This window comes from Thermodesulfobacteriota bacterium, assembly GCA_040753795.1.
Lineage (GTDB): Bacteria > Desulfobacterota > Desulfobacteria > Desulfobacterales > Desulfosudaceae > JBFMDX01.
In genome coordinates this window covers 1-57,671 of sequence record JBFMDX010000020.1, presented here as the reverse complement: position 1 = coordinate 57,671, position 57,671 = coordinate 1, and the positions used below count along the sequence as shown (strand labels likewise).

52 protein-coding genes (1 of these 52 running past the window's edge) are annotated in these 57,671 nt (G+C 56.1%); 18 read left to right on the top strand and 34 right to left on the bottom strand.

Annotation, left to right across the window (positions count from 1 at the left end):
- A protein-coding gene (locus AB1724_17620; protein MEW6079630.1) for an MFS transporter crosses the window boundary here: on the top strand, window positions 1–1,177 show its 3' portion. It extends 107 nt beyond the left edge of the window; the window shows 1,177 of its 1,284 coding nt (coding positions 108–1,284); its start codon lies beyond the left edge, outside the window; its stop codon occupies window positions 1,175–1,177.
- Window positions 1,178–1,464: 287 nt separating this feature from the next.
- A complete protein-coding gene (locus AB1724_17615) occupies window positions 1,465–2,829 on the top strand; it encodes a DUF362 domain-containing protein (protein MEW6079629.1) in 1,365 nt (454 codons plus the stop codon).
- Between the two features lie 93 nt (window positions 2,830–2,922).
- On the opposite strand, the gene AB1724_17610 is transcribed toward AB1724_17615, so the two are convergent.
- The 12 genes from AB1724_17610 to AB1724_17555 all read right to left on the bottom strand — a co-directional run bounded on the left by AB1724_17610 (window position 2,923) and on the right by AB1724_17555 (window position 14,039).
- Window positions 2,923–3,171, bottom strand: coding sequence for a 2-hydroxyacyl-CoA dehydratase family protein (locus tag AB1724_17610; GenBank protein MEW6079628.1), 249 nt, complete (start codon window positions 3,169–3,171; stop codon window positions 2,923–2,925).
- Window positions 3,172–3,256: 85 nt separating this feature from the next.
- Window positions 3,257–3,667: a hypothetical protein gene (locus AB1724_17605; GenBank protein ID MEW6079627.1), complete on the bottom strand. Its 411-nt coding sequence runs from the start codon at window positions 3,665–3,667 to the stop codon at window positions 3,257–3,259.
- A gap of 34 nt (window positions 3,668–3,701) precedes the next feature.
- The gene (locus AB1724_17600) at window positions 3,702–4,373 is read right to left on the bottom strand and encodes a transglutaminase family protein (protein MEW6079626.1); all 672 of its coding nucleotides are present in this window, start codon (window positions 4,371–4,373) and stop codon (window positions 3,702–3,704) included.
- A 71-nt stretch (window positions 4,374–4,444) separates the two neighbouring features.
- Window positions 4,445–5,761, bottom strand: a complete 1,317-nt coding sequence (locus AB1724_17595) for a GMC family oxidoreductase (protein MEW6079625.1) — start codon at window positions 5,759–5,761, stop codon at window positions 4,445–4,447.
- 101 nt (window positions 5,762–5,862) lie between these two features.
- A complete protein-coding gene (locus AB1724_17590) occupies window positions 5,863–6,585 on the bottom strand; it encodes a cobalamin-dependent protein (GenBank protein ID MEW6079624.1) in 723 nt (240 codons plus the stop codon).
- A gap of 31 nt (window positions 6,586–6,616) precedes the next feature.
- Window positions 6,617–7,771, bottom strand: coding sequence for a uroporphyrinogen decarboxylase family protein (locus tag AB1724_17585; protein MEW6079623.1), 1,155 nt, complete (start codon window positions 7,769–7,771; stop codon window positions 6,617–6,619).
- A 126-nt stretch (window positions 7,772–7,897) separates the two neighbouring features.
- Window positions 7,898–9,058, bottom strand: a complete 1,161-nt coding sequence (locus AB1724_17580) for a 4Fe-4S binding protein (GenBank protein MEW6079622.1) — start codon at window positions 9,056–9,058, stop codon at window positions 7,898–7,900.
- The gene (locus AB1724_17575; GenBank protein MEW6079621.1) at window positions 8,970–9,608 is read right to left on the bottom strand and encodes a hypothetical protein; all 639 of its coding nucleotides are present in this window, start codon (window positions 9,606–9,608) and stop codon (window positions 8,970–8,972) included. Before AB1724_17575 ends, AB1724_17580 begins: the two co-directional genes overlap by 89 nt.
- Window positions 9,609–9,671: 63 nt before the next feature.
- Window positions 9,672–10,838 carry a methyltransferase domain-containing protein gene (locus tag AB1724_17570; GenBank protein ID MEW6079620.1) on the bottom strand — a complete coding sequence of 389 codons (1,167 nt, stop codon included), beginning with the start codon at window positions 10,836–10,838 and terminating at the stop codon, window positions 9,672–9,674.
- Window positions 10,839–10,961: 123 nt separating this feature from the next.
- Window positions 10,962–11,555, bottom strand: a complete 594-nt coding sequence (locus AB1724_17565) for a TetR/AcrR family transcriptional regulator (protein MEW6079619.1) — start codon at window positions 11,553–11,555, stop codon at window positions 10,962–10,964.
- 1,058 nt (window positions 11,556–12,613) lie between these two features.
- Window positions 12,614–13,066, bottom strand: a complete 453-nt coding sequence (locus AB1724_17560; protein MEW6079618.1) for a CGGC domain-containing protein — start codon at window positions 13,064–13,066, stop codon at window positions 12,614–12,616.
- 16 nt (window positions 13,067–13,082) lie between these two features.
- Window positions 13,083–14,039 carry an MBL fold metallo-hydrolase gene (locus AB1724_17555; protein MEW6079617.1) on the bottom strand — a complete coding sequence of 319 codons (957 nt, stop codon included), beginning with the start codon at window positions 14,037–14,039 and terminating at the stop codon, window positions 13,083–13,085.
- 171 nt (window positions 14,040–14,210) lie between these two features.
- On the opposite strand from AB1724_17555, the gene AB1724_17550 reads away from it, so the two are divergent.
- Complete coding sequence (locus AB1724_17550) at window positions 14,211–14,816, top strand: TetR/AcrR family transcriptional regulator (protein ID MEW6079616.1); 606 nt, start codon at window positions 14,211–14,213, stop codon at window positions 14,814–14,816.
- 137 nt (window positions 14,817–14,953) lie between these two features.
- Here AB1724_17550 and AB1724_17545 read toward each other — a convergent pair whose 3' ends face one another.
- The 8 genes from AB1724_17545 to AB1724_17510 are packed head-to-tail and all read right to left on the bottom strand — an operon-like array spanning window position 14,954 to window position 22,938.
- Entirely contained in the window at window positions 14,954–16,426 is a 1,473-nt protein-coding gene (locus AB1724_17545) for a 2-hydroxyacyl-CoA dehydratase family protein (protein ID MEW6079615.1), read from the bottom strand.
- A gap of 18 nt (window positions 16,427–16,444) precedes the next feature.
- Complete coding sequence (locus AB1724_17540; GenBank protein MEW6079614.1) at window positions 16,445–18,328, bottom strand: FAD-dependent oxidoreductase; 1,884 nt, start codon at window positions 18,326–18,328, stop codon at window positions 16,445–16,447.
- A gap of 23 nt (window positions 18,329–18,351) precedes the next feature.
- Window positions 18,352–18,768 carry a hypothetical protein gene (locus tag AB1724_17535; protein ID MEW6079613.1) on the bottom strand — a complete coding sequence of 139 codons (417 nt, stop codon included), beginning with the start codon at window positions 18,766–18,768 and terminating at the stop codon, window positions 18,352–18,354.
- A gap of 41 nt (window positions 18,769–18,809) precedes the next feature.
- Window positions 18,810–19,610, bottom strand: coding sequence for a multiheme c-type cytochrome (locus AB1724_17530; GenBank protein MEW6079612.1), 801 nt, complete (start codon window positions 19,608–19,610; stop codon window positions 18,810–18,812).
- A 1-nt stretch (window position 19,611) separates the two neighbouring features.
- Window positions 19,612–20,805 carry a cytochrome bc complex cytochrome b subunit gene (locus AB1724_17525; protein ID MEW6079611.1) on the bottom strand — a complete coding sequence of 398 codons (1,194 nt, stop codon included), beginning with the start codon at window positions 20,803–20,805 and terminating at the stop codon, window positions 19,612–19,614.
- A 19-nt stretch (window positions 20,806–20,824) separates the two neighbouring features.
- The gene (locus AB1724_17520; GenBank protein ID MEW6079610.1) at window positions 20,825–21,313 is read right to left on the bottom strand and encodes a ubiquinol-cytochrome c reductase iron-sulfur subunit; all 489 of its coding nucleotides are present in this window, start codon (window positions 21,311–21,313) and stop codon (window positions 20,825–20,827) included.
- Window positions 21,314–21,364: 51 nt separating this feature from the next.
- Window positions 21,365–22,204 carry an SDR family oxidoreductase gene (locus tag AB1724_17515; GenBank protein MEW6079609.1) on the bottom strand — a complete coding sequence of 280 codons (840 nt, stop codon included), beginning with the start codon at window positions 22,202–22,204 and terminating at the stop codon, window positions 21,365–21,367.
- Window positions 22,205–22,236: 32 nt separating this feature from the next.
- Window positions 22,237–22,938, bottom strand: coding sequence for a TetR/AcrR family transcriptional regulator (locus AB1724_17510; GenBank protein MEW6079608.1), 702 nt, complete (start codon window positions 22,936–22,938; stop codon window positions 22,237–22,239).
- A gap of 295 nt (window positions 22,939–23,233) precedes the next feature.
- Between AB1724_17510 and AB1724_17505 the strand changes: the two genes are divergently transcribed.
- Window positions 23,234–23,566, top strand: coding sequence for a DUF4405 domain-containing protein (locus tag AB1724_17505; protein MEW6079607.1), 333 nt, complete (start codon window positions 23,234–23,236; stop codon window positions 23,564–23,566).
- A gap of 77 nt (window positions 23,567–23,643) precedes the next feature.
- Here AB1724_17505 and AB1724_17500 read toward each other — a convergent pair whose 3' ends face one another.
- The 3 genes from AB1724_17500 to AB1724_17490 all read right to left on the bottom strand — a co-directional run bounded on the left by AB1724_17500 (window position 23,644) and on the right by AB1724_17490 (window position 27,800).
- Window positions 23,644–25,404, bottom strand: a complete 1,761-nt coding sequence (locus AB1724_17500) for a cobalamin-dependent protein (protein ID MEW6079606.1) — start codon at window positions 25,402–25,404, stop codon at window positions 23,644–23,646.
- 220 nt (window positions 25,405–25,624) lie between these two features.
- On the bottom strand, window positions 25,625–26,347 hold the full coding sequence (gene mtgA, locus AB1724_17495; GenBank protein MEW6079605.1) for a monofunctional biosynthetic peptidoglycan transglycosylase: 723 nt from the start codon (window positions 26,345–26,347) through the stop codon (window positions 25,625–25,627).
- 55 nt (window positions 26,348–26,402) lie between these two features.
- Window positions 26,403–27,800, bottom strand: coding sequence for a M48 family metalloprotease (locus AB1724_17490; GenBank protein ID MEW6079604.1), 1,398 nt, complete (start codon window positions 27,798–27,800; stop codon window positions 26,403–26,405).
- Between the two features lie 285 nt (window positions 27,801–28,085).
- Here AB1724_17490 and AB1724_17485 point away from each other — a divergent pair, with 285 nt between their 5' ends.
- Window positions 28,086–29,588: a hypothetical protein gene (locus tag AB1724_17485; protein MEW6079603.1), complete on the top strand. Its 1,503-nt coding sequence runs from the start codon at window positions 28,086–28,088 to the stop codon at window positions 29,586–29,588.
- A gap of 45 nt (window positions 29,589–29,633) precedes the next feature.
- Here AB1724_17485 and AB1724_17480 read toward each other — a convergent pair whose 3' ends face one another.
- The 3 genes from AB1724_17480 to AB1724_17470 all read right to left on the bottom strand — a co-directional run bounded on the left by AB1724_17480 (window position 29,634) and on the right by AB1724_17470 (window position 34,164).
- On the bottom strand, window positions 29,634–30,878 hold the full coding sequence (locus tag AB1724_17480) for a glycosyltransferase family 4 protein (protein MEW6079602.1): 1,245 nt from the start codon (window positions 30,876–30,878) through the stop codon (window positions 29,634–29,636).
- A 91-nt stretch (window positions 30,879–30,969) separates the two neighbouring features.
- Window positions 30,970–33,102, bottom strand: a complete 2,133-nt coding sequence (locus AB1724_17475) for a MopE-related protein (GenBank protein ID MEW6079601.1) — start codon at window positions 33,100–33,102, stop codon at window positions 30,970–30,972.
- A 390-nt stretch (window positions 33,103–33,492) separates the two neighbouring features.
- The gene (locus AB1724_17470; protein MEW6079600.1) at window positions 33,493–34,164 is read right to left on the bottom strand and encodes a thermonuclease family protein; all 672 of its coding nucleotides are present in this window, start codon (window positions 34,162–34,164) and stop codon (window positions 33,493–33,495) included.
- Between the two features lie 408 nt (window positions 34,165–34,572).
- Here AB1724_17470 and AB1724_17465 point away from each other — a divergent pair, with 408 nt between their 5' ends.
- Both AB1724_17465 and AB1724_17460 read left to right on the top strand, forming a co-directional pair.
- A complete protein-coding gene (locus AB1724_17465) occupies window positions 34,573–35,283 on the top strand; it encodes a TetR/AcrR family transcriptional regulator (protein MEW6079599.1) in 711 nt (236 codons plus the stop codon).
- A gap of 182 nt (window positions 35,284–35,465) precedes the next feature.
- Window positions 35,466–36,821 (top strand): thrombospondin type 3 repeat-containing protein, encoded by a 1,356-nt coding sequence (locus tag AB1724_17460; protein ID MEW6079598.1) that lies wholly within the window; start codon window positions 35,466–35,468, stop codon window positions 36,819–36,821.
- Between the two features lie 10 nt (window positions 36,822–36,831).
- On the opposite strand, the gene AB1724_17455 is transcribed toward AB1724_17460, so the two are convergent.
- Window positions 36,832–37,815, bottom strand: a complete 984-nt coding sequence (locus AB1724_17455; GenBank protein MEW6079597.1) for a transcriptional regulator — start codon at window positions 37,813–37,815, stop codon at window positions 36,832–36,834.
- 122 nt (window positions 37,816–37,937) lie between these two features.
- Between AB1724_17455 and AB1724_17450 the strand changes: the two genes are divergently transcribed.
- The 6 genes from AB1724_17450 to AB1724_17425 all read left to right on the top strand — a co-directional run bounded on the left by AB1724_17450 (window position 37,938) and on the right by AB1724_17425 (window position 45,965).
- Complete coding sequence (locus tag AB1724_17450; GenBank protein ID MEW6079596.1) at window positions 37,938–39,716, top strand: AAA family ATPase; 1,779 nt, start codon at window positions 37,938–37,940, stop codon at window positions 39,714–39,716.
- Window positions 39,717–39,732: 16 nt separating this feature from the next.
- Entirely contained in the window at window positions 39,733–40,917 is a 1,185-nt protein-coding gene (gene ahbC, locus AB1724_17445) for a 12,18-didecarboxysiroheme deacetylase (protein ID MEW6079595.1), read from the top strand.
- 9 nt (window positions 40,918–40,926) lie between these two features.
- The gene (gene hemB / locus AB1724_17440; GenBank protein ID MEW6079594.1) at window positions 40,927–41,910 is read left to right on the top strand and encodes a porphobilinogen synthase; all 984 of its coding nucleotides are present in this window, start codon (window positions 40,927–40,929) and stop codon (window positions 41,908–41,910) included.
- 3 nt (window positions 41,911–41,913) lie between these two features.
- Window positions 41,914–43,002, top strand: a complete 1,089-nt coding sequence (ahbD, locus tag AB1724_17435; protein ID MEW6079593.1) for a heme b synthase — start codon at window positions 41,914–41,916, stop codon at window positions 43,000–43,002.
- A gap of 239 nt (window positions 43,003–43,241) precedes the next feature.
- Window positions 43,242–44,990 carry an ArsB/NhaD family transporter gene (locus AB1724_17430; GenBank protein MEW6079592.1) on the top strand — a complete coding sequence of 583 codons (1,749 nt, stop codon included), beginning with the start codon at window positions 43,242–43,244 and terminating at the stop codon, window positions 44,988–44,990.
- 18 nt (window positions 44,991–45,008) lie between these two features.
- Window positions 45,009–45,965, top strand: coding sequence for a universal stress protein (locus AB1724_17425; GenBank protein ID MEW6079591.1), 957 nt, complete (start codon window positions 45,009–45,011; stop codon window positions 45,963–45,965).
- Between the two features lie 15 nt (window positions 45,966–45,980).
- Here the strand turns inward: AB1724_17425 and AB1724_17420 are convergent, their stop codons facing one another.
- On the bottom strand, window positions 45,981–48,251 hold the full coding sequence (locus tag AB1724_17420) for a PAS domain S-box protein (protein ID MEW6079590.1): 2,271 nt from the start codon (window positions 48,249–48,251) through the stop codon (window positions 45,981–45,983).
- Window positions 48,252–48,421: 170 nt separating this feature from the next.
- On the opposite strand from AB1724_17420, the gene AB1724_17415 reads away from it, so the two are divergent.
- Complete coding sequence (locus AB1724_17415; GenBank protein ID MEW6079589.1) at window positions 48,422–49,729, top strand: (Fe-S)-binding protein; 1,308 nt, start codon at window positions 48,422–48,424, stop codon at window positions 49,727–49,729.
- Here the strand turns inward: AB1724_17415 and AB1724_17410 are convergent.
- On the bottom strand, window positions 49,710–50,270 hold the full coding sequence (locus AB1724_17410) for a hypothetical protein (GenBank protein ID MEW6079588.1): 561 nt from the start codon (window positions 50,268–50,270) through the stop codon (window positions 49,710–49,712). The genes AB1724_17415 and AB1724_17410 overlap by 20 nt on opposite strands.
- Before the next feature lie 65 nt (window positions 50,271–50,335).
- Window positions 50,336–50,896, bottom strand: a complete 561-nt coding sequence (locus tag AB1724_17405; protein ID MEW6079587.1) for a hypothetical protein — start codon at window positions 50,894–50,896, stop codon at window positions 50,336–50,338.
- Window positions 50,897–51,132: 236 nt separating this feature from the next.
- Here AB1724_17405 and AB1724_17400 point away from each other — a divergent pair, with 236 nt between their 5' ends.
- Window positions 51,133–51,741, top strand: a complete 609-nt coding sequence (locus AB1724_17400; GenBank protein MEW6079586.1) for a DUF3786 domain-containing protein — start codon at window positions 51,133–51,135, stop codon at window positions 51,739–51,741.
- Between the two features lie 31 nt (window positions 51,742–51,772).
- On the opposite strand, the gene AB1724_17395 is transcribed toward AB1724_17400, so the two are convergent.
- The gene (locus tag AB1724_17395) at window positions 51,773–52,099 is read right to left on the bottom strand and encodes a multidrug efflux SMR transporter (protein MEW6079585.1); all 327 of its coding nucleotides are present in this window, start codon (window positions 52,097–52,099) and stop codon (window positions 51,773–51,775) included.
- A 50-nt stretch (window positions 52,100–52,149) separates the two neighbouring features.
- Entirely contained in the window at window positions 52,150–53,316 is a 1,167-nt protein-coding gene (locus AB1724_17390; GenBank protein ID MEW6079584.1) for a methyltransferase domain-containing protein, read from the bottom strand.
- A gap of 260 nt (window positions 53,317–53,576) precedes the next feature.
- Here AB1724_17390 and AB1724_17385 point away from each other — a divergent pair, with 260 nt between their 5' ends.
- From AB1724_17385 to AB1724_17375, 3 genes are all read left to right on the top strand, one after another.
- Window positions 53,577–56,033, top strand: a complete 2,457-nt coding sequence (locus tag AB1724_17385; protein MEW6079583.1) for an MMPL family transporter — start codon at window positions 53,577–53,579, stop codon at window positions 56,031–56,033.
- A 155-nt stretch (window positions 56,034–56,188) separates the two neighbouring features.
- The gene (locus AB1724_17380) at window positions 56,189–56,440 is read left to right on the top strand and encodes a type II toxin-antitoxin system prevent-host-death family antitoxin (GenBank protein ID MEW6079582.1); all 252 of its coding nucleotides are present in this window, start codon (window positions 56,189–56,191) and stop codon (window positions 56,438–56,440) included.
- Entirely contained in the window at window positions 56,437–56,691 is a 255-nt protein-coding gene (locus AB1724_17375; GenBank protein ID MEW6079581.1) for a Txe/YoeB family addiction module toxin, read from the top strand. The genes AB1724_17380 and AB1724_17375 overlap by 4 nt, the downstream gene beginning before the upstream one ends.
- A 131-nt stretch (window positions 56,692–56,822) precedes the next feature.
- On the opposite strand, the gene AB1724_17370 is transcribed toward AB1724_17375, so the two are convergent.
- Together AB1724_17370 and AB1724_17365 are read right to left on the bottom strand one after the other, a co-directional pair.
- Complete coding sequence (locus tag AB1724_17370) at window positions 56,823–57,179, bottom strand: toxin-antitoxin system HicB family antitoxin (GenBank protein MEW6079580.1); 357 nt, start codon at window positions 57,177–57,179, stop codon at window positions 56,823–56,825.
- Entirely contained in the window at window positions 57,176–57,370 is a 195-nt protein-coding gene (locus tag AB1724_17365) for a type II toxin-antitoxin system HicA family toxin (GenBank protein MEW6079579.1), read from the bottom strand. Before AB1724_17365 ends, AB1724_17370 begins: the two co-directional genes overlap by 4 nt.
- Window positions 57,371–57,671: the final 301 nt, after the last annotated feature.

The following is a 57,671-nucleotide window of genomic DNA, read 5'->3' as shown; positions in this document are numbered from 1 at the left end:
GGCCGACGATCTGGTCCGTGATTTTCACACCACCGCCGGCGTCATGGGCCTGATGGGTTCCATCTATTTTTACTGCTATGGCGTGATGCAGCTGCCCGCCGGACTGCTGGCCGACTCCATCGGACCCCGCAAAACCGTCACCATGTTCCTGCTGATCGCCGCCGCCGGCAGCGTCCTGTTCGGGATGGCGCCGACCATCGGAACGGCTTTTGCCGGTCGGGTCATGGTCGGATTCGGCGTCTCCATGGTGTTCATCCCCACCATGAAAATCCTGTCCCAGTGGTACCGCCGCAACGAGTTCGCTTCCATGGCCGGTCTCTATAACGGTATCGGCGGACTGGGCGTGCTGGCGGGCACCTGGCTGCTGGGGGTTATGGCCACGAAAATCGGCTGGCGCCTGTCGTTTGAGGCCATCGGGATCTGCACCCTGGTTATCGTCCTGGTGGCCTGGCTGATCGTGCGCGACCGGCCGGCGGACATGGGCTGGCCCGCCATCGAGGAAACCGAACGGCTCGACGCCTCGCCGCAGCCGGCGCGGCCCATCCCCCTGCTGGCCGGCATGCGCCTGGTGCTGTCGGAGAAACGCTTCTGGCCGGTGGCCATATGGTTCTTTTTCGACTGCGGCTTGTTTTTCGGTTTCGGCGGCCTCTGGGGGGGGCCCTACCTGATGCATGTCTACGGCATGACCCGGGCCGAAGCCGGCGCCATTTTAAGCATGATCGCCTGGGGCATGATCATCGGCAGCCCGCTGATGGGATATGTTTCCGACCGGCTGCTGCGGAGCCGTAAAAAGCCGTTTATCATCTGCGGCCTCTGCCTCTCGGCCGAGATGCTCCTGCTTTATCTGCATCCCGCCGGCCTGCCCCGGCCGGTGCTGTATCTGGCCTTCTTCACCTTTTCGATTTTCTCCTCGTCCATCGTCATCATGGGCTTTACCACCACCAAGGAGCTTTTCCCGGTCTCCATCGCCGGCACCTCGGTGGGCGCGGTCAACCTTTTCCCGTTCCTGGGCGGCGCGGTTTACATGCCCCTGATGGGACGGATCCTGGACCGTTTCCCGTCACCGGATGGCGGATACGCGGTCGAAGGCTATAGCCTGCTGCTGCTGGTCCTGTTTGTCTCGGCGCTGGCGGCTCTGGGCTGCACCCTGCTGATGAAGGAGACTTTCTCGGAGTAAACAGTGACGGACGCGCCACCGGCTCCGGGATTCCGGGTACAATTTTGATTTCGGGTTCAGCCGTCCGGGTTTGTTCCAGGGCCAGGAGCATTCTAAAGGTTTCTCCCTGTCTTTTTGCCTTTCTCGAAATCCCCGCCGAATCGCATCTGAAATATATCAGTATATGGTGGCCACAAAAACGTTGATACGCAAGGCCCGCCTTGCTATAAGTATCTACCGAAAAAAACTTCTTATCCTTCTTTGTAGGACAGGAAAACGGGAAGAGCGGCCTCGAAGGATCCGAATCCATGACCGGCACCAGCAGAAAGATCCGATACATCCACGCGGTTGATTCCCCGGTGGCAGTGGTGGAAGCCGGAGACAAGTTTTCGGCCCTGGACGAAGCCCTGGAAAAATCCGAATTCTTCCCTTTCCTGCAGAGAAAACGTCAGGCCGCGGGCAAAGAGAAGGCGGAACTCCGCATCGCCGTCAAGCCCAATCTGATGATGTTCGTTTCCCGAAAGGAGATGGACGTTATCACCGACCCCGAACTGGTGGAGCACCTTCTTGCCAGGCTGCGGGGAGAAGGTTATACCCGTGTCGCGCTGGTGGAATCCCAGAATGTTTATTCCAACTGGTATGAAAACCGGCTTGTCAGCCAGGTAGCGCGGGCGGCGGGCTATACCAGCACATTCACGGACCTGACCCTGGCCGCTCCGATCGTGTATGACAGCCCTTTCATGGGGCCGCACAAGCTCAGTTCCGCGCTCCGCGAAATCGACGTACTGGTGAGTTTCGCCAAGAGCAAGACCCATATTGCCTCCCTGGTGACCCTGGGGATCAAGAACTGTTTCGGGCTTACCTGGGAACAGGACAAGTACGCCAAATATCACGGCCGGTGGAACGCGTCCATCAACCACGCCCTGATGCCGACCATCACCAACCCGGACCTTCCCTACGTGAGCAACAGCGCTATTTTCACCATTGTGGACGCCTGGACCAGCCTGGATGGCCTGATGGGATTTAAAAGCGCCCGATGGGAAATCCCCAATCCCTGCCGGTTTATGGGATACGGCTCCTTCTGCGGGACCCCGCTCCCCCTGCCCGGGGTTCTCCGGGTGAACCTGGGCGCACGCCGGGAAACCGGGACCATTATCGCCGGGGAAGATCTCATGCGGGTTGAGCGCGTCGGCATGATCAAAATGGGCGTGTCCGAAAGCATGCGCCGGGTCAATTTCCCCTACTGGCTCATGGCCAGGACATTCGGGGAACCGGATATCAGGAAAATCCCTCTAAGGGGAGGGATAAAGAATCAGGGCCGGGAACTGGCCCCTTATGATCAACCCGAACGGCGTTTTTTTTCCATCGGGTATTCCGGAAAGATCGGCACCCCCCTTTTGGATGCGCTGATTCCCTGGTTCGCGAAGTTTGGGGAGAAATTTTACTTTTTGCTGAACATCGTCAGCTCTTTTTCTCCGGTGGATCTGAAGGAATTCCCCAAAAAGAGCTATTTTCAAATCATAGGGACGGAACATTTCGTGACGGCGCTTCCCGGCCGGAATATGGGCCTCCTGTTTCTGAAATCCATAAAAAATCTGGCCATCAACTTTTCCCTGATGTTCCGTCGCTCCGCCTGGCGGAGCCTGTATTATATCTTCAGAAAAAAATGGTGACACAAGGCCGGCCTTTTACAAAGGAACGAATTACTTCCGGCTTACGCCATCATTCCCGTCCTGATCCGGCCGGGTGTGCGGCAGCGGGCAGCGTCAGGGGGCCAGCCGCTCCGCCTTCATGACGGTTTCCATGAAATGGTTCACCTGCTCCTTGATCCCGTCGTGGGTGACGATGCGCGGATCCATCAGGTCGTAGTTGATGATCAGCAGCGGAATGTTGGCCTGCCGGCACAGCTCCCGGAGCATGCCGTTTAAGGCCTGGGTGTTTTTGCAGCCGATGTGGCCGGCCACCCAGATCATGTCGATGGAAAACACCCGGCAGATGTGGAAGATGTCGTCCATGAAATTGCTGCACGGGCCGCGATCTTCAAAAAAAACTTTTGTTAGCTTTTATTATAACCGGATTAGCGATTTCAAAGGGAGCGGTTTATTCACGCATTTCTCCTGCGAACAAATGGCGGAACGGGATGGCAATCAAATCGCCGATTATATAGCTCACCATAATAACGACAATAAATCCGGCGTAACCCGGAAAACGTCCAGTAGCGATCAGCGGAATGACAACACCTACAAACCAGGCTGTCTTATACGTGAGTTGCATACAGAGAATCGGCAGGAACTTCAGGGGCTCTTTCAACCCGAAAACGGACATGACACCGAACGCGAACCAGATACTCGCGGCCACACCGAATAATATCGGATCCTGTTCGCCCATTCCGAAAATGTGCTGAACCAGTCCGGGTGCCAGAATCATTCCCAAGCCTGAAAGGCCTGCGCCCAGAATCGTGTAAATATACATCCCCTTTATCCATCCCATAGGAATGTTTTTATCCAGCATAATGGCCCTCCCTTAAAGAGTGAAATGTTTATTGTTAAAGCACTATTCCCGCCTTTTTCCAGGTTATCCTGTTCATCTTTTTCAAAAAAGGCTGAGAAATTAAAGCCGGCGGCGTCCAGTTGCCCGCGTCCTTCAGCAGAGCGCTGTCTATGTCTGAAAAAGGCTCAACCTGCCCAGTCAGATGGTCCTGGAATACCAGACAGTCGTCTTCACCATTCCAGTCAATGCCCCATTTAGCGCCGGCAGGCTTGTACAGTCTTTCGTACGTTGTCTTATCAAGCGTCAGGTCCAGCGCGATCCACTTCTGATCCAGAAAAACCTGGGCAATAACATGCTTCAGGGCCCGGGGCAGACAATAGGTCCAGGGAAAGCCCCAGGCCGGTTTGAGAAAATGTCTGTTCAATGGTACCCATGCCAGGCGTGAGGGAATACCCAAACACCGCAGTTGGGCCACCAGCAACAGCGCCTTGTTGGAACACATGCCATACCCTTTTTGCAATGTTTCAGAAGCTTTTATCTGCCAGGGATCCATGCCAAAGACAATTTCGTCCCGTACGTAAAAAAAACAGTTGATGGCTTTTTCCCTTGGATTTTCTGATAATCCGCCGATTTCTCCAACAAGATTTTGAATAACAGGTTCTTGATAATCGCAAAACTTTGAAGCGGCGAGGAACTGTTTGGATTTCAATTTATTTGAATCAGTCATGGCCCCCTCTTTTCAAAAAAATTGAATGAGACGAATTTTACCATAGCTGGCGGTGCTGATAGCGGAAAAACTCATGAAAGAACCGGTCTGGCACCACCGTTTATCAGGTGTGAGGCAAGCCTCTTGCCTAACGCGAGCAGGGTAAATGTCGGCGGCAATCCCCATGGTTCAGGGATAACGGAACAGTCACAGACATAGAGATTATCGTATTCAGTTTTCAGGTTCGCATCCACCACCTCGTTGATTTTCGCTGTCCCGCCGGGATGGGCGGCCATATGCCATCCGCTGTAGACATCTTTGGCCCCGGCATTTTCCAGGATGATTTTGGCTCTTTCATAACCGCTTTTTAATTTCAGCCTGTCGTTCTTCGAAAGCGACTTTCTTATTCCTCCACCCGGTTTAATCTTTCCGCCCAGATCGTCTTTAATTTTAATCATGATCATCAGTGTGTCTGAATGGGAAATTGCTTTATGTATTTTGAATTTCGGCGCGGTTTGGGCCGCGAAAATCGGAAGAGGAAAGTTCAGGTCGACCATCATATAGCCGTCTTCTTGCATATGGGCGCCGGCCGACATCTGCACTTCTCCTTTTGACTTCAGTTTATCAACCGTACCGAACACCATGATAAGCGGGTCAAAAAAGAAATCTTGGCCCGCATTACGAAGCCCGCTTTTTTGAAGAATAACCGGAGTGCCGGTACCGCCTGCCGATACGATGATTTTATCGGCAAAAACTTTGCGGGTTTTACAATGTATTGTAAACTCTACGCCAACGGCTTTTTTACCACTGAAAAGGACTCGGTTTACCTTGGCCCCGTTAATCAACTCAGCGCCATTGTCCGTGGCTTTTTCCACAAAATTTCGAGCCGTCCATTTCGCGCCGTAGGGGCAGCCATAACTGCACTTATTGCAATCTGTTTTGCACTTTTCCTGGTATATGAACTTGTTCAGCTTTTTCCAGTCGTATCCCAGTTCTACAGCGGATTCCATGATTCTTCGCGCCCCTTTGCCGAACAAATCATCGTTTAGCGGACCGGTGGGAATTTCAGACTTCAGCGCCTCGACCTCATTTCTGATATCGATTCCATACGATTCCATCATTTCATATGGGGGTTCAAAAGCGGACGCGCAATAAAAAATGGTACTTCCACCGGTTACGATGCCCCTGATAATGGCAAGAAACGTCCTGTCGGTAAACATAACGTGTTTACCGGGGATTCCGCCGGTCATTGCCATTTGCGTCAGGGAGCCGTTTATCTTTGCGTTTCCTCCCCTTTCAAGGATCAAAACATTTTTGTTTTTCTCGGTAAGCGCTTTCGCTACGGTCGCGCCACCCGGGCCGGACCCAACAACAATAGCATCATAATGTTTACTGTTTTTGTTTTTCATTGTTTCGCCCTTTCCTGTTAATCATTCTGCCTCCGGTTCTCAAGTCCGGCTACAAGATGAGTCCGTACACAGCCACTTCACCTGCCTTTAGCGGTTGTGGCTTACGGTTCACCGTCCGGGGCTGATGCCACATGATATTCGGTTGTCTGGACTTTATTCTCATAATCCATGTATCGCTTCGTATAAGTCTCCTGGACGTCCAGTTTTTCCAATGTCTTTGGAAGGTCAACCGCGGATTTCACAAAACAGTCCGCGCCCATTGACGCCGCCATCCTTTCATCCATACAGGCACCGCCGACAATAATTTTCACATGGGGCATTTCACGTTTACAACGGACAATGATGTCCCGCATTCCCTCAAGCGTGGTTGACATCATGGATGAAATACCGAGGAAAGAAGCGTTGTTTTCTTTTAATTCTTTTAGAAACTGATCGGCATCCGTGTCCTGTTCAAGACACTTAACTTCGTATCCCAATGCTTCCATAATGCCGGAAATGATATGAATGCCCAGATTATGAACTTCCCCGGTGGCAACCCCCGTTACCGCCCGTTTCTTCTTTTGACCCTCCGGGAGATTCCGCCCTTTAAGGTGCGCCAGGCCACGCCGCACAGCGTCTACAGACAAAAGGAAGTCGCCTACGCTGAAGGACATATCCCCCAGTTTTTTACGCGCTTCATCCAACCCTCTGGTAAGCGAATCCAGCATCTCTTCATAGTTCATTTCCAAAACGGTTTCATCGTGAAATATTTCATCGACAAGATCCGGATCCTGCGATAATACGGCTTTCTCCAGACTATCAAGTATTATTGAAGGTGTTGTCATTCTTCAGTCTCCTTTCTATCTCATGTGGGTTTTAGGAATACAGTTCGGCCGCTTTGACCAGTGCGAAAGCATTTTCAAGCGGTATATTGGGTGGATATTCGCATCCGGGAGCCAGCACAAAACCACCGTCTTTTGCCAGAATATCGATCTGCTGCCTGGCTTCGTCCATCACCTCCTGAGGGGTTCCGTTGACAATCGTGGGGGTATGAACGTATCCCACCAGCGTAACCTGGTCACCATATTTTTCCTTCATTTCCTGTGGCGTGCGGCAGTCATCCGGAAGCTGGGCAAAGCTGATAAAATCCGGCTTCATGGCGTCGATCTGGGCGTCAAAATAAATTCCGTCTCCGCAGTTATGGATACCGACAAACGCTCCGTTTTCCCGGGCACACCGGGCGATTTCACCGGTGAAGTCACCTTCGAGGTTTTTCCATACTTTTTTGGGCAGCGCGTTCCAAGAAGCCAGGAGGGTGTCAATGGTCAGGGCATGAATACCTGTATCGCATTGCGCTTTGACAAACTCCAGGAGGGTTTCTGTTATTGCGGCGCATGCTTTCCTGATATGATCAGGATAGTTCCGGCAATCCTTGTAAAAGTCCTTTGCCCCCCGCATCATTAATAAAATTTCCAGGGGGCCGTAAACAAACCCGGAGATCGGCACCCCGCATCTTCCCTTTTCGGTCATCAATCCACATAACTTGACAAGTTCGTTCATTCTCGTGGCCGAGGAAAAATCAATGGGCCTGATTTTCAGATAATCATCCACATCCTTGATATAAGGATTTGAATAATTGGGATGAGCGGTGGAGTTCAGCGGATAGAGCACTTCCTGGCCGAAATCGGCTGCTTCCACCGACAAGTCGATCAATAATACGACCAGATCCCCGCCCACAAATTTAACCGAAGCGCATAAAGCCTCGGCTGCCTTTTCTGCATTGGTAGAGTATTCGGGAAAGGGAATACCGACAATTCTCCTGGCCACGGCATTGGCGAGCGGCGCTACCGGCACTCTGTCCGGTTCTTTATGCCGAATGGTGGTAAGCAGCCTTTCCAGAGATGTCAGCCTGGAAAATTGTCCCCGGAAACTGCTGACAGCTGCCGCGGCGTCAATCAAAGGTTCCGGAAAGCATCTGGCCTGAGGGAATTTCTTTTCTTTAATTGAGTTCACAATTTTTTTGATTTTCATATCCATTTTCCTTGTTTAGTCAGATTGGTCATTCAATTGTTCATCGTCAATAAGGAACGGTCACCGTAAAAGTATAATTTATTCCAGTACACCATCTTGCTTCAGGAGACTTATGGTATCCCCGGGTCAGCTTGCGGCTGCCAGAGGTACCTCCTCCTTGTGCCGCATCAGCCGGTCATACCCCAAGCTATGAAAAGGGCAGGCCTTGATGCAGATTCCGCAACTGTTGAATTCATAAAAATACTCGATACATTTGGGGGCATCCACACATGACATCACGCCATAGGTTTCGATTCTGAGCGGCTTTTCACGTATGGCGCCGGCCGGACACGATCGGACGCATTTACCGCATTTACTGCAGAAGTCATGGATGTCCTGAAAATGATCAGTCGTCTTGTTCGGCGGTGGCAGAGGTGCGGCGGTGGTGGCAATCATGGAGACACGCTGGCGCGGTCCGAATTCTTTTGAAATTAGAAGCCCATTTCGGCCGAATGTTCCCAGGCCGGCCCGCACGCCCATGGCCGCCAGTACGATTACATCACCCAGGGGATGACAGGCAATGGCGCCATGTCCCTGTTCTCTGATAAATTTAGCCAGCGCGTTGGTGGCATCACCCAGGTCGGCGTATGTTTTGATGCCGTCAACCCCGACTTCTATGTCCGGGATGGCTTCAACGGCGTCATAATCCATCTCCATGGCCAACACAATGGCATTGTGATAAAGCCGGGTAAGATGACCGAAGTGATCGTTGGTGCACATCAGCTTTTCATCCACCGGCGCGAAACCGATCAGGCTGATTCCCAGTTCATCGGCTTTACTCCGCACAGAATCCCAGAATTTGTTGTCCGCGGTGGTGTTTAAATATTTTACGGTGGTAATTTCCTGAAGGTATCTTTTTCTGGCTATTGAAATACCTCTGATCACCCGTATGAATATGGCCAAAATTTTCAACATTTGGCCTTGTTCTCTGGCAGTCTTAAAGTTGAATCGGTTAAAATCAATAAAAACAGACCTCAGGCCCTTGGACTTTTTCATCCCTTCAACCATTCGTGCATTCTTCTGAAAAACGACATTGCTCGCGGTTGTCTTATTCTTGCCGTCCATGTCAGCCAGACGCAGTACCGATCGAACCACGAACCCCCACCAACCGTTTTTCGGATAATAAGGTGCCATAGTTTCCTCCCAACAAATTAAGAATTCAGTGGATAAAATCGCATTTTCCAACTCGTCCGGCATCAACATGCCAGGCTTCGGCAACGCCGGGATTGCGTTCAAAAAAATCTTCACGGACTTTATCTGGAACCGCGTTCATGGGACACGCGAAATTCATGCATTGCGTGCAGGAATTCGTTTTTAATGTCATAAGAAATCCGGAACTTGCTACCAGATAAACGATCAGCAGAAACAACTGGAATTCGATAATCATAAACAGGAGCGGATATCCCCAGACAATCGCAAAACCGGCGAAAAAGACGACTTTTTCCCAAAAGGTCATCGGACCCGGGCGATATTTCCAGATTTTGGGCGACCCGTAATTTGCCCGGCATTTTAAAGAACTTCCCGCTTCAACATAATGCGGGCAATGAGAGCAAAGTACGCGGGTTAAAACAAAGCTGAAACACCCGATAATAATCAGCAGCCATGAAACAATAAGCCACCATCCACTTGCGTGATAAATCCCGGCGCCGCCCAGCAGAAGGGTGGGTGCGATAATCAGATAATAAGACGCCACATCCTTGAACGTAAAATGGCAATGCACCTTTTCCCGGGCCGGACAACTCGTGCATCCTTCGGATACGCAGGTCGCGATTGGCTTGTTTGGATCTAAAAAATCCATTACCCCCTCCTTAATTATAAATTGATCTGGTAAAGTTCCGGCATCTTAAAACGGTTGTAGCGGTTATTTTTTCCGGGCAATAAAAACGCCGGAAGTCAGTCTTTCCTCTTTGATCATTCTTATGGCATACAAGAGAGCGGCATCCCAATTGTCGTACAGCTCTCTGCCGCAGGTGTCGATCATCCGGCGCTTTCGGGAAATCAGGTTGTTCCTGACCCTGGCCGTATGCATCCGAAACGCTTCGGTTCTTAATTGAGCGCAAACAACTTCAAAACCAGCCCGGCGTAATTTTTCCGAATAGCTGTCAACGGTTTCCAGAGGGGGGAAAGCGTAGATAAATCTGAACCCTTCGGAGTCCCCTTTATTCATGATCCAGTCATGGAATAAAATGGTCCCCTCTTGCTTGAGGATCCGGTGGCACTCTCCGAGCAGTTTGTCCCTGTCCGGTATATGGCACCAGGCGTCCATTGCGAAAACATAATCAAAATTTCCGTCTTCAAACGGAAGAGAAAGGGCGTTGGCCTGCCTGAAGCGACATTTATCGCTCACCCCCCGGGAAGCCGCCAGCGTTGAAGCAGCGGTGACATTCCATTCCAGAAGGTCCACCCCGGTAACATTCAGCCCGAATTCAGCGGCCAGCAGGCAGGCAGGCCCACCGAGACCGCAGCCTACATCGAGCAGGGTTTTTCCGCTCTGGACCCCGGCTTTCCTGGCCGTCTCCAAAATCTCATCAGCCGGGGTAAATCCCAGAAACCCTTCTTCCTGAAGGATATTGTACGCGTCCGAATTGATATACAGGCCTTCGACCGAACCGATGATCCCGTTGTCCGACAGCTTTTTAAATAGCGCCGGATAAGCTTCTATTCCGGAGACCATCCATCCGGTCGGCAGGATATATGCCAGAACGTTTGATAAAACATCATACTGCGTTGGGTAATACTTAATAAGAACGGTCAGCACGAGAGGCGATACGAGCAGGTCGATATGAGACACCGACAAGTCGGCGGACACGAGGCAGTAAAGCGCCCGGACAAACCCGAGCAGGTGCAGGATAATGCCGACGTTTATCATGATCCTGTACCGCCAGGGGTTGGCGGCTGCCAGCCAGTATCCGCAGCCGATGGCGATAAGAGGCGAAGAGTGGCTGTAAAAGCCGGTAGCCAGCATCAAGATGGACAGCGTTTTAAGAAGCGTACCCGTAGCTTGATATTCATTGCCTGTCGAGGCCATTTGTTTCCCCCTCCCTTGCTTAGTATGAATAAATGTATCCTACCATTTAACAAACTAAATAGTTAGTATAGGAAGAAACAAGGCTTGTCAAGTAAAAAGTTTAACTTTTAACTATAACGGGCATCATCTTTGGGTGTTATTAATTAACACAATATTCATAAACCGCTCAAATACTTGCTTTATATTCACACGATTTGGGTCCACGTACCACTGGATGAACATCCCATCAATCAAGGCGACAAGGGCTGATGCGACCTTTTCAGGATCAACGGGTATAAAATTTTTGAGCCGTTCGGACACCATACGGCGGTAACCATCGTACATCACCCGGATGCGGTCCCCGGTTTTTCCGCTGAGATTTCCATTGAAAACATAAGAATAAAATATGATATGAATTTCGGGATAGGCCTCGATTAAGTCCGCGTAATCAAGGAGAAACCGCCTGAGCATATCCATCGGGTCCCCATCGGGGAAAGAATAAGAATCAAAGGCTTCTTCAAACTCGTCAACAACACCATCAAAGATTTCCAGAAACAGATTCTCCTTGGAACCAAAATGCCAGACAATACTGCAATTGGCGATACCTGCTCTTTCACTTATTTTCTCCATGGTGGCGCTGCTCCAACCGGATTCCGCCAGCAGTTCTCTGGCGCACTTCATTATACGCTCTCTTGTTTCCCTGCCCTTTTGGGTCTTGATCGTTTTGCCCGTTTTCATTGAACACCTCAAATTTTTACAATTATTTTTACAAACTGAAAATTCAGTATAATATCATGGCAGTCCGATCAAACCAAAATCTCTTTGTGGCTTTGACGTATTTTGTTCATGCGGCTTATGGATACGAAGACCGGCCGTACACCGTTTTTTCTGAACTGAACCGGGTAGCCCGAAAGGATAGGAAGTTGCTTTTTCGACTTTTATCCATAGCAAGGCCGGTCTTGTGTGTTAATATTTTCTCGACGCTATATGTTGTAGGTGTTTCCGGACAGCATTCAACAGGACTTTTTCAAAGAGGCGGCAAAAACGGGATAACCTTCCGAGCATTCAATATTTTGGAAAAACAGGGGATTTTCGCGGCTGCGCTATTGTGTCACCGGGCCGGCAATTCAGGAGATTATTCCGCCCAGTAACCAGAGTTGGGAACTTCTGTGACCAGACCTCGTTACCAGCTACGCCTGGGCGTGGCTGGTACACCGGCTCCCGGACAATGTTCAGAGGCCGCCGGATTTCTCGGCTTGTCTACACCGCTGACAGACCGGTCCGGGTTGCCGACTGCCGCTGCTGATCCCAACATGACGTCAGTCGGTAAAATCGACAGGGATTACTGAAGCGGACAAAACAGACATGCAAGACGGATTGAACATCGGCTACCCTCCAGGGTCAAAGCGCCGCGGTCTGTTGCTACCCAGTATTAAACGTTATTAACCCGGTAACCAACAAGACGAACGGGCTTTTGTGTTTGGTCGCTGTTCTGTGCGGTTCCTAACTCGACATGTTCCTGGTAGCCGCGGTCGCATACGCCTGTCTGTCCTGGAGAGAGAATACGGCGTCGATTAGCGATTCATCAATGGCGATAAGTTTTCCGAAGTCGGCAACCTGATTCATTCGTAAGGGTTTTAATGTCTGTCTTGCCGCCCGTCGGAGGTCACATGTTTGCCCTGAAACGCCTTCATACCGAAGATGAAGGCCGACACTGAACTCTTCTATTCCAAGCGGTTCGGAGCGCTGGCAGGCTGCCTGAATACTATTAAATAATTCCGAGATAAAGGCCTTTCCTATTCGTTTGAATGATAAATAAGCGGGATGACATCCGCCATATTTTTTCGCTGAGTTACCAGGCTGGAAACCAACTCCTGATGGGATTTCCTGAAATTTTCATCGGAAAGACCCGGAGGCGCCCCATGTGTCCCTTTAACAAATTTGATATGAGGGAAAGTTTCCGAAAGCAGTTTATGGTATTTGTCCTTAAACGGGCACAGATTCATCATGCAGGTACTCAGATGAATCGCTTTTACATTCAGTTCGGTCAGTGATTTTACCCGGTGAATCAGTTTATGCGGTGCGACCATTGTCCCGCATCCGGCGCAATTGATGATTCCGGCCAGTTGAACGTCACCGTTATAACGGGCAAAAGCGCCCTCGCCTTCCCGGAGTTCCTTGAAGCAATTAAAGGAAGAGCACGCCAGATCCTGCGTCACTGAAGAGCAGGTGAGAATGCCTATCTTCATTGATGATGTCTCCTGTTTAATTTGCGTTAAATAAAAGTTTTGTTCCGGACATATTCAAGATAAACCTGTCCGGCATTTCTTTTTCTATGTGCATGATCGCCTTTCTTCCCGTGCAATGGGTGGGGACAATATAGCGTGGATTGATTTCTTTCAGGGCATCAGTAACAACAGGAATGATCGGCTCAAAAACAGGACCGGTCAGATGAAATCCGCCTATGATGGCATGCACCTGATTGATGCCCGTGATCTCCTTTGCGTGTAGGATCGTATTAATCACTCCGGCATGGGCGCAGCCGGTCAGAATAACCAGACCTTTCCCTTTAAGGCTCATGATCAGTGCCAGATCATCCTCGATGGGGTCCTGTTTTTCGACGCCATTTTCCACGCAATACAGATAAGGTACGCCCTTTTCATAGGCCGTACTTCTGGGAATCTCGCCGGAGCTGATGACCAGTCCGTCGAGCAAGACATGGGGCTCCCGCGTTTCAACCGGGCGCAGCCCCGAATCTTCCAATTCCCGACGCGTCAGGGAAGGAAAATTGATCTTGAACTCCTCGGACAGTTTGAGATAACGGGGGGTCTTAAAGGCTGCCGGATGGAGAACGACAGCCATTTCTTTTTTGTTTATATGGCGGGCCAGAGTCGAGATGCCGCCAAAATGATCCAGGTGCCCATGTGACAGCGCCATAACTTCAACGGCACTCAAATCGACATTCAATGCCTGGGCGTTTTGCAGCGCCGCATCCTTTGAAAAACCGAAATCATAAAGGACGGTTCGATTTTTATCAGCCGCCGTGACAGTAATTATAAGGGAGAATCCATGTTCAGCCAAAATACTGTTAGTGACCTCATTCCCATTTAATGGCTTGGCCCTGCAAATGATATCCGTATCTGACTGCGACAAAAGATCGATATAGTTGTCCTGAAGGGTCACCAACTCGATTGCGTCTACTTCTTTAAGATAAATAGTCATGATGGTCTCCTTGAAATTAAAAGTTGATCAATTGTTCATTTTCTGGCAAAATATGAACAATTGATCAACATGTCAAGAAAAATGTTCGCGTATTACAGAACAAACAAATCAGATTTCATGCTATACTTCACAATCATCGATATCTGACAACATCGTTTAACCGGAACATTCATGGATAATAAAAGAGTCCCCAAGCAGGTCAGAGGCATTGAAACCCGGAATCGTATAATCAGATCAGGGTTGAGCCTTTTCAGCGAAAAGGGACTGCACGGAACCAGTTCCAGGGAAATCGCCGCTCACGCAGGCGTCGCGATTGGCAGCTTTTATATCTATTTTAAAGATAAACGGGCTTTATTTATTGAAATTTTACAAAAGCACCGTATCAACATGATGGAAATTCTCGATAATTTCTCCATTGAGGTATCGGGGGTGAATGACCGCTCTGTTTTGATGCGAAAACTCATCGAGGCTATATGGCAAGCCCATAATTCCATTCGTGATTTCGATAAAATAGCGGATATGCTGAGGAATCAGGATAAAGAAATCAACGGCATACTTGAAAAACAGGAAACGAAAGTTTTAAATCAGGTGATATCGCTTCTCGAATTAAATTCCGATCAGCTCCGGAAAAAAGATGTTGCTCTTTCCGCGATGATGGTAACGATGATCATCCGTGAGTTCATGCATACGGCTCCTCCCTCAGAACACAGAGAAGAGAACAACCGTATTGTGAATGAACTGGTCGATATGATTTCCCTATATTTATTCAAAATCTGATTCATTTTTTCAGGCAAAGCGCCAATTGCCTTGATCGGTTTTTTCCCCTTCCGGATGACCTCCGCCGGCCACTGATGAGCGATCGCGCGTCCGGCCTCCCCGTCCTGATCCGGCCGGGTGTGCGGCAGCGGGCAGCGTCAGGGGGCCAGCCGCTCCGCCTTCATGACGGTCTCCATGAAATGGTTCACCTGCTCCTTGATCCCGTCGTGGGTGACGATGCGCGGATCCATCAGGTCGTAGTTGATGATCAGCAGCGGAATGTTGGCCTGCCGGCACAGCTCCCGGAGCATGCCGTTTAAGGCCTGGGTGTTTTTGCAGCCGATGTGGCCGGCCACCCAGATCATGTCGATGGAAAACACCCGGCAGATGTGGAAGATGTCGTCCATGAAATTGCTGCACGGCCCCCGGGTGTGGCGGGCCATGGGACCGTCCATTATGTTATAGGCCAGGCCCCGCAGCATGGACTCCTCCGTGGAGGTATCTATAGGCGGCTGGCGGTTGAACGACATGCTGTCCATGATCAGGGAAACACCGTAGGCCTGCTCGGCCCAGACAAAAAACTCGCCGAAATGGGCCATGGGCGGGTTCCACAGCAGCACCCGGTATCGTTCCTCCGGCAGGGCGCCGATTCCCTCTTCCACATTCCGGCGGCAGAGCCCGGCCACCTGCCGGAAAAGGTCCGTGGCCTCCGGCGTACCGGGGCTCATGTTAAATCCCCAGAGATGAGACAGGTAAACCGGCTCGGCGGCCATGGGCGCCGGGGAGATCCGCATCATGTCCCACAGCTCCTGCTCCAGGGCCAGCATGCGGTTGCGCTCCTCGATGATGTTTCGCAGGCGGTCCCAGTCCATGCGGCCGGGCGTGTGCGCCTCCAGCCAGGCGATCATGCGCCGGAGCTCACCGATAAAATAACGGATCGCCCGTTCACTGCGAAAATCAAAGGGAATGTCCACCCGGCAGGTGGGTACCTTGAGTTGTTTTTCGATCAGGGTGTAGGACGACATGCCGCCGTCGCAGGGCAGGTTGCTCGTCACCAGCGCGTTGACCGGGGGGAGCTGGTTTTCCAGCACCATGCCCATGGTCCCCTTGGGCAGGCTGCAGATATCCGGCGGAATGCCGTTGTTTTCGGAAACATCAATGAACGCTTCCATGGCGCCGGGTTCCATGATCGGCAGCATGATCGCCAGCATCTCGGCCATCCACGGCTCCAGGTCCATGGCCCGGAAAATTTCCGGCGGCAGCATGTCCTCGTGAAGGACCAGCCGGTCGCGGCGGTGGTACTGGCCTTCCAGCATCCGGACAAAGCCTCCGGCCATCACCGTGGACAGGATGGCGTTGGCTTCCCGGTAACGGCCGGTCCGGGTCCGGGTCATCATATCCAGCATCTTGCCGCCGTTACGCAGCAGGACGCGCATCCAGGAATAGCGGCGATAGTTGTCCACCACGAACATGGGGCCGTTTCGGAACAGGGCGCCGAGGAGGTGGTGCTGCGTCAGAAAATGATACTTCAGGGAAATGCCGGCGTCGCGCAGGCGGACGGCCGGCCCGCGGTTCCTTGCCCGACCGGCCTTCGCCGGCGGGGTCGCGTCCCTGGATTCATTTACGGCCATCAATCCCTTCCCTGCCTTTTACGGATAAGGACTTTCCACGGCCCGCATCAGGCTGATCATACGGTTGGGGGTGCCGCTGCGCAGGATCCGGATCCGTCCCTTTTTCTGACCGGCCTTTTCCAGGATCAGGTTGGTGACCATTTTGGCCGAGACGCAGGTCTTTTCCATGTAGACGCTTTCATGATCAGTGCGGACCCAGTCGCCGATGAAAAAGAGATTGTCCAGGGGGGACTGGATCGGTGGCCGCAGGGCTTCATAGCCCACCCGCTGGGGGGAATAGGTGTCCCAGCGGTTGACGTACCAGTCGGTCGGCGGCGGCAGATCAGGCAGGGCGATCTTCAATTCCTCGTGGACCAGGCGCGCGATCTTGTCGTCGTCGAGGTTTCTGACCAGGTCGGTGTTGGCGATCTGGGTTTCGATGACGTTGATGTTCTTGCCCTGATAATCCGGCACCAGGGGGTCGTTGTTGTGCTTGCCGTTGACCTTGCCGTCCATGGCCCAGTTTAAGGTGATGCCGAGCAGCTTGAAGCTCGAGGCGAAGAAGTCGGCGTGGCCGGGGAACCGCTTCTGCCAGACATCGCAGTTGTCGTACCAGAGGTTGACCGGATAGACGCTGGTGGCCTCCAGCTTCTGCATGTTATCAAAATAGGGCTGGCCCCCCAGCCCGGAGGCCAGCGACACCGCCTTGGCGCCGGGGGTGTCCATGGCCACCACGTAATAGTCGGCCACGTACTCCCGGGTCCCCCCGCCGGAAAACGGCATGATCTCCGAAGCCGGCGCGCCGCAGACCGGGCAGCGTCCGGGCTTGGTGGGGGAACTGAAGACCGAACCGCAGACATTGCACCGCCAGGTGGTGACCCCGCCGGCGGGGGCTTCCTCTCCGGCCAGGACGCCCAGCACCCGGCCGTTTTCATGCTTGATCTTCATCACCGGCGTGTTGAAGACGATCTCCCCGCCCCTGGACCGGATATAGTTCTCGATGGGCTTGACGTAGGTTTCCCCGGGCGGGTGCATGAAGATGTCGATGGCCATGTCCGAATGATGGCCCGAGGCCAGGCTCATCAGCATGAGGATATAGAGAGCGGAGGTGTTCTCGATGGGGTCGAAGAGGGCCATTTCCGAGATGGGGCCGAAGAACCGGCGGGTCAGCCGTTCGGGGATGCCCACCAGCCGCGCCCATTCCGGAAAGGAAAGGCTGTCCAGGTAGAGGCGCTGTTTTTTGTCGGAAAAATCAAATCCGCCGATCTTGCCCATGAAGTGCCGGCCGGGGGTGACCCTTTCTCCGGCCATGGCGCTGAATGCCCGGGACACGTCCAGCAGCCGTTCCAGGTCGGCCAAGGGCCCGGGCCATGAGGTCGGTTGCCCCATTTCCACCTGGCTGCCGTCCCGGTCGAGAAAATTGTACATGGTCGATTCCCGGGGGAACTTCCACAGCTGGTAATCATGCCGGAACATGAATTCCCGCAGGTTGTTGTAAAAGCCCCAGACGGCGTGGGCGCCATGGTCCCGGGGATAGCCTTTCCATTCGGGATCGTCAACCGGCGGAACGCCGAAGGTCTTGTCCCGCCAGCTTTTCAGTTTGCCGCCCAGGGTGCTGGATTTTTCGATGACCGTGACCTTGAAGCCCCGGTCGACCAGTTCGCAGGCGGCGTGCATACCGCCGAAGCCGCCGCCGAGGATCAGCACGGATTTGCCGTTGGGTTTCAGGCTGACCTTGTTTTCCGGCACATTCGGGTAATCGTCCAGATAGACGTTGCCGCCGCCGCATCCGGGCAGGGTCAGGTTCACCGCGCCCAGGGCCGTGGCGGCCAGGCCGGTCTGGAGAAACCGCCGCCGGCTCATCCGGGGTGTGAAATTCGAGTCATGGGGCTTTCTGTCTTCCATCTTTTTCGCCTCCAGCATGCCGGTCATCCGCGCCGGCGGGATTATTCGTGAACGAACACCTTGACCGTCAGTTCCTCGATGTCGTTGCGCAGTTGATCGACGCGCATCCTGACCTCCTCGTTGGTGGTGGTCTCCCTGATCTCCTCCAGGGTGACCATCAGGCGCTTGAGGTCGTAAATGTGCCCCACCAGGATACGGTCCCGGGACTTTTTCAGATCCGGCAGCACCTCGCGGGTCAGGGTCTGGTTCAGGGCCGCGATGACATCCTTCTGGCTGTCTCGCCGGGCCTGGATCGCCAGGACCAGGGCGGCCAGGGCGATGATCAGGGCCAGGTAGACGAGCCGGGATGTTCTATGCTTTTTCCCGGCCGTCACCGTATCCTCGGGCTGCGACCGTTCTGCGGGGCGGGGGGCGTGGCGTTCCAGCCCGGGTTCCGTCATTCGGGTTTCTTCGTTCATGTTATTCTCCTTTTACCAGGTTCGATTTCCGCGGTTGAACCTCACTGCTCTTTTCTCTTCAGGCCGGCCAAATAGGCCAAGACCAGGACAAAGGCCAGGACCAGCGCCATCGTGACGACAACACCTTCCAGGCGCCAGGTGCGGGGGGAAAAATCGGACAGCCGGTTCTCGATGGCGTCCAGATCGCCGCTGGCCTGCGTCCGCAGGTACTTCAACACCTCGTCAAACTTCCGGGAGTGCAGGGTCCGGGACACCTCCGTTTTCACCCCGGCCAGCCGTCGCCTGATCGTATCCACCGGAATCCGGCCCTCCTTGTGATTTTCCATGGTTGAGGTCAGCGTCCGCAAACGGGTCTCCAGGCGGGCGAGTTCGGCGGCCAGGACTTCGCCCCGGTCGGCGGGATGGCACCGACCGCAGGTGACGGAATTGATCAGGCTGCTGTCCGACGGCCGGACCAGGTGGTAACCATGGCAGTCCGTGCAGGTTACGGCGCACACGGCCGGGCCGGCGGTACTCATTTTCTCCAGGAACTGTTTCTGCTGTTCCTGGTGGCAGGCGCCGCACATTTCCGTGATCCGGGACCGATCCGGCAGGCCGATGTGGCCCTTACGGAAATCCTGCCGGACGAACCGGTCGCTGCCATGACAGCCGGTGCAGCCGGCGTCCGGCCGGAAATGGGCGCTCTGTTTCCAGGCCAGAACGGAATTGGGCTTTCCGGTCTGCTCGCCGGTCAGGTGGCACTGGACGCACTGGTCGTTCAGCAGGAAGGTATCGTCCGCGGCCGGCCAGGCAGGCCCCGCGATCAGCAACAGCAGTATTATCGTCGACCCATACCGTCCCATGTCAGGATATAACCCCCCAGGCCGTCAGTAGAATGAAAGACAGGATCCCCCCGCCGACGATGATCCCGTAAACCGGACGCGCCGTGATCTCCCGGGGCCCGGACGGGTCCAGCTTCGGCAGCAGCGCCGTCAGCAGAAAAACGGCCGCCAGAAAGCCCAGCCCCAGCAGTTCATTGGGTAGAATCTTGAGCACCTGGTAGGACGCCATGAAATACCATTCGGGCTTGATGCGGTCCGGGGTGAGCAACGGGTCGGCCGGTACATGCTCATAGCCGAAGATGAAAAACGCCCAGATGAACACGGCGATGAGAACGCCCATGACCGTGGCGATTCGACGCAGAACCGCGTCCGGAAAAACCGGTTCGACCTGATAGGGGAGGATGTCCGACCGCAGGTAAATGGCGCCGGCCGGGCAGTTTTTCAGGCACAGCCGGCAGGCGTTGCATTTGTCCGTGTTCAGGGCCGGCGTTTTGCGTCCGCGGATGGGAACGATTCTGATGGCCGCGAAGGGACATTCTTTTTCACAGGCGCCGCAGTAGATGCACAGGCCGCGGTCAATGACGGCGTAGGTGTCCGCCGGCGCGATGACGCCCGTGCGCCAGACCAGGCGAAGATGGATCCAGACCATGATCAGGATAACCAGGGGCAGCAGGGATACGTGCAGGGCGAAGAACCGGGTCAGGGTCGGCCCGGCCACGGCGCTGCCGCCCCGCATGGCCGATACCAGCAGGTCACCTATCAGGGGAATGACCCGGACGGATTCCGTGCCGATGACGCAGGCCCAGTAGGACTGCTGGGTCCACGGCAGCAGGTAGCCCGAAAATCCGGCCAGCAGCATGATGACCAGCAGGCCGATACCCGTATACCACTGCATCCTGCGAGGGCCCCGGTGGGCGCTGGTCAGCATGATGCGGAACAGGTGAATAAACACCAGGATGAGGATGGCCCTGGAGCCGACCGCGTGAAGATTGGCGAAGAGCATGCCGTAGGGCAGATCGTTGCGGATGGCCTCCAGGGAGGCAAAGGCCAGCTTGGCGTCGGGCTTGTAGTAAAACAGGAGCAGCATTCCGGTGAGGGCCTGCATGACCAGCAGGACCGCCGCCGCCGTGCCGCTGAAGGAAAAATATTCAAGCGCGGTCCGGGGCTTAACCGTCCGGGACCGGCCCGTTCGTTTCCTGTCCTGTTTCAACTTCATTAAACGCCCTTCCCCTTCATCAGGCCCGGGAGATACGGATGGTATTGCCGGCCAGGGTCACCCGGTGTTCGGCCAGCGCCGCCGGCGGCGGACCGGCCGTCACTTTCCCGTCGCTGTTGTATAAGCCGCCGTGACAGGGGCAGACAAAACGCTGACCGGCCTGATCCCATTTCACCAGACAGCCGAGATGGGTGCAGGTGGCGTTGAAGGCCCGCCAGCGGTTGCCGTTCCTCACCAGAATGACCGGCACGGACCCCATGGTCAGGATCATGCCGGCCCCTTCCGGAACGGTGCCGGCGTCGATTTCCACGGAATTGCCGTCTCCGGCCACGGGCGGTTTGCGGGCGTTGGCGCCGCGGGCCGGCTCGATGCCGGCGTGGGACTCGACATCGATATCCCCGCCCAGGAACCGGGTGATGGGATAGAGGATGCCCATCAGGCCCACCGCTCCCAGGACTTTGAAGGACCAGCCGAAAAATTCCCGCCGGTCAGGATCGATCTTTTGCATATGCCAGCCTCCCTTACAACTGGGCATTTCATGAGATATTCGGGCCAAGGATCAGCCCTGCTGCCGCATCAGCCGCTCGCGTTTTCTCCGGAATGAACGGAAGCCCACCAGCCGGATGAACAGGTTGAAGACCCCCGGCATGAAGCTCCGCATGAACAGGGTCCCCCGGTCCGTCAGGGTCGGAAAAATCATGAAGCACCGCCGGCTGATGCCGTTGAAGATGGCCTCGGCCACGGTCTCCACCCGGCAGACCGGAATGGCCAGGAGCACGCCCGGGATCTCGTCGTCGGGCAGGTCCATCTTTTCCAGGATCAGGGGGGTGGCCGTGGTGCTGGGCAGGGCCAGGCTGACATGGATGCCGGCCCGTTCGGCCTCGAACCGGACGGCCTGGGTGAAACCGACGATGCCGCATTTGGTCCCGCAGTACAGGGACATGCGGGGGAACCCCTGCAGCCCGGCCACGGAGGCGACGTTCACCAGGTGCCCGTACCCCTGCCGGTAGAAATGCTCCAGGATGATGCGGGAGCCGTACACCATGCCCAGATAATTGACGGCGGTGATCCGGTCGATTTCCGCCCTGGTGTTGCGGACGAACTCACCGGATATGCCCAGGCCGGCGTTGTTGATGAACACGTCGATAAAGCCGAGCTCATCGATGACCTTGCGGACGGCCGTTCCAAAGGCGTCAAAATCGGTGACATCCGCCGTCAGGCTGAACACCTCCCGGCCATGGGCTTCGGCGATTTCGTCTGAGGCTTTTTTCAGCAGCGGGCCGTTGATGTCCATCATGATCACCTTGGCCCCGGCCCGGGCGAAGCGATCGGCCAGGGCCCGGCCGATGCCGCTGGCCGCGCCCGTGATGACGACTTTTTTGTCAATGAAGTTTCTCATGGGTTTCACGTTCGGCCCTCCAGGCTGAAGCTTCATGGGTTGAGTGAATTGATCCGTCGCGTCAGTTTTTTCCGCGGCACCTTGATGACGTCTTTCATCATGACCATGAAAAAAGCGTTGAACAGTTTGTCGGGGTTGATGTCCGCGGATTTAAAAAAAACGTTCTCCGCGTCGGCGTGCATGAAAATCCCCCGGCAGATGGCGACCACCAGGTGCGTCAGGGTTTCCGGATCGGTGTCGATGACGACCCCTTCCGCCTGCCCCTGACGGACCACTTCCGTCGCCTGCCGGATCATGGACTGATTGAGCTGGTCCACCCGTTCGATCAGTTCGCCGGGGAGCTTGCCGGCGAACTGGCGGATGTTGATCGACATGAACTGCCGCATGAAATGTTCATTTTCCCGGGTAAACTGGATGAGGTTGCTGATCAGCATGAGCAGTTTGCGGTCGGTGGTAACATCCAGGCCGGCCGTCTCGGAGATAAGGTCGTTCAATGCCTGAAGGTGTTCGTCGAACATGCTGACAAACAGCGCGCTTTTGGACGGGAAATACTTGTACAGTGTCCGCTTGGTCACCCCGGCCCGCCGGGCAATGCCTTCCAGGGTGGCGGCCTCGTATCCCTGTTCGAAGAACGCTTCCTCCGTTGCGCCCAGGATGGCCCGGCTGAATTTTTCCCGCCGTCGTTCCCGCGGAGTCGGGGCGTCTATTTTCTTTTTTTCCGACAATGTCACCATGGTCACAGCTTTTTCCGCAGCAGCCAACAGATAATGCCGGCAGGATACCGCCTCCCGCCGCTTTTTTGTATACCCAAAGGATACTTATAAAGTATACTGACAGTATACCAAAATGTTGTCAAGTAAAAACTCTACGGCCGGATAAATGACCGGCGGTTAAAAGAGGAAAAATATTTTGCGCCGGCCGGACCGGTCGTGTTATCTCTCGAAATGACAAATTGACCGGCCCCGACTGATCAGAGGCTCATCAAGGACTGGCCGCTTAGAATAAGGAACAACTCAAAAGGAGATAAAAATGGATACGAAAACCATGCGCTACGCCGTCAGTGCCGCCATGTTCGTGGATGCCTGCGCCATGACGGTGCTGGGGCTTCTGCTGCATCTGGTGATCGGACGGGGACCGGGAAGCGAAAGCACTTTTCTCGGATGGCATCGCCGCGAATGGGGGGAAATGCACTTTCACCTGGCTTTGATCTTTCTGGTCCTGATTGGCGTGCACATCTGGATCCATCGCGACTGGGTTATCAAAACCACCCAGTCCTATTTCGGGGATCAATGGAAGCGGGTACTGATCGGATTGGCGGCGGGATGGATTCCCCTACTGATTCTTTACCGGCTGCTGGGATAGCCCGGAAATCTTAAAACAAGTCCCGGAAAGGCCTCGTCACGCCAGGCGATGGCTGGTGACGAGGCCTTCCGGTTTTTCTATCCTTTCAAGGCAGGGGCGGGAACGGTTACAGGTTCCAGGAGATCGTCCGGGAATCGGATCCCGGATTTTGCCGTCCGGGGTTGTTCCAGGGCCAGAGCGGCGGCGTTCTTTTCAAAAAACTGGGGCGGTTCGTAGGTCCACCCCCGGGCCAGCCGCTTTTCTTCTTTTATGATGGAGCGGTAGGCGACTTCGCCGATTACCCGGGCCGCCAACCGTGTCTTCCATCCGAATTCGGCGCAGATGTCGTCCAGCAGGGCGTCCATTCTGTCCGCCATGGCCCGGTCGCGGGCGGCATAGTATTTCCGCATGCCCCAGACCGCCCCGGCATAAGTCGACCGCAGGGGATCGACTTCCCAGTTGTAGCGGTCCCGGATGCGCCAGTCCGGATGGTTTTTGTGCTTCTGCCAGCCGCTGAGCAGGGTCCGGATCAGGCGGAACAGGCTGGGCCCGTTTACCTCAAAATCCCGGGTAAAGGCATCGAGCAGGAACTGTTCTTCCTGACCATTCTGAATATGCGGGTGGCGGTAGCGGAAGCGATACTGCCCGTGGGCGTCCGCCAGGGGGAATTCCGTTTCGTTGTAAAGCGTCCCCTTTTGCCGATGTTCCTCATAAAGCGGGGTCCCAGCATTCGGGGTGTAGAGCATGAACTGGTGGAAGACCGTGTCGTGGCTGACCGCGTAATCGATGGCCTCGGGCAGGTTCTCCGGGGTGTGGTTTTCAAGGCCGATGATGGAAGAGCCCAGAACGCGGATGCCGTTGGCCTGAAGTTCATTGACCAGCTCGAAGGTGTCGATGTCGTTGAGCTTGCGGTACTGGCTTGATTTTCCTTCCAGCCCCATCCAGACCCAGCCGATGCCCAGAGCGAGCAATTCATCCAGGGTGTAGGACTTGATGACCCGGGCGGAACTGAAAACGCTCAGCACCCAGCTCTTGTTGTGTTGTTTCATCAGCTCCATCAGTTCCATGGATCTCTTTTTGTGAAGCAGGAAGTTTTCATCCAGGACGAAAAAGGAGCGCACCTTCAGTTGCCGTTCCAGGCCGCACATGACATCGAACAATTCCCGTCCGGTCTGGTAGAAATTGATGAAGTTGCCTTTGCCGCCGAAGAGAGCGGAGGTCGAGCAGAAATTGCAGCCCACCGGACAGCCCACCGAGGGGATGAGGATGGCGGCCACGTCACCGGGCTTTTCCCTGAGGTTGCGACCGACGATACGTGTGCCGTTGGCGGAAAGAACGGCCGGATGCGTAATCGGCTCTTCCGGATTCTGGCCGAGGAACTCACGGAACCAGCGGATGCCGTCCCCCCGGACGATATGGTCGGCGTCGATGCGGCTGTCAAGCCCTTCCATCGCGGCGATGTGGCCGCCCACGACGATCACCGCCCGGGGCTGATACTGCCGGACCAGTTCGCACATCTTTTTCACTTTGCCGATATTCGGCACAATGCCGCTGATGCCGACGATATCATAGGTATTGTTTCTGATCTCGTCGGTGAACCGTTCCAGGGAGGGAAAATCAAGCAGGTAACAGGGCGCCTTGAGGTTGGCCTGAATCATCATCAGCCCGAAAGAACGATGAAACATGCGCAACGAAAAAGCCCCCTGCACCCGGGTGACCTGGTTCTGGTACAGTTCCATGGGGTTGATTTTGCGGCTGCCGAAGGCATCGTCCTGAGCATAAGGCCCGAATACGCTGGAGAGCAGTACGCGAGCGCGAATTCCTCTGGGGTGAACCGTCTTTACCGTTTCCATCATCATTTCCTTTTCCGCTGTCATTCATGAGTTGCAAAAGGCCATCTTCGGGCCTTTCAGTTCATTACCGTTTCTAAAAGAACTGACGGAGGATAAGGCAGGGGCGGATGAATATAAACAACTATTCCGCCTGTTACGATTCTTTTACAAATCGCGTTTGCTGGTTGGGTTAAAAGTTTGAGGTTTGAGGTTGAGGGCTGAGGGTAGAGGGGGCATCAGGGCTGCGTCACAGGCAGCGCAGATCCAGCGAAGTCTCAGAGACGAACCGCATCTGCCGCAGGATCCAGGCCTGGCGGGAAATCATGTAGGCCGTAGGACGAGCGGGACTCATCTTCAATGGCCGCGGCAGGGAAGCGGCGATCATGGCGGCCTCGTTTCTGGTGAGCCCGGCGGCCTGTTTCTTGAAATAGGCGTTGGCAGCAGCTTCTACGCCATATATACCCTTCCCCATTTCAGCGACATTCAGGTAGACCTCAAGAATCCGTTCCTTGCTCCAGAGCGTCTCCAGCAGCACCGTAAAATAGGCTTCCAGCCCTTTCCTGATCCAGCTACGGTCGGGCCACAGGAACAGGTTCTTGGCCGTCTGCATGGTGATGGTGCTGGCGCCTCTTAACCGGACGTTCCTCTTGTCGTAGGCTTTGCGAATGGATTTGAAATCAAAACCGAAATGGCGGGTAAAGTTCTGGTCCTCCGACGCGATCACGGCACAGGCCATGTTGGGAGAGATCTCTTCCAGCGGCACCCACTCCTTTTTAACCGTCACCGTTTCGTCGTTAAAAATCTGCTGGGCGCACCGGATGATCATGAGGGGCGTAACGGGAACGGGCACAAACCGGAAAATGATCACCGGCAGAAGGCTGCCGATAAAACATCCGATCAGGATATTCCGGATCCAACGTATGGTTGAGGCTGAACGTTTCTTCTTTGCGGCCGCCGGGCGCTTCATCATCTTCTGTCCGTCTCTTAAGAAAAACAGTTCGATTATGTTTATACCCGGTGAATTGTCAAGGGTTTCTCTTTTTCTTTTTTTTCTCCTTTGGTTCCGGTTCCGGTTCCGGCTGGGGTTTGACAACGCCCCACTTCACCAGGCGGTCATAAGCATACTGGGCCTGTTCACCTTCGGTCACCTGGTTCAGATAAGCGGTGTAATCATCGGCCGCCTTTTTCTGACTGCCCATCTCCTCATAGGCAAAGCCCCGGAAAAAAATGGTATTGGGGTTGCCGGGCAGCTTCTGATCATAGGCGGTAAAATTCGAAACGGCCTCATCCGGTTTTTTCAGCTTGAGTTTGCAGAACCCGCTCACATAATCGGCCTGGGCTTCCTGGGGATAGGCCTGCCTGGCCAGTTCCGAAAACTCCAGGGCCTGACCGTATTTTTCCTGAGCCACCTTGCATTTGGCCATGATCATCAGCCCGGCGTAATCGGCCGGCGCCAGCCTCAGCCCCTGCTGGAGAGCGGTCTCGGCCTCATTGTATTTTTTCCTGGCCACGGACTCGTCCCCCTTCTGGAAAAGCTCGATGGCCGGCTTGATTTTCCGCAGGGAGGCAATGTTGTCCATATAGCGCTCCCGGTACAGGGGTTTGTCCTTGAATCCGGCAAAATCGGAACCGGCCTCGCGGACGGCGGTATCGTAGCGTTCCTTGCTCATGGGATGGGTGGAGAAGAGCAGAGAGACCGCGTCGGCGCCGCCCTGATGCATGGAATTGAGCATGTCCATGAGCTGAACCATGCCGTCCGGTCCATAACCGCTGCGGGTCAGGTAAGTCATGCCCAGATGATCGGCTTCCCGTTCGTTATCCCGGCTGTAACTGGCCAGAAGCATCCCGGCGCCGACCATGCCGATCCCCGCGGCGATATCCCCGTATATCTGGTCCTGGGTGGCGGCGGCCACGCTGACGCCGGCCACGATGGCCTGGGTCAGCAGGCCCTTGGACATCTGCCGGGCGGTGTGCCGGGCATTGACGTGACCGAGTTCGTGCCCCAGCAGGGCGGCCAGCTCGGCCTCGCTTTCCAGGGAAAGCATGATCCCCCGGGTGGCGGCGATGCTCCCTCCCGGGAAAGCGTAGGCATTAATATAGGTGGCGTTGACGCAGCGAAAGGAACAGGGCATGTGCGGACGATGGGTATGAGGGATCATGGCCGTCCCGACCTGCTGGATATAGCGGTTGAGAGACGCGTCCTGGGCCGGGCCATAGTCCGATGAAAACTGGTGCGGAGCATTCTCCTTGTCCACCTGGATTTCCCAGTCCTCGGATACCAGCATAAACTGGTTTTCGCCGGTTACCGGGTTGATAGCGCATCCGGCCAGCACACCGGCGGATGCCAGGGCGGATAATTTCATGAATTCCCGGCGGCTCATCAAACGATGCGGTGTGTTCTCGTGGTCAAATGAAATTGGCATGGCACATCCCCCTTTAATATTAATTAAGAGTAAACTTGGTCAAGTTTCGCTGTCAAGAAAAGAAGATTCCCGGCCGGAACAGAAACGTTGGCAGGTACAACCGGCGGGTGGCCCCTGAGGTGTGCCGGGAATTATTGCGATCCATTTTTTCTTCGTACTCAGGATACCATCGCTGGCATTTGACACCACCGGCCGGTGTTGTTATGAGTATAGGCCACATTCTTACTTAATGTAAATCAGGGCATTGCCCATGCTTCTCTCATTACCGAAGGGTCGGTCTACCCCATGAAGAAACTGCTGCGCATCGCCTGTGCGGTAATGGTTTTCAGCCTGATACTGTTTCCAACGTTCCCTCCGGCCGTCCGGGCCGGGGAAGAGACGCGAAAGACACTCTCGCGGCAACTGGACCCGGTGGTGGTCAGCGGGGATGCCACCGGTCCGTTCTGGGGCAGGAGGATCGACCACATGAGGCTTTATGCCCGTCGCGACGGCGCCTGGGCAGCGGTACCCTTCCAGATCGACAAGGTCAACCCCGACGGGGATTATTTCATCAATGGAAACACCATCCCCCCGGAAGTCAGGGAAGCGGCCGGGTTCGAAGACCTGCCCGAAGAGGAAAAACGCGAGAACCGCATCCGGATGTTTGAACGCAATCGCGGCGACTATGAGAAAAGAGTTCAGACGGGAGAAATAACCAGAGCGCAGCTGGCGGAACTCGAACATATCGTTTATACCGCTGAAAACATGGATTACCTGGACTGGAACGACGAAGTGGTTTTCATGGCGCGGGATTCCGGGGACCGTGCCCCGACGAACGCATGGCTGACGCCGGACGGCCTGGAAATCCAGGCAACGGACCCGCTCAACGGGCGGACGGGATGGGTTTACTGCTTTCATTTTGATAACGATCCGCCGCCGCCCAGCGAATCGGATTACGTCTGCTACGACCCGGCGGCCGATCGGGTGATATCCCGTTTCATGGAAACCGGATTTTTGCCCGGAAAGCCGATGATCGTCAACAGCATTATCGGCAAGCCCCCGGGCCGGCCCGTCATGCCCAATATCCTCGACCGGTTCAAGCTGCGGATCAAAGTCAACCCGATCATTCTTCTGTGCGCGCCGCTCCACTTCGATGAAAACAACACCAGGGGCGTCACCTTCGGTTACAAGGATGGACCGGTGCGGGTCCTGCGCCGTAACGTCTTCTGGATCATGATCGCCGGGATCAAGCTCCCCTTTGCCCCCCGCATCGGAATGTGGTTCAAGTTTTATGAAAACGGTCTCGCGGCCTCATCCAATCTCGACCTCCCCTTCGATCCCGGATTTTTTATCTGCGACGGCAGCACCTTCACCGCCGGCCTGGACTTCCGGGAAACCATCCACGGCGCCCGGATCCTGACCCGGGACAACACCGTCATGATCATCGACGGAACGATGAATGATCAGGAAGAAAACCTGGCGCGGTCCGACCAGGACTGGGTCGCCGGATACCTGCCCAGCGGAGCGGCCCTCATGTCGCGCATGATCTACGACCCGGAAATGATCGCCCGGGGAACCAAAATGGACTTGTATTATCTGGACGACGCCTCGGTCAACGACCCGCCCGAGGAGGAGAACGGCCAGCACATGATCGGATACGCCATCGGGATCAAGTCCCTGCCCCGGCGATATCACCTTGGCTTTGAGATCTTCGTGGCCTATGACTTTGAACCGTCTCAGGTTCAGGAACTGCTTGATATCGACGACAGCCCGCTGGTAGTTACCAGCACTACGGCAGATCCTGACTGAAGGGTACCCTGAATAAAAGCCACAATTCAGGAGACCTGGCGTTCATTACCGGGCCTCGTCAAGGGCGATTTTATACACCGTTTCCACCCTTTCAAACACCCGTTCCCAGGTGAAGGCGGCAAGCTGATTTTCGATCAGGGTTAAATCAATGTCGGGCTGCTCCACGGCCGCGGTCATCTGGGCGACCAGGGCCGCCCGAAGGTCATCGACAAACCGGTCCAGATCTTCCGCGAGAGGGTTGTCCACGGCATGAAGCCGCGGCGTTCGGACCAGGTGGACATATCCGGTCTTCATGCCCTCCATCAATTCGGCCACCCCGGGAATGTCGTTGGCCACGACCCGGCAACCGCAAGCCAGGGCTTCCAGCATAACCAGGGGAACACCCTCAAAAAAAGAAGGCAGAACAAACAGGTGACTCTGTTTCATTATCGCGGCCAGCCGGGGCTGTTCCACGGCTCCGTAAACCCGGACACGGTGCTTCAGGCCCCGGGCCAGGTTCAGACACTGATCGGTTTCTGAACCGGAGCCGCCGCCTACCAGATGGAGCTGCCAGGAGACATCATGAATGCTGGCGAGGGCCTTGAGAAACCAGGGCGTCCCCTTGGCGTTACACAGTTTGCCCGCGTAGACGATCTGCACCGGGTCAGGAACGGGCTTGGTCTGGGGACAAAACAGGTCGGCGTTATATCCCGCCCCGATCACGTGAACCTTTTCTTCAGGCAGCCCATACAGTTTCACAATCTCCTGCTTCTGAACCCGGCTCAGGGCCATGACCGCGTCCAGCCGGGCGCATCCTTCCATGACCCGCTCCCGCAGATGGGGACAGTTCCGGAACTGGCGCAGATCGGTGCCGTGGCTGGAAGCCACCAGGGGAAGGGCGGGGAACAGGCGCCGGGCCAGGGATGTCAGCAGCCAGAGGTGGTGGCTGTGGATCAGGTCGGGGTCGGATTGCGCCACGGCCCGGTTCAGCTTGCCGGCAAAGCAGGCTTCGTATTCAGCCACATCCTCCGGGGTAAAATCGCGGAAGCGGCGGCTGTCATAGGGCATGACATCGCTCATCCCGGCGATGGGCCGCGGCGTGTCCAGGCCGTCAAAACATACAAAGGAGCATTCACAGCCGGTGACCTCGGAAGCCGGCTCCCGGCCGGTCTGTACGCCGGCCACCAGGTGATTGACATGGCCCCTGCGCGCGGCCTGGCGCAGCATGGCCTGGACATAAACGCCGCTGCCCGTGGAGTCGGGCCGCTGGCTGATCAGATGCAGGATGCGCAAACCGGACGGATGTTTCATATCAACAGGTTTTCCTCCTTAAGGGTTATCCCCTATGTAGCAGGAAAACCTGTTGACTGAAAACCATAAAGTGTCCGCCGGCCTGTCCGGGCTACCGCCCGGGCGGCGTCACCACCAGACGGAACCCGCCGCCGTCGTCGGTACCGGCCGGACAACTGGAGTGGCGGACCGCGGAGGTGCAGTTCTGGGCGGAATCGTGCCAGCTGCCGCCGCGATAAAGCCTGGCGGTACTGGTTGTACCCCCGGTAGGATCGATCACGCTCTCGGAAGGATAGTCGCCAAACCGGTCCGCGACCCACTCGTAGACATTGCCGTGCATGTCATACAATCCCCAGGCATTGGGCGATTTCTGAGCCACGGGATGGGTTCCCGCGCAGGTGGGGCCTGTATAGCTGCTGATATCCGAGCAGCCGCTATACGATACCGCCGAATTGTAGCAGTACCACCCGACGGCATTCAGGCTGGGATCATACCCGCAGAAAAGATCCGTAATCGGGCCGTTGCAGAATGCCGTGGTGCTGCCGGCCCGGCAGGCATACTCCCACTCCGCCTCCGTCGGCAGCCGGTAGGTGCCCTCTCCCCGGTTATTCATGGCGGCCAGAAAATACTGAACGATGTTCCAGGACACCCGTTCCACCGGGCAGTTGCCGCCGCAGTTGGAGAAGTAGGAGGGGTTGCCCCCATAGGCTTCCCGCCACTGGGCCTGGGTCACCTCGGTCGTCTGGACATAAAAATCCTTGGTGATGGTCACCTGGTGTGGCGTGTAGCCGCTGCCGGTGCCCATGATAAATGTACCGGCGGGAATCCGCCTGAAGGTCATGCCCAGGGAATTGGTGAACGTATCCTGGGTACAGCCCTCGTCTACCAGCCCGTCACAGTCGTTATCAAGGCGGTCGTTACAGACTTCCGCCGCGCCGGGGTGAATGGCCGCGTTGGCGTCATTGCAGTCCACGCCCGGTGTAAACGCTCCACCGCAGCCGCTTTCGACGTAATAGCCGTCTTTGTCCGCGTCGGTGCAGGTACCGGTGGTGCAGTTCTCGTCAATCTGGCCGTCGCAGTCGTTGTCGACGCGGTCGTTGCAGACCTCCGCCGCGCCGGGATGAACGGTCGCGTTGGCGTCATTGCAGTCGACACCGTCAATAAAGGCGTTGCCGCAGCTCTCTTCGAGATAATAACCGTCACTGTCCGCGTCGGTACAGGGATCATCCGAGCAGCCCTCGTCCACCTGCCCGTCACAGTCATTATCTAACCCTTCGCAAATTTCCCTGGCCCCGGGATGGATGGAGGCGTTGTTGTCGTTGCAGTCAACGCCGTCATTGACCGCGTTGCCGCAACCCGCCACGACATAATAGCCGTCACCGTCGGCGTCAATACAGGCATCGGAACAATCTCCGGCTTCGTCCGCCTGCCCGTCGCAGTCGTTGTCGATACCGTCGTCACAGATTTCCAGGGCGTCGGGATGAACGGACGGATTGCTGTCATCGCAGTCGACACCGTCTAAGAAAGCGTTGCCGCAGCCCGCCTGGGCGTAATAACCGTCGTCGTCCGCGTCGGTGCAGACGTCACAATCCTCGTCGACCTCGCCGTCGCAATCGTTGTCGATATCATCGTCACAGACTTCCGCTGCCCCGGGGTTGACGGCCGCGCTGGCGTCATCGCAGTCCACCTCCGTGTCGCAACCGCCCTCGGCAAAATAATCGTCGTTGTCCGCGTCGGTACACTCGGGGCAATCCTCGTCGATCTGGCCGTCACAGTCATTGTCGACGTTGTCGTCACAGGTTTCCACCGCTCCGGGGAAAACAGCGGCCCGGGCGTCGTTACAATCAACCGCCGTGCCGCAGTTTGCCTGGGCGTAATAGCCGTCGGCATCGGCATCAGTACAATCAATATTCGTGCAATCCTCGTCAACCTGTCCGTCACAGTCGTTGTCGATGGTGTCGTTGCAGGCTTCCGTCGCACCCGGGTTAACCGCCGCACTGGCGTCATTGCAGTCGGTATCGTCGGTTACATACCCCTGGGGCTGGGAAGCGGCATCCAGTGAAGCGGCCGCGTCACCATAGCCGTCAATATCGCCATCGCGGTAATAGGTGGTCAGTCCGTTATTATTGCCGCCGCCACCACCGCCACCGCCTCCGGTCCCGATAATGGATAAAAGACCGAGAACGGTTATTGTCAGTAAACAGATATAGCGAATCGTTTTGATCAGTGTTCTATTTTTTCCCATGGCTCGTACCTCCGTTTATCATGCCCGTCGACAAGAAACCTACTTCCGTGATATGCATAAAGCAATTTTCAGGCCATATCACAGGCAGTCGGCATCAGTTGTTTTTAACATTTTAATTTCAGATAGTTATCTAATGCAAAAACAACTGTTGCGTTGCCGGTCAGGCCGTATCCTGTTTTTTTTTGCAATTTTTGTTAATACCGAAGCGAAAAACGTCCCGCAACCGCATTTGTCATCTGAATCATGGGGCATTAAGATATGATGATAGTTGCGGATTTCAGATTTTTCTTTTTTTTAACACAAAAGTTGCAAAATGGACAGAAAAACATGAATAAAAAAACAACCCGATTTGACGCCCGAAAACAGGGCCAAGCATTCGCGGGGACTCAGTTACGGCCTGCACGCCCCGCATGGCCGGAACCCCGCCCTGATCGCCTCCTCCCGGGAGCCGAACACAGCGGAACAGTTTCGACAGTTGTAGCTCCGGCACGACGGTTGATGGAATATCATGGAGCCGGTATTGCCGTGATAGATGACCGCGCCGGTTTCCCGTGCAGGTGTATGATTGGAAGCGGTCTCCCGCGAATTACGTCGAAACTCCCAGGGCGGCACCGGATCGGGATGACGCCACAGGCCGGCGCCCTGCTCCCTGGCCCGTTCCTCCAGGTTTTTCCACGCGGCGCAGAGAGGGATTTGACAATACTCGTCGTAAACCCAGGCCAGGCCCGCCCGGAGGATTTCCTCATTGACGCAGATCGCCCCGGTATAAACCAGTCCGACCACACGGCCGTAACGGTCCGTGCCCTGGCCTGCCACCCGGACCGGCTTATTAAACACCAGATCCGACGTGAACTGTCTGGCCCGGGTCCCGAAATCCTGCCGTGACTCCGGGCAGTCGATCCCGTACAGACGAATTTTCCGCTGTGCCTGGCCATCCAGCACCGTTATGGTATCACCGTCGGAGATGCCGACAACTTTACCGGACAGAAAATCATCGGCGGAAAGAAGGGAAAAAAAGGGGAAAAGGATCAACGCCAGCGATACGGCGATCGTTCTTGCCATTTCAGAGAGGTCTCCTTCTGATCCTCCCTGATTATCGCTGCCTGTCGTCCCTCATGGCTCTGTTCGGATGCCGGTAGCATCTCTACCGAAGATAGTAATTTTATAACGGCTCCCGGATAAAGCTGTCAACAAGGTTCCGCCGGAAGAACGGATCGAGTAACCGCGGGGAAAGGCCTTTCCCATCCTCCTCATGCGCGTTAATGTTCTTCTGTACCGGACGCACTCCCGGGCCGGGAGCGCCGCCATTTGTTTTGTACAAATGTACAATAGAATATCCGGCAACGGAGTCAATCATTTTTGTACATTTGTATAGCTCTAATATCACTATATTTTCATCTATCGGATTTAATTCAATTTATCTGCTTATTGCCTGTTGACAACGTCATTGACCTGTGCTTTTATGCGTTCATGAAACCGAAAAAGACAAAGCGCTCTCCTGTCGCCGGCAAAAAAGAACGCCCCCGAAACGCGGATCATGGTTCGAAAAGCGACGCCACCAAAGCCATGATCATCAACGCGGCCCGCAAGGTGTTCGCGCGCCATCCCTACCATAAGGCCAGCATCCGCATGATCGCCGAAGAAGGCGGTTTTCTCTTTTCCCTGATCAACCACTATTTCACCAAGTCGGAACTGTTCGGCGCCGTGGCCGCGGCGGTAAGCGAAGAACTGCTCACGGATTTTATTTCCTGGCTCAAGGATATCCAGGGCCTGCCGCCGGAGAAAGGGTTTTCCCTGTTTCTGGACCGGGCGCTGGATTATTTTTTTGAAAAGCCGGACATGCTTCAGATCCTGATGAAAAACGCCGGGGAGGCGGGCTCCAAGGACATGGCCCCGGCCTTTGAATCGTTTTCCAAATACGTGTTCACCGGCGGAGGGATCCTGGTCAATGAGCTCCGGATGGAAAAAAGCGTGGACAATATCGTCGTCTGGGTCTACGGCGTGCTGAATCTGCTGATCAACTTCGTGGGAGCCGCTCCCTATCACTGCAAGGTGCTCAACATGGACCCCAGCGGCGAAGATTTTCGCAAGTGGGTCAAAAACTGCCTGGTCTATCTGTTTACCCCGACCCTCAAAGACCTGTTCCCGCCCCGGAGAAAAACCGTCAAAACAAAAGGCTGATTGCAAGGCCGCATAAATTTATGCATTTTTTCTCCCGCCGGCCTTTTCACCGGTAATTTCTGGAAGGACTTCAGGGTATCTCTAAACATTGACCCCATTGGCTGATTCTGATATAATTAAAATCAATCCATTTATACTACATATCTCTTTTACACTAACCGCATACGGGGGGGGGGGGAAACATGAAAAGCGCCGGGTCTTTTCTGTCGCCGGTTATCCGGGCACTATCAGTCTTCGTTATCTCTTGCTTGATCATGACCGGCGGCAGTTTCGCCGCCAATCTTGAGATTGACAACCAGAACAGCGTTCTCGGCGGTAATGTGGTTTTTTCCGTCACCATCAATGACGCGCCCAACCCGGTTTATGCTTTCGGATTTGAGGTGGCCTTCGACAGCACACGGCTATCCTATCAAAGCATTGCCAGGGGAGACCTGACCTTGAATTTTACCATGCTCGATGCCAATGAATACGCCCCCGGCGTATTACGCATCGGCGGCTTCTGGGTTGGCAATGAGATCCCGGTCGGCTCCTCCGGCGTACTGGTAACGATCACTTTTCAGGTTGCTGACTGTCTGGGCTCGAACCTCCATCTGCAGGACCTGGTCGACTGCTTCGCCGATCTTCCCTGCGCCCCCACGCCCTGGACCACCAGGGACGGCCTTTTTACCTGTACGGGCGACGGGGACGGCGACGGCATCCAGAACGCCGCGGACAACTGCCCGGAAATTTTCAACCCGGCGCAGACCGACAGGGATAACGACGGCACGGGCGACGATTGCGACGGTTGCCCGGACGACCCGGGCAAGACCGGTCCCGGTATCTGCGGGTGCGGCATTTTAGATGCCGATACGGACGGAGACGGTTCTCCCGATTGTAATGACGCCTGTCCCCAGGATCCGGACAAGGTGGCTCCGGGCGTGTGCGGCTGCGGCGTTCCCGATATAGATTCAGACGGAGACGGTTCTATCGACTGCCATGACAACTGTCCCGATGATCCGGAGAAAACAGAGCCCGGCGTCTGCGGCTGCGGCACGGCCGATATCGATACGGATGGCGACGGGACACTCGACTGCCATGACGCCTGCCCCGATGACCCGGCAAAAACAGCGCCCGGCGTCTGCGGCTGCGGCACGGCCGAAACCGACACGGACGGTGACGGCACGCCTGACTGCAGGGATACTGATGATACAGACAGCGACGGGAAGAAGGACAAGAATGACAACTGCCCGGCCGTTCCCAACCCCGGCCAGGAGGACGCTGATGACGACGGTACAGGCGATGCCTGCGACGCCTGCCCGACCGACCCGGACAAGATCGATCCGGGGGACTGCGGCTGCGGGGTGTCGGATAAGGATTCGGACGGTGACGGCACGGCGGACTGCATTGACGGCTGTCCGAAAGATCCGAACAAAACCGACCCGGGAGTATGCGGCTGCGGCAGGCAGGACATAGACAGGAACGGCGACGGCACGGTGGATTGCCCGGGAGGTGGAGATTCAGGTTTATTCGGCTGCTTCCTGAACCAGCTTTGGCAATAACATCGCCGATCTATTTATATCGGGCTTTCATGGCCCGGATCTCGGCCCGGATCTCCTTTCGCAGGGCCTCGGGGAAAAGGACCTCGGCCTGGGCGCCCCAGCCCAGGATCCAGAGCTTGATTTCCCGGATGCCGGCCACCTCCATCTCCAGGTCAACGGAGCCGTCGGGGTTATCCGTCAGAACCTGGGACTCGTGCCATTTCTTTTCCCGGACATACCCGGCCACCGCCGCGGAAAACCGGATGCGCACCCGGGTGGGCTTACCCTGGAAGACGCCGAAACTCGTCTTCATGAATTCTCCGCCGGAAAACTTTTCCGGGCGCTGAAAGGTTTCGGCAGAGACCCGGAACGCCTTGATGCGGTCGACGGCAAACACCCGGATGTCTTTGCGGCTGTGGCAGTAACCGATGACATAAAAACTGCCGTCAAAGTACCACATGCTGTAAGGGTCTATCCGGCGCCGGGTATCCTCGCCGCGGCTCATGGTAAAATAAGTGATGTACATGGCACGGTGATCGGCAATGGCGCGGTTGAGGGCGTCAAACAGGCTGACCAGGGTTTTCCGGTAGTGCTTGTAGGGGCGTTCCCGGACATAGAGATTGTTCTCCACCTCTTTCAGGAAAGCCATGGCCTCGGCCGGCAGCATGGCCTGAATTTTTTTAAAAAGAGCGTCCAGGTTGTCATAGATAAAGGTGCCCTTAAGGATCTTGAGCACGTCCCGCCCCAGGTAAAGGGCCATGACTTCGGGAAGCTCCAGGGGCAGCGGCAGGTCCTGCCGATCCGGGGCCAGCATGGCCCAGCAGTTTTTTTTACCGCTGGTGCCGGGATTATACAGAGGAAAGCCCGCCTCCTCCAGGGCGTTCAGGTCCCGGTAAAGGGTACGGCGGCAGCATTCAACGTCGCCGGCCAGTTCATCAATGGTAACGCCCAGCGGTGAAACGCACAACCGCTGCAGAATCCGCCACTGCCTGGTCAATTGTCTTCCCCGGGACATGTCGTTCTCCCTCCCTGCTTTAAAAATCAACCGAATCCCGGTCCGGGCCCCCGCCGGAAGTCGGGAAAAAGACGGTCTGATCGTCTTGCTTTTGAACCGGGAATGATTATAATTGAAATACCATGACAATAAAAAAGGAAAATATTCCCGATCCTAAAAAAATCGAGAAGGAAATCGGCGAGTTTCTGCAGCAGAAGTACGGCGACAACGTCAAACTGATCACCCCGGTGGTGGTTCCGGATCCCGACCGGGAAGACGGCGACGGCCCGAAAGCGCGACCTGTTTCCGAGCGCATCAATTTCGACCTGAAACCAGAGGAACTGGTCGCCTACCTGGATCAGTTCATCATCAAGCAGGACAAGGCCAAAAAGATCCTGGCCACCAAGATCTGCACCCATTTCAACCGCATCCGGAACCAGCACCGCTGGAGCGGAACAGGCAAGATCGTGGGCGCCATCAAGAACAACGTGCTCATGATGGGCCCCACCGGCGTGGGCAAGACCTACATGATCCGGCTGATCGCCCAGAAAATCGGCGTTCCCTTCGTCAAGGGTGACGCCACCAAGTTCAGCGAAACCGGCTATGTCGGCGGTGATGTGGAAGACCTGGTGCGGGATCTGGTCCGGGAGGCCGGCAACGATATCGAACTGGCCCAGCACGGCATCATTTATATCGATGAAATCGACAAAATCGCCTCCAGCCGCAACCTGATCGGTCCTGATGTTTCCCGGACGGGTGTCCAGCGGGCCTTGCTGACGCTCATGGAGGAGACCGAAGTGGAGATGAAAGTCGCCCACGATCCGGTTTCCATCATGCAGGAGGTGGAGGCGTTCCGCAAAACCGGCAAACGTGAAAAACGCGTCGTTAACACTAAAAATATCCTCTTTATCATGAGCGGCTCCTTTGGCGGCCTGCAGGAGATCATCAACAAGCGCCTTTCCCGGCAGGCCATCGGTTTCTCCGCGAAACTGGCCGATGCCGCCGAAGACCCCTACGCCGCCGTTCAACACGTCCGGTCGGAGGACCTGACGGAATTCGGCTTTGAGACCGAGTTCGTCGGCCGGCTGCCGGTCCGGGCGATTTTTGAGAACCTGACGGAAAAGGATCTGCTGGATATTCTCAAGAACCCCAGCAATCCGGTCGTGTTAAACAAGCGCATGGACTTTGCCGCTTATGATATCGATATCCTGTTTGATGACAACGCCATGCGGCTTCTGGCCCAACATGCCTGCGAGGAGAAAACCGGCGCCCGGGGGCTGGTCAACGCCGTGGAAAAAGCCCTGCTCCCCTTTGAAAACCGGCTCCCGTCAAAGCGCATCCGTTACCTGCCCGTGACCGAGGCCGTCGTCGCCTCTCCGGATCAGGAACTCGCGCGGGTTCTCGAGGCCGATCCCCAGGAGTTGAAAAACCGGTACGAGTCAATCCGCCGGCAGGAAAAGGAAGCGCTGGCAATTCACATCCGGGATAAATGTTGCGCCCAGGCGGAGCGACACCGCTTCCCGCTGACTCCCGGACGGATCGACATCATCGCTGAATTCTACCTTAACAATATAACCGACATCGAGAACGCTTTCGACGCCGTCAGGGCTTATTTCGACGAAGCCGGACGGATTGAAGATTACTTCCAGAATCGCCTCGATCTGGCGATCATCCTTACCGATGACGCGATCGAATACATCGTCCGTCAGCATGTCCAGGGCGCCTTTGCCGGCTTTGAGCAGGTCTGTGAAAAAATGACCGCGGATTTCCGTGACGGTTTCCGGCTGCTGGCGGACAAGGCCGGCCAGGACGTCATCACCGTAAATCAACAGGCCCTCATGTTCCCCGAATCCTGGCTCAACGCGGCCATCAAAAAAGCCTTCGGCGTGCATAACAGCGGCTCCGGCCCTCAACCAGAATAAACAGATTGGCGAATTTATGATCGGCATTTCCAAACTCTACTGCGGTACCGCCGAACCGTCCGACGCGCTCCGTTACGGCCGGCGTTCCGAAGACCTGCCCTCGCACCTGCTGCAGTTTTCCATGGACAAGAAACCCGTGGTCGTCTGGAATATCACCCGTCGCTGCAACCTCAAGTGCCGGCACTGTTACGCCCATGCCACCACTCGGCCCGACGAGAACGAACTGACCACGGCGGAAGGCCGGCGCCTGATCGACGATCTGGCGGCCTTCAAGGCACCGGTGCTGCTCTTCTCCGGCGGCGAACCCCTCATGCGGGAAGACCTGCCGGAACTGGCGGCCTACGCCATCGGTAAGGGCATGCGGGCCGTCATCTCCACCAACGGCACCCTCATCGACCGGGAGAAAGCCGCCGTACTCAAGGAAATCGGACTGTCCTACGTGGGCATCAGCCTGGACGGCGGGCCAGCGGTCAACGATGAGTTCCGCGGCGTGACCGGGGCCTTCGACGACGCCATGAAGGGTATTGAAAACTGCCGGCAGGCGGGCATCAAGGTCGGCCTGCGGTTTACCATCAACAAATTCAACGCGACCGAAATCGCCGAAATGTTCGATCTGGTGGAGCAGCACGACATTCCCCGGATCTGTTTCTATCACCTGGTTTACGCCGGCCGCGGTTCGTCCATGATCGCCAGCGACCTTTCCCTGACGGAAACCCGCCGGGCCGTGGACCTGATCCTGGACCGGACCCGGGACCTGCATGACCGGGGCAAGCCCAAGGAAGTCCTGACCGTTGACAATCACGCCGACGGCCCGTATATCTATCTGCGGCTGCTCCGGGAAGATCCGGCCCGGGCCGCCGAGGTCCTGGACCTGCTGAAAATGAACGAAGGCAACAGCTCCGGCCGGGGGATCGGCTGCGTCGGCTGGGACGGTGAAGTCTACGCCGACCAGTTCTGGCGGCATTACAGCTTCGGCAATGTCCGCCGGCGGCCGTTTTCCGAGATCTGGAGCGACACCAGCGAACCGCTCATGGGCAAACTCAAAGAAAAGGCCAAACATGTCCAGGGCCGCTGCGCGCGATGCCGCTGGCTGGATGTCTGCGCCGGAAATTTCCGGGTCCGCGCCGAAGCCTTTTCCGGAGACCTGTGGGCGCCGGACCCGGCCTGTTACCTGACCGATGAGGAAATCGGATTAAAATAAGGAGGCACCATGCTTTTCCCCGACTACCGCCCCAGGCGGTTAAGACAGAACGAGTCCTTCCGCCGCATGATCCGCGAGACCGCCCTGGCCGTGGACGACCTCATCCTGCCGCTGTTTGTGACCGGCGGCAAAAACGTCAAGAACGCCATTCCTTCCATGCCCGGTCATTATCAGCTCTCCATTGACAACCTGGTGGTCGAGGCCAGGCAGACCGCCGAACTGGGCATACCGGCCATCATGATCTTCGGTGTTCCCGACCACAAGGACGCTCTCGGCACCGGTGCCTATGCCAAGGACGGCATCGTCCAGAAAGCGGTCCGGGAAGTGAAAAACAAGGTCCCGGAAATGCTGGTCATCACCGATGTCTGCCTGTGTCAGTACACGGACCACGGCCATTGCGGCGTGGTGGAAAACGGCCGGGTCGACAATGACGCCAGCCTGGATCTGATCGCCAAAGCGGCCCTGTCCCACGCCAAGGCCGGCGCCGACATGGTGGCCCCGTCCGATATGATGGACGGGCGGGTGGCGGAGATCCGCAACGCTCTTGACGACAACGGCTTTGACCAGGTTCCCATCATGTCCTACGCCGTCAAGTACTGTTCCTCCTTTTACGGCCCCTTCCGCCAGGCGGCCGATTCGGCCCCGAAATCCGGGGACCGCAAGACCTACCAGATGGACCCGGCCAATGTCCGGGAGGCCATCCGGGAGGCCTCCATGGACGTGGAGGAGGGGGCGGACATCATCATGGTCAAGCCCGCCCTGCCCTACCTGGACGTCATCACCCGGGTGCGCGATGAGATCGATCTGCCGGTGGCCGCCTACAACGTCAGCGGCGAGTACGCCATGATCAAGGCCGCCGAACAGCTGGGCTGGCTGGACGGCGAAAAGGCCATGATGGAATCGCTCCTGTCCATCAAGCGCGCCGGCGCCGACATGATCCTGACCTATTTTGCCAAAACGGCCGCCGCCATCCTGGTGGCCAAGGGCCGGTAGGCCATGTCTCCCCATCCGGGCCATATCGCGGAAAAACCGGGGGCGGCCGAGCTGAGGCTGGTCGCCTGGGAAACGACCCGCAACTGCAACCTGTCCTGTCTGCACTGCCGGGCCTCCGCCGGCAGAGGCGCGGCTTTTACCGGCGAGCTGGATACGGATGCCAGCCTGAGGCTGGTGGACCAGATCGCGGAAACCGGGTCTCCCATCGTCATCCTGACCGGCGGTGAGCCCCTGCTGCGGGAAGATATTTTCACCATCGCCCGGCATGGAACCGACCGGGGGCTGCGCATGGTCATGGCCCCCAACGGCACCCTCATCACCGGAGAAAACGCCCGCCGCATGGCCGACGCGGGCATCCGACGAATCAGCATCAGCATCGACGGCGCCACCGCCCAAAGCCATGACGCCTTCCGGGGCGTGCCCGGCGCCTATGACGGCGCCCTGGGCGGCGCCCGGCTGGCCGCTGAAGCCGGAATCGAATTTCAGTTAAACACCACCATCACCAGCCGCAACCTGGACGAAATCCCGCGCATCATGGAACTGGCGGAAACGATCGGGGCCGTGGCCCACCACATCTTTCTGCTGGTTCCCACGGGACGGGGACGGGAAATGGCCGAGCAGGCCATTTCCGCGGCCGACTATGAAAACACCCTGAACTGGTTTTACGACCGCACCAAAACCACCGCTCTCCAGTTGAAAGCCACCTGCGCCCCCCAGTATTACCGGATCCTGCGCCAGCGGACCCGGCAGGAAGGCGTCTCCCTGTCCTTCCAGACCCACGGCCTGGACGCCGTCACCCGGGGCTGCCTGGGGGGTACCGCCTTCTGCTTCATCTCCCATGTCGGCATTGTCCAGCCCTGCGGCTTTCTGGAACTCAACTGCGGCGACGTCACCCGGGACGCCTTTGGAGACATCTGGCGCCATTCGGAGATCTTCCTCAAACTTCGCGACTTTTCCAATCTCGAAGGCAAGTGCGGCCGCTGCGAGTTCAAGAACGTCTGCGGCGGATGCCGGGCCAGGGCGTTTGAGGCCACCGGCGACTTTCTGGCGGAAGAGCCCCTCTGCGCCTACCAGCCCGCCCGGGCAGTCTGACCCGCCTGCCGCTCCCCTGCTCCACGGCCGCCGTGTGGTTCAACACGCGCCGGAAAGTCCGGTGATGATCCGGCCTTTCCCTCCTTGACATGAACCGCCTTTCCTGTATAGATAAAAGACTTGATAGAAGCATATAAAAAACGTCGGAAGGAAACCGGCGACGCCGTTGCAGCGCACAAGAGACCCGGGTACTCTCTTTTACGCTTTGACAATATTTTTATGGGTTTATGGGAGGAATTATGAAAAACCGTTTGCTCTTTTCGTTCAGTCTGGGATTGCTGGCCGCGCTGCTTCTGATTCCCTGTTTCAACGTGTCCGCCGCTTCGGAAGCGCCTTCAGGGATGGAAAAAGTTTTTATTTCCGGTGAAATCCTCGATTCCCACAAGGAGCCTGTCAGGGAGGCGGAAGTGGGGGTGTTGATTAACGGCGAGCCCCATCCGCTTATCGTCGAGCACCGGGAAGTTGAGCAAACCGAAACATCATCCCACGGCGTCTATAAACTGGCGTTCGATGTTCCGCCGGGGACCATCGATACGGCCAGAATCCAGCTGGCCCTGTCCAAGACGAGCTACCGCTCGACCACCATTGATTTTACGGCCGAGGACTTCGCCCGTAAAGACGGCAGTTTCTATGCCGTCAAGGACAAGGAAATGCCCCGGTCCATCGGCCCGGCCTTCTGGATCGCCACCATCGTCTTTCTGCTCGCCTACGCCCTGATATCCTTCGAACTGCTCCACCGGACCATGGCGGCCATGCTGGGGGCGGCCCTCATGCTCCTGCTGACCTATACCTTCGGCACCCTCAATCACGACTATCACATCATCTCCTTTGAACGGGCCATGGAATCCATCGACATGAACGTCATCTTCCTGCTCATGGGGATGATGATCATCGTGGGGGTACTCAAGCACACCGGCGTTTTCCAGTGGTGCGCCTACATGTCCTTCAAGATCGCCCGGGGCAATGTCATGGCCCTGGCCATCATCTCCATGTTCTTCATCGCCGTCACCTCGGCATTTCTGGACAACGTCACCACCATGCTCCTTTACACCCCGGTGCTGATCGAAATCGCCCTGGCCCTCAAGATCTCGCCGCTGGCCCTCCTGATTCCGGGGATTATGGCGTCCAACGTCGGCGGTACCGCCACCCTTATCGGCGATCCGCCCAACATCATGATCGGTTCCTACACCGGGCTTTCCTTCATGCAGTTTGTCACCAACCTGACCCTTATCTGCGTCGTCGCCATGGCGGCACTGGCCTTCTATAACCGGTTCTTTTACGGCAAGGCCTATGCCAATGCCAAGGTGGAAGACATCGACGGTTTCATCGCCTTTTTAAAAGAAGAGTATAAAATCACCGACAAGACCCTGCTGGGATACGGCCTGTTCATCATGGCCCTGGTGGTCTCCTTCTTTATCACCCACGGTTTCTGGCATATGGAGGTCTGCATCCCCGCCCTGTTCGGCGCCGGGCTCCTGTTTACCTACGCCATCCTGACCAAAAAGGTGGACATGCTGCACCTGATCGAAAAGGACATTGAATGGACCACCCTGCTCTTCTTCATCTTCCTGTTCGTCATCGTCGGCGCGGTTGAAGAGGCCGGCCTGCTGTCGGTCATCGCCGACTGGGTGCTGAACCTGTCCCAGGGTAACCTGACCATCGCCATCTGCCTCATTCTCTGGGTTTCGGCCATTATGAGCGCCTTTGTCGACAACATTCCCTTCACCGCCACCATGCTGCCCATCACCGCCTATCTGACCAAGGTCATCCCGGGCGCGGAATCCAATGTCCTCTGGTGGGCCCTGGCCCTGGGCGCCTGTTTCGGCGGCAACGGCACCATGATCGGCGCCAGCGCCAACGTGGTCACCGTGGGTATCGCCGAAGCCGCCGGGCACAAGATCAGTTTCTTTTCGTTCATGAAGTACGCTTTCCTGTATATGATCATATCCGTAGCCATTGCCAATGTCTGGCTGCTGGTCGCCTATTAAAATGCAAGGAGAACGATTATGCAATTAGCCTGTCCCATACCCAAGATTCTGCTTCCCGTAGACGGGAGTGACGACTCCAAGAGAGCGGTACTGTTTTCCGGATGCCTGGGATCATTTCTCGGAAAAGGGCTTGCGGGTATCACCCTGCTGCGGGTCATTGCCGGCGGCTATATCAGCCGCCATCTGGCCAACGTGGATTACCGGGCCGCGGATCTTCTGAAGAACTCAGAGGTGTTCAGGCGGGTCAGGGAAGAGCATGTCAACCAGACCATCCGGCCGCTGCTTGACGACATGGAAAAAGTTCTCAGAGAGCTGGGAACGGATGCCGCCGTCACCACGCTGGTGACCGACGGAGACGCCGCCAACGAGATCATCCGGGTGGCCACGGAAGGAAACTACACGACCATCATGATGGCCCGCCGGGGAATCACAGCACGCCGCGGCGCCGCCCTGGGCAGCGTGACGAACAAGGTCATCTATGCCGCCTACGGGCATACGGTCTATGTCGTCGGATACAGGACCCTGGAGAGGGCGGCCTGTCCCATCCCCCGGATACTGGTCCCGGTAGACGGTTCTCCCTATTCCATCAAAGGGCTGGAGCACGCGGCCTGCCTGGCGGCGGGTCTGAAGGACGCCCTGGGCGGTATCACCCTCCTGAGGGTCATCAACGTCGCCCTCCACATGGAACGGCTGCGCATGGGAATCGACCCGGAAATCGAGGCCCACGATATCCTCGATAAAGGCAGACAGATGCTCCAGGAAGCCGGTATCCGGGAAGACCTGATCCAGACGAAAGTCCGCATCGGCATCCCGGCTGAAGAGATTATCGGGGACATCGAGACCGAGGACTACAACCTGGTGATCATGGGCCGGAAAGGACGAACCGCCTTAAAGGAGATGCTGCTCGGCGGGGTCAGCTCCACCGTTCTGCAGCGCTGCGGCAACCCGACCTTCGCCATTGTCGGCGGCGTGTAACCGTATCCGCCGGCGTCATTTCCCAGCCCCCTTCATCACGGGGAAAAGGATGCGGAAGGTGGTCCCCGCGCCCGGGTTGCTTTCCACCGTAATGGTACCGCCAAGGTTAGTCACCACCCCGTGGACCACGGAAAGCCCCAGGCCCGTACCCTGCCCCGGCGGCCGGGTGGTAAAATAGGGTTCGAATACCCGTTCCCTGACGTCGGTCGTCATGCCTTTGCCCGTGTCACGGACAACCAGGCGGCAGTATCGGTTCGCAAAAGCGTCGGAAACCGCCCCATCCATGGGAATGGGCTCCGGATCAGTTTTGTCCAGAACCACTTCCAGCGTGCCGCCGTCCGCCATGGCCTGAAACGCGTTGTGGCAGAGGTTCAGCACGATGGCGTGGATCTGGACCGGGTTGGCGTAGACCATGCAGCCGTTGGTCATGATCTTTTCCTCCACCGTTACCGAAGGGGGCGCCATGGCGCGGATCATTTCCAGCGCCTCGCTTACAATCGGCCCCATGTCCACGGCGCTGTAGTCCTGTTCGGCTGAGCGGCTGAAGGCCAGCAGTTGCTTGACCAACCCCCTGGCCCGCATGACCGCCTTGCGGATCTGGGTCAGGTTCCGGTAAGCGGCCGTGTCCGAGGGCGTCTGCCCGGCGATGACGTCCGTATATCCCATGATGCCGGCCAGAATATTATTAAAATCGTGGGCGATTCCACCGGCCAGGGTGCCGACCGCCTCCATCTTATACTTCTGGCGGAGCTGTTCTTCCATGGTCTTTAGATGGGTGATGTCCCGCATGAAAATCAGCGCTCCCGGACGGCCTTCCCACTCGATCGGGACACTGGTAATCTGCACCCATATCATCTCACCTGCTTTATTGAAAATCCGGAAAGAATAGGTCTGATCGCTGGCGTCTCCCTTCAGGCGCCGCGCGTATCTTTCCAGAACCATTTGGCGATCTTCCGGGTGAATCCGTTCCAGAAACGGGTCTTTCGCCAGCTCCTCCCGGTTATAACCGAACATGGCCTGGCCCTTGAGGTTGGGAAACTTGATGACGCCGTCCTGGGCCACGAATATGGCGTCTCCGGCATACTCGTAGAGGACCCGGTACTGTTCCTCGCTCTTCTTCAGGGCCTGCTCCGCCCGTTTTAAATCGGAAATATCCTGGGCGATAATGGCATGATAAAGCGGCTGACCGGTTTCATCCCGAATGAGAAACAAATCGTTAAGGGTCGGCAGCTGTTCTCCGTTTTCCCTCTTCAGGAGCAATTCGCCCTTCCACTCCCCCTGTTTCATGATCTGAGGCGTTATTTCATGGACCAGTTTCCTTCGCGTTTCCCGGTCATAATAACTGGTGACCGGCCTGCCCACAGCCGTGGCCGGATCGGTTTCGCCCAGGATGCGGCACATGGTCTGGTTCACGTAAACGATCCGTCCGTCCAAATCAGACCAGCCCAGGCCCTCACCAGAGGCCTCGGCAAAACGGCGAAACATCATAAGGGCTTCTTCCGTCCGACGGTGTTCCTCGTTTCTTTCCAGCAGATTCTTAAGCGTCTGCTCCCGTTCGTTGATAAGGTCGTCCAGATCCACCTTGAGCAGATCAATGGCCTCAAAAACCGGCTGAAAGGGGTGGCCGTCCCCCTGCACGTCCCGAGTGGCGATCTCATCATTTTCCCAGTTGATGCGGCCGATGTAATTGACCAGTTCATCGACATACGGCTTAAACGCATCATCCGCTCCCGACGCCCCCCTTACTTCGGATAATGTTTCAGCGTCATGTCCGCCGGTGCTGTTGCGACCCAACAAATCCAGTGCCCGGGTGACCGCCTCGGCATAATCGGCGGCGATGGACACATGGAAAGGAAACCGGTACAGCCGCATACCCATTCTGGCGACAATACTTATCACCGGGGGGACATTGAAAACGATCATTCCCAGAAGAAAATCCGCTCCGGACCGGACTCCTCTTACCATCTGTTTTCTGGCCGCCCGGTTAGGCCTGTCTCTGACCCCGGCGTAATTTCTCAATTCCACGCATTTTCCGCCGGCACCGATCATATGCCTGATCACCTTTTCCCTGGCATTGAACAGGGCTGCCACCCCCTCGTCGCCACAGATCCCGAAAGGTATGGTGTAAAGAATCCGATCGCCGATAATCTCAAAGGTGACCGTGTACGCTTCCGTAAGCGGTATATTGGTCCATTCCGGCTTGCGGGTAATCTTCAAGCCGCTGACCGGACAGATATCCGTCATTGTGCCGATGGCGGTTTCCGCGTCATGATCATTCGTTTTCATCGGGCTTTAAATTCCCATGTGAGGTTATGAAGTACCCGGGATGTTCCCAATTTAAAGCAATCCCCGCATTTGTCAAGCCATGGCAGTGCCGTCGCCATTCCCGGGTTGCCGGAAGCGCCTTTCTTGTGTAGAGTGAAGCGAACGAATTAAACAACGGGACGGGCAACAGCATGAAACACATTCAACAACTGGCGCAAATGGCCAGGTCCCTGGAGCGGCAAACCGCCGTCTGCCGGCAGTGTGGGGTCTGCCTGGCCGCCTGTCCGATTTATCCCCTGACAAGGCTGGAAAAGGACACCGCCCGGGGCAAAATCGCCGTCCTGGAAGGCGTCATGGCGGATGTGGTCCGAAACGCCGAAAGCGTGCGGGACCGGCTGGACCGCTGCCTGCTCTGCGGAGGGTGTGCCGGCGTCTGTCCCAATGGCGTCCGCACCCTGGAAGTTTTTTTAAAAGCCCGCGTTCTCCTGACGGAATACCTGGGGTTGTCTCCGGTCAAAAAAATGCTCTTCCGCCGGCTGCTGGCAAAACCTGCCCGGTTCAATCGGGTTGCTGATCTGGCGGGCGGGATCCAGAGCCTCTTCCTGCGGGACAGCGGAACCCGACCGGAAACCCGCCGGGCCCGGGCATTTATTTCCCCGCTGCTGGCCGGGCGCCATATCCTCCCCCTGGCGCCGGTGCCTTTCCACCGGCAACCCCACGGAAACCTGACGCCTCGTCACCCGGCAAGGGGCGAAACCGTCCTCTTTTTCACCGGCTGCCTGATCGACAAAATCTTCCCCCGGGTGGCGACGGCCTCCCTTCAGGCGTTGAAACACCATGGATACACCATCATACTGCCGGAAACGGAAGGCTGCTGCGGCATTCCCGCGCTGTCCGCAGGAGACGGTGTCTCCTTCCGCCGACTGCTGTCCCACAACCTGACGCAATTTGGGAAAACGCCCTTTGACCGCTTGGTTACGGCCTGCGCCACCTGCGCTTTTACCATAAAAAAAGTCTGGCCCATGATGGTCGACGGACAGGATCCGCAGTCCGCCCGGATCCGGGAGATTGCCGGAAAGGTCACCGACATCACCGGACTGATTGCCTCCCGCCTGACGGACGGCCCGCCTTCTCCGGACGCCGCCGCTATCCCGGTGACTTATCATGATCCCTGCCATCTGAAAAAATCCCTGGGGGTATTCCAGGCCCCCCGGCGGCTGATTACCGCCAATCCGAACTACAAACTGGTGGAAATGAGGGGAGCGGACGCCTGCTGCGGTATGGGCGGCGGGTTCGGTCTTGCCCACGGCGGGCTGTCGGAAGAAATCGGCCGGGCCAAGCTCGACCATATCATCGAGACCGGCGCCCGGATGGCGGCCACGGCCTGTCCGGCCTGCATGATCCAGCTGGCCGGATTGCTGTCAAAACACGGGAAGGCCGATGTCCGGGTCTGCCATCCCATCGAAATCTACTACGCCCTTATTTCCACTGAACCGTGAGCGCGTACTGGTCATCCTTCTTTTCCAGATGGGAGCCGACATTTTTGCCCCCGGCAATAACCGCCAGTTCATGAATGATCCCGAGCAGGGAGTACACGATGACGACTTCCACCTCGGTGTTCCGGATTTTCTTTTCCGCGAGGCTGTATAGGGTTATCCGGTTAACTCCTTTTTCCACATGATTTTTCTCGGCATCCTGGTACTCCGTGCTGAAGAAGGACTGCCGGCGGGTGACAAACCGTTCGATGGTCGAGGCCGGATCGCCCTGAACCAGAATATTCTTATAGACCTCGATCATGTTATGCGCCGTCAGTTGACCGTAGGCGAAACAGGCTTCCGTACTCGACCCGCCGATAACCTTGTAAACGGCCAGGGAAAGCCGGTAAAAAAAAGCATCCGGATACCAGGCCGAAGTCAGGATTTCACCGTTCACCAGGGCCATGTCCTCCGGCGTCAGATATTGCCCCCAGTTTTTGTCCTTGGCCACCCGGACCTGCTTGACCAGGTCCACCAGAATCGTCCCCTTTACCTGAACGCTCATAGTGCCTCCTGAGATATCCCGGAAAAGTGTTTCCTGTCTTCGTTAAAAAGGCACCGGTTTGTTCGTCAATCCCACTGGATGACGATTTCGTACCCGTCCCGGACCTTGGTCAGTTTCGATTTGACGTTGCGGGCGCCCACGATTTTGGCCAGCTCATGGCTGGCGCCCATAATGGAATACATGATCACGTCGGACACCTCGGTACCGCGGATCTTCTTGTCCGTGATCATGAAAATGGTTACCCGCCGATCCTCCCTGGCCACCTGATTTCGCTCCGCGTCCTGGTAATCGGTGCTGAAAAAGGACTTACGGCGGGTCATGAACCGCTCGATAGTGGTGGCCGGGTCCCCTTGCGCGAAAACGTTGCGGTAAATATCCGCCATGCTGTGGGCCGTCAGCTGGCCATAGGCGAAACAGGCCTCGAGGCTGGACTCGCCCACGACCTTGTACACCGCCAGCGACAGCCGATAGAAGAAATCATCCGGGTACCAGGAGGAGGTCATGATTTCACTGTTAACCAGTTCCATGTCCTGGGGCGTCAGGTACTGCCCCCAGTTTTTATCCTTGGCCACCCGGACCTGCTTGACCAGGTCCAGCAGGACCGTTCCCTTGACTTGCACTCCCATTTTTTCCCCTCCAACCGTATTACTGATTCTCCCGTTTACCACCTCAGCGGAATACGGCCCTGTGCCCGGGTTTCCGCTCCTGAATGATGATCCCCCCATGAAACGGTCTGGAATTTGAAAATCATTTGCCGAAGAGCGAAATCCGTGTAAGATAACCGTACCCGATGGATGGATATTTACATATAAAAATCTCGAAGTCGGGTCAAGATTATTATCCATAATTACCTGAGCGAGATATGGTGGAAAGCAATTACGCCGGAATCATCCGGAACAATCTGAAAAAGCTGTATGAGCAGGGCCCGGGCTCGCCGGAAAACCGCCTGCCGGCCGCAAAAGACGGGAACCGGCTGATGTTTGAGGCCTTCGGCGAATCCTGCGTTGTCTCACCGGATACAATCACGCTCAGCGGTCAGGAAGTGACGGATCCCCGGGGAATCATCATATCGCTTTACGCCCTGCACGCCTCCGCCGATCCCTGCGTCGTAACCCCGTTTCGGGCATACCGGGAATTCGCCGACACCGCGCCGTACGCCGCCGCCTTTCACGCCCGCACGGAACAGGCCCTGGTCCCGTGCGCGGAATCCATCGCCGCGAAAGTCGACGTCATCCGGAACCTGCTTAACGGCGGCGACCCGCCGGCGGAAGCCGGCGGTGACTTTGCCTTTACCGTTACGCCCCTGCCGAAAATCCGGCTGTGTTATATTTTTTACGCCGCGGACGAGGAGTTCCCGGCCTCGGTCACCTGCCTGTATTCATCCAACGCCCCGGCCTTTCTGCCGCCGGACGCACTGGCCGATACCGGTGAATACACCTCAAAAAAAATTATTCAAATCATTACCGGATAAACCCGGGGTACCAACCGCACACTTTACGGCTTCAATGCCCTGATCCGCTGTAGTTCAACCCCACGACCCCGGCGATAATCAGGCCGGTGCAGATGATTTTCAGCGCCGTCAGGGGTTCCCGAAAGTAGACAATCCCGATGGCCGCGATCAGGGCGGTGCCCACCCCGGACCATACGGCATAGGCGACGCTGACATCGAATTTCTTGATGGCGAATGTCAACGCGATAAAAGACAGTCCGTAAAAGACAAACATCAGGACGGACGGTACCAGCCGGGCAAATCCATCGGAAATTTTCATACAGGTGGTACCGGACACCTCAAACAGGATGGCGCCGATCAGAAACAGCCAGTGATTCATGACACTCTCCTCAATATTGACCTACCCCCGGTGATTTTTTTCTCTGTCCCTTACTTTTTTTCGGCGATAAACAGGCCGGACCCCAGTTTTTCCTCTTCGATCATCTTTAACGTATAGCGGCTGACGATATCCCAGTTGTCATACAGTTCCCGGCCGCAGGTGTCGATCATCAGGCGCTTCCTCGAACGAAGGGTCGCGCGGAGGTCGGTGACATGCTCCCGGAAAGCGTCGTTGCGCATCTCGGCGGTGATGATTTCAAAACCCGCCTGGCCAAGTTTTTCCCGATAGCTGTCCATGGTCTCCAGGTGCGGAAAGGCATAGATGAACCGGAAGCACTCGGAATCCCCCCGGTACTGGATCCAGTCATGAAAGAAAATAGTGCCTCCGGGTTTTAAGACACGATGAGCTTCCCTGAGGAGCTTCTCCCTTTCCGGCACATGGCACCAGGCGTCCGACCCGAACACGTAGTCAAAGGTGTTGTCATCAAACGGAAGGGAAAGGGCGTCGGCCTGCTGAAACCGGCAGACACCGTCAAGTCGCCGGGCGGCGGCCAGGGCCCTGGACCGCTCCACGTTCCACGGCAGCAGGTCCACCCCGGTCACCGTCAGGCCGAATTCAGCGGCCAGCGTGCAGGCCGGTCCGCCCGTGCCGCAGCCGATGTCCAGCAGGGTCTCCCCGTTCCGCACCTCCGCTTTCCTGGCCGTATCGATAATATACCGGGCCGGAGAAAAGCCCAGGAAGCCTTCTTCCTGAAGCACATTGAAGGCGTCCGAATTGGCATAAAGGCCCTCCACCGTGCCGATAATGCCTCTGCCCGACAACTTGATGAACGCCCCGGGGTGAGCATCCATCCAGGAAACCATCCAGTCGGCCGGGCACAGAAACCCCAGGACATTGGATGAAACCGGGTACGGAGACGGATAATAAATAATAAGAAACGCCACCGTGATCGGGTGCAGAAAAATGTCGAGCCATGACACGGACGCGACATCGGCGAAAAGACCGGCTATGGTCAGACCGGTCTGGACGAGATGGAACACAATACCGACGTTGATGATGGCCCGGTATCTCCAGGGGCTCCTGGACACGATCCAGTAACCGCAGGCAAAAGCGACCAGCGCCGCCGACCGGTAATAATATCCGGCAAGAAGAAGAATGCCCGTCAGGAACCACATCAGAATCCGGGTGGCCCGGTATTTCGTCTCAATAGCATTCACTGGCCAATGTCTCCTCTGTCAATGTCATTTCTTAGATATGGGGCGCGCCATCAGCCCGGATATTTCACGAGTCGATTTGGCCGCGGCCCCAAGACACAGGGGGCGAAGCTTCCGAACACCGGACGCATGCCCCGGCTCCGGGAGAGCCGTTCTCGAAGCATTATTATAATGACGGTACGATGATGTCAAAGTCTGAGAGGATTTGATTTATCGGGACAAGTGTGGTAACCGGAGTATTCCCTTAAGCGAGGTTTTTGCCCATGGCCCTGACACCGAAGTCCAGCCGTTTTGAATCCCTGGTGGAAAAACTGTCCCGGTTTTTTGAAAGCCTGGGCGCCTTCACCTATGACCACCGGGCGATTGTCCTTATCCTTACCCTGGCCCTGCTGGGTATTTCGATTTTTTTCCTGAACAAAGTCCGCTTTGACACCTCCTTTGAATCCTTTTTCTCCCGGGAGGATCCCAACTACGCGCAATATCTCCAGTTCCGGGATGATTTCGGATCCGACGAAATTGCCTATATCCTGTATACCGTTCCCGGCAAGGCGCATGGCGCCTGGGACCTGGAGGCGATGAAACAGATCGCCCATCTTACCCGGACCCTGGAAAAGGAGGTCCCCTTCGTCAAGGAGGTCACCTCCCTGGCCAACGCCGAGTTCATCGAAGGCCGGGGTGATGAACTGCTGATTCATGAGGTGCTGGAACCCTTTCCCCAAAGCCAGGAGGAGCTGCTGGACATCCGCTCCCGGGTCATGAAAAAGCCCCTGCTGGTGGGCACCCTGACCAGCGCCGACGGCCGGCACGGGGCCATTATCATGGACATGCAGAAATCCGCCGTGGACCAGGAAAAAGACCTGATCTTCGACCCGGCCCGGGGCCCGGTCCCGGACAACCTCTATCCCGAGGTCTCCAACAACGCCATTGAACGCATCCTGGCCCGCCCCGAATACGGCGGCCTCCAGTTTTACCTCACCGGCGACGTGGTCCTCAACACGGTTTACAACCGCACCACCCGGGAGGAGAGCGCCCGCCTGGGACTCATCGCCATCCTGGTCATCGGCGGCCTGCTTTTTTTCTTTTTCCGCCGTCCCCTGGGCGCCCTGGGCCCCCTGGCCGTTGTTACCATGGCCGTAATGGTGTCCACGGCCTTTGCCGGCATGATGGGCTGGAAGCTGGACCTCATGTACTCCATGCTGCCCCTGACCATCATCACCGTGGGCGTGGCCAGTTCGGTCCACATTCTCACGGAATACACGGTCAACTATAAAAAAATGAAGGACAAGCGGGCCGCCATCCGCAAGACCATGCTCATGCTCGGCACGCCCTGCCTGTTCACCATGCTGACGGACATGGCCGGATTCGGCTCCACCAACGTCTCTTCCATCAAATCCCTGCAGCATTTCGCCTGGTACAGCTCCCTGGGGGTGCTGGCGGCCTTCGTACTGACGGTGACCGTCTTTCTCTCGGTGCTGACCCTGTTCAAGGTTCCGTCCTCATCCGTGCGCGCCATTGAGGGCGAGACGGAGGCGGACGGAGACGGGATGCGTCAGCGGCATTTCTCCATCCGCTTTTTCGCGGCCCTCAGCGACTTCGATGTCCGCCATCCCTGGAAAATCACCATCGCCTGGATGATCTTCTTTGCCCTGCTCGGGGTCGGTATGACCTATCTGAAGGTGGATTCGAATTTTTTAAACGAGCTGTCCACCAAGCTGAAGGTCCGCACGGACACCGAATATGTCGATGCCGTCATGCTCGGGGCCGGCGGCCTGAGTTACGTCTTTGATTCCGGCGAACCGGACGGCGTCAGCGATCCGGAATTCCTGAGACGCCTGGAACGGTTCCAGAACCGGGTTAACGAAGAGACGTTCATCATCATGAAGACCATGTCCATCGTCGACCTGGTCAAGGACATCAACCAGGCTTTTCACAACGAAGATACCGCCTATTACGTGCTGCCGGAAAGCCGGGAACTCATCGCCCAGTACCTGCTCCTGTATGAAATGGCCGGGGGGGAGAAAATCCGGGACTATATCGCCAGCGACTGGCAGCGGGTGAATCTGGAGGTGCACGGCAAGCTGCTGACCTCCAGCATCTACAAACAGGTGACCGATGATTTAAACCGCTTCCTGGAAAGCGGGATGGAACCGGCCCAGCGCCCGGTCCTGACCGGAACGGGTTTTCTGTGGATCAAGCTTATCCAGTATATCGTCGACAGCCAGGTCATGGGCTTTTCCGTGGCCTTCGTGGTCATCAGCATCATGATGTGCCTGGTCCTGGGATCCCTGCGGATCGGCCTCCTGGCCATGATCCCTAACGTGGCCCCGGTCTTCGTCACCCTGGGCATCATGGGCTGGCTGGGGATCCCCCTGGACTATGTCAAGCTGCTCATCGCCAGCATCGCCATCGGCATCGCCGTTGACGACACCCTCCATTTTATCATGCGCTACCGACTGGAATTCTGGCGCCTGGGCAGTTACCGGCTGGCCCTGGAAGCGGCCTTGAACGACGTGGGCCGGTCCATTTTTATCACCACGGTGGTGCTCCTGTCCGGGTTTGCCATCAACATGCTTTCAAAGATGACCAGCTATGCCGAGTTCGGGTTCCTGACCCTGGTCACCCTGACCGTGGCGGCCGTGGCCGATTATTTCCTCACCCCGGCCCTGATCATTATTTTCAAGGCCTTCGGACCGGAAAGGGAACCGCGGGGAGGACAGTAAAAAAAATGGGCCGTAAATGAATCTGCTGGCTCCGTCCTACCGGCGGGCATTAGCAGTCGCTGTTTTTAGCGGCCTGTTAAAGGCCCTGGTCGGGGCAATAAAATATTGACAATACGCCTTTAATATGTACATTATATTGTACAGGAGGTGATGAGATGGAAGCCATAACCTATACAGCAGCAAGACAAAACCTTGCTAAAACAATGGAAAAAGTTTGCAGGGACCGTGCGCCGATGATTGTAACACGGAAATCCTCGGAATCTGTAGTTATTATGTCTCTTGAGGATTTTGAAGCCCTTGAAGAAACAGCATATCTATTACGGTCGCCGAAAAACACAAGACGTCTGATTGAATCTATTGCCCAACTCGAAAATGGCAAAGGAAAAGAAAAGGCGCTTATAGAGTGAAGCTCATTTTTTCCGACCATGCCTGGGACGATTACATCTATTGGCAAAAAACTGACAAAAAAATTCTTGGCCGTATCAACACGCTCATTAAAGAAACTAAACGCAGCCCTTTTGAGGGTGTTGGCAAACCTGAACCTTTAAAACATGCGCTTTCCGGCTACTGGTCCAGGCGAATCAATGAGGAGCATAGATTCATTTATAAAGTTTCGGATGATGCCATCTTGATTGCTCAATTGAGGTATCACTACTGATCCCTTTACAGCCCTAACGTTGGCAGCCAAAAGCAGCCAGGGCATCCTCTGACTTGTTTGAAATTGGTAAATGTTCAGTTTCCCTCGGTTGCTCAAAAAAGCCTGCCCTGGCTGTCCTTTGCGCTGACTGGTTAGCCCTTGATTTTTTCTGTGGGGGCTACTGCTTTTCGTAAAACACTTATACAATAATTATTAAGGCTATCTCCGTTCTGTAACGCCCTTATCGCTATCGCTTTGTGAAGTTCACTACCCGGACGTAGTTGAAACTTGCCTGAATAATTTTTATCACTTGCTGATGGGGGCAGTGGCCGGCCGTCTTTTTTATATATCTCAATCCAATCATCAACTATACGGCAGAGTTGGCGGTATACTTTCTCTTCGTCTTTACCGTGACAGCACTCACCAATCCACCCCGGGACAGAACCAACATAGCAATTATCTTCATCTGACCATTCAACGATTTTCAAATAACGATCTCGTTCTTTCATTTTTGGACCTCCTCAATCTTCTTCTTGACTATCTTTTCCTGATAAGGTTTTGCATCATCGCCAAGTTGTCCGGAAATAGTGACGGCAACGCCTTTTTCATGAAAAAAATTTCGGTGGCTACCTTTTCCGCCTCGGTTTGCAAATCCGGCAGTTTCAAGATCTTTAATAAGTTGGCGTATTTTTCTTGGCATAATTTATAGTACTACTTTGGTACCATTATGTCAAGCGATTTGATCGTTATAGAGAGAGAACCCCAACGTCCACGGTGTGGGGCCGCAAGGGGAACGGACCACCCGCAGAAACTCGTTAATAAAATAATGTGGTAAGAGCCAAAAAACGGGCGCCCCTTGCGGTCCCTTACCAACGTGTTGTTGAACGAAGCCGCTTCGCGGCGGAATAATTAAAAGCGTATACTCCTGCCCGTGCTCAATTATGGGCGCCCCTACGAAAGGAGTATACCATGGAAAACGCTGAAGTAAACCGTTTCAACCG

Excerpts from the sequence above, each read along its gene's own strand:
- ahbD (MEW6079593.1), top strand. The coding sequence starts at position 41,914 with ATGTCTCCCCATCCGGGCCATATCGCGGAAAAACCGGGGGCGGCCGAG.
- AB1724_17415 (MEW6079589.1), top strand. The coding sequence starts at position 48,422 with ATGAAACACATTCAACAACTGGCGCAAATGGCCAGGTCCCTGGAGCGG.
- AB1724_17380 (MEW6079582.1), top strand. The coding sequence starts at position 56,189 with ATGGAAGCCATAACCTATACAGCAGCAAGACAAAACCTTGCTAAAACA.
- AB1724_17455 (MEW6079597.1), bottom strand. The coding sequence starts at position 37,815 with ATGTCCCGGGGAAGACAATTGACCAGGCAGTGGCGGATTCTGCAGCGG.
- AB1724_17595 (MEW6079625.1), bottom strand. The coding sequence starts at position 5,761 with ATGAAAAACAAAAACAGTAAACATTATGATGCTATTGTTGTTGGGTCC.
- AB1724_17545 (MEW6079615.1), bottom strand. The coding sequence starts at position 16,426 with ATGGCCGTAAATGAATCCAGGGACGCGACCCCGCCGGCGAAGGCCGGT.
- AB1724_17605 (MEW6079627.1), bottom strand. The coding sequence starts at position 3,667 with ATGCTGGATAAAAACATTCCTATGGGATGGATAAAGGGGATGTATATT.
- AB1724_17565 (MEW6079619.1), bottom strand. The coding sequence starts at position 11,555 with ATGAAAACGGGCAAAACGATCAAGACCCAAAAGGGCAGGGAAACAAGA.
- AB1724_17410 (MEW6079588.1), bottom strand. The coding sequence starts at position 50,270 with ATGAGCGTTCAGGTAAAGGGGACGATTCTGGTGGACCTGGTCAAGCAG.
- AB1724_17530 (MEW6079612.1), bottom strand. The coding sequence starts at position 19,610 with ATGGGACGGTATGGGTCGACGATAATACTGCTGTTGCTGATCGCGGGG.
- AB1724_17505 (MEW6079607.1), top strand. The coding sequence starts at position 23,234 with ATGGATACGAAAACCATGCGCTACGCCGTCAGTGCCGCCATGTTCGTG.
- AB1724_17525 (MEW6079611.1), bottom strand. The coding sequence starts at position 20,805 with ATGAAGTTGAAACAGGACAGGAAACGAACGGGCCGGTCCCGGACGGTT.
- AB1724_17370 (MEW6079580.1), bottom strand. The coding sequence starts at position 57,179 with ATGAAAGAACGAGATCGTTATTTGAAAATCGTTGAATGGTCAGATGAA.
- AB1724_17465 (MEW6079599.1), top strand. The coding sequence starts at position 34,573 with ATGAAACCGAAAAAGACAAAGCGCTCTCCTGTCGCCGGCAAAAAAGAA.
- AB1724_17425 (MEW6079591.1), top strand. The coding sequence starts at position 45,009 with ATGCAATTAGCCTGTCCCATACCCAAGATTCTGCTTCCCGTAGACGGG.
- AB1724_17600 (MEW6079626.1), bottom strand. The coding sequence starts at position 4,373 with ATGACTGATTCAAATAAATTGAAATCCAAACAGTTCCTCGCCGCTTCA.
- AB1724_17585 (MEW6079623.1), bottom strand. The coding sequence starts at position 7,771 with ATGAAAATCAAAAAAATTGTGAACTCAATTAAAGAAAAGAAATTCCCT.
- AB1724_17615 (MEW6079629.1), top strand. The coding sequence starts at position 1,465 with ATGACCGGCACCAGCAGAAAGATCCGATACATCCACGCGGTTGATTCC.
- AB1724_17590 (MEW6079624.1), bottom strand. The coding sequence starts at position 6,585 with ATGACAACACCTTCAATAATACTTGATAGTCTGGAGAAAGCCGTATTA.
- ahbC (MEW6079595.1), top strand. The coding sequence starts at position 39,733 with ATGATCGGCATTTCCAAACTCTACTGCGGTACCGCCGAACCGTCCGAC.
- AB1724_17510 (MEW6079608.1), bottom strand. The coding sequence starts at position 22,938 with ATGGTGACATTGTCGGAAAAAAAGAAAATAGACGCCCCGACTCCGCGG.
- AB1724_17500 (MEW6079606.1), bottom strand. The coding sequence starts at position 25,404 with ATGATGATGGAAACGGTAAAGACGGTTCACCCCAGAGGAATTCGCGCT.
- AB1724_17460 (MEW6079598.1), top strand. The coding sequence starts at position 35,466 with ATGAAAAGCGCCGGGTCTTTTCTGTCGCCGGTTATCCGGGCACTATCA.
- mtgA (MEW6079605.1), bottom strand. The coding sequence starts at position 26,347 with ATGATGAAGCGCCCGGCGGCCGCAAAGAAGAAACGTTCAGCCTCAACC.
- AB1724_17470 (MEW6079600.1), bottom strand. The coding sequence starts at position 34,164 with ATGGCAAGAACGATCGCCGTATCGCTGGCGTTGATCCTTTTCCCCTTT.
- AB1724_17420 (MEW6079590.1), bottom strand. The coding sequence starts at position 48,251 with ATGAAAACGAATGATCATGACGCGGAAACCGCCATCGGCACAATGACG.
- AB1724_17385 (MEW6079583.1), top strand. The coding sequence starts at position 53,577 with ATGGCCCTGACACCGAAGTCCAGCCGTTTTGAATCCCTGGTGGAAAAA.
- AB1724_17475 (MEW6079601.1), bottom strand. The coding sequence starts at position 33,102 with ATGGGAAAAAATAGAACACTGATCAAAACGATTCGCTATATCTGTTTA.
- AB1724_17400 (MEW6079586.1), top strand. The coding sequence starts at position 51,133 with ATGGTGGAAAGCAATTACGCCGGAATCATCCGGAACAATCTGAAAAAG.
- AB1724_17405 (MEW6079587.1), bottom strand. The coding sequence starts at position 50,896 with ATGGGAGTGCAAGTCAAGGGAACGGTCCTGCTGGACCTGGTCAAGCAG.
- AB1724_17575 (MEW6079621.1), bottom strand. The coding sequence starts at position 9,608 with ATGGATTTTTTAGATCCAAACAAGCCAATCGCGACCTGCGTATCCGAA.
- AB1724_17365 (MEW6079579.1), bottom strand. The coding sequence starts at position 57,370 with ATGCCAAGAAAAATACGCCAACTTATTAAAGATCTTGAAACTGCCGGA.
- AB1724_17480 (MEW6079602.1), bottom strand. The coding sequence starts at position 30,878 with ATGAAACATCCGTCCGGTTTGCGCATCCTGCATCTGATCAGCCAGCGG.
- AB1724_17485 (MEW6079603.1), top strand. The coding sequence starts at position 28,086 with ATGAAGAAACTGCTGCGCATCGCCTGTGCGGTAATGGTTTTCAGCCTG.
- AB1724_17450 (MEW6079596.1), top strand. The coding sequence starts at position 37,938 with ATGACAATAAAAAAGGAAAATATTCCCGATCCTAAAAAAATCGAGAAG.
- AB1724_17515 (MEW6079609.1), bottom strand. The coding sequence starts at position 22,204 with ATGAGAAACTTCATTGACAAAAAAGTCGTCATCACGGGCGCGGCCAGC.
- AB1724_17560 (MEW6079618.1), bottom strand. The coding sequence starts at position 13,066 with ATGAAGATAGGCATTCTCACCTGCTCTTCAGTGACGCAGGATCTGGCG.
- AB1724_17535 (MEW6079613.1), bottom strand. The coding sequence starts at position 18,768 with ATGAACGAAGAAACCCGAATGACGGAACCCGGGCTGGAACGCCACGCC.
- AB1724_17550 (MEW6079616.1), top strand. The coding sequence starts at position 14,211 with ATGGATAATAAAAGAGTCCCCAAGCAGGTCAGAGGCATTGAAACCCGG.
- AB1724_17490 (MEW6079604.1), bottom strand. The coding sequence starts at position 27,800 with ATGCCAATTTCATTTGACCACGAGAACACACCGCATCGTTTGATGAGC.
- AB1724_17555 (MEW6079617.1), bottom strand. The coding sequence starts at position 14,039 with ATGACTATTTATCTTAAAGAAGTAGACGCAATCGAGTTGGTGACCCTT.
- hemB (MEW6079594.1), top strand. The coding sequence starts at position 40,927 with ATGCTTTTCCCCGACTACCGCCCCAGGCGGTTAAGACAGAACGAGTCC.
- AB1724_17540 (MEW6079614.1), bottom strand. The coding sequence starts at position 18,328 with ATGCTGGAGGCGAAAAAGATGGAAGACAGAAAGCCCCATGACTCGAAT.
- AB1724_17520 (MEW6079610.1), bottom strand. The coding sequence starts at position 21,313 with ATGCAAAAGATCGATCCTGACCGGCGGGAATTTTTCGGCTGGTCCTTC.
- AB1724_17610 (MEW6079628.1), bottom strand. The coding sequence starts at position 3,171 with ATGGACGACATCTTCCACATCTGCCGGGTGTTTTCCATCGACATGATC.
- AB1724_17395 (MEW6079585.1), bottom strand. The coding sequence starts at position 52,099 with ATGAATCACTGGCTGTTTCTGATCGGCGCCATCCTGTTTGAGGTGTCC.
- AB1724_17570 (MEW6079620.1), bottom strand. The coding sequence starts at position 10,838 with ATGGCCTCGACAGGCAATGAATATCAAGCTACGGGTACGCTTCTTAAA.
- AB1724_17430 (MEW6079592.1), top strand. The coding sequence starts at position 43,242 with ATGAAAAACCGTTTGCTCTTTTCGTTCAGTCTGGGATTGCTGGCCGCG.